Raw genomic sequence first — 55,107 nt, 5'->3', positions numbered from 1 at the left:
CACCAGAAAGGACGCCAGCAGCGACCGCCGCCAGGCCTCGGCCTCGACCGCCAGCGGCCGCAGCACCCAGCCCGGGCGGTGCTGCAGCAGCGCTGCCATCAGCAGCCAGGGCAGCAGCGCCGCGCCCAACGACCAGGCCAGGCCGAGCGGTGGCGCCACCAGCCGGGCCAGCCACCCCGACCAGAACAGCGGCCAGGCCCACAGCCAGGCGGCCTGGGCCCAGGCCGCCGGACGCCTGACCGCCGCAGCGCCGGACGCTGGGTCACCGGCCAGGCCGGACAGCAGGCGATAGCCCAGCGCCACGTGCACCGCCCAGGCCCAGAGCGTCGGCCCGGCGCCGTCCGGGGGCACCCAGGGCCGCCCGGGGGCCGGCAGCGGCGTGGCCAGCAGGGGCTGGGCGAGCAACACCAGGCCCAGCAACAGGACCCCGGCCAGGCTCCAGGCCAGGCTCCAGGCCAGGGGCGGCTCGCGCAGCCGGCGATGGACCTCGCCGAGCAGCGCCCCGCTCAGCGCCAGGAACACCAGCAGCGCACCGGCCGCATGCTCCGAGGCCACGAAGCGCTCGATCTCGTGCACGCCATTGCCGAGCCACCAGGCCAGCCCCCAGAGATACCAGGCCAACGCCAGGCGGGGTCGTGCGGCCCGGCGGTAGCTCCAGGCACTGGCGAAGCCTGCCAGGGCGATCAACAGGGCGCCCATGAAGGCGGGGTTGGCCAGCGCCCGCGCATCGCCAGCGGCCAGGACCTGGCCCCCCAGCAGGGCCAGGCCGGCCAGCAGCTGCAGCCCCACGCCGGCGACCTGCGGCAGCCGGCGTTGCTGGCGCAGCCCCAGCCAGATCAGGGCCGCCCCCTCCAGGGCGAAGGCGCTGGCGGTCAGCCGGGCCGAGAGGGCCAGCGGCACCGCCAGGGTCGCGAAACCCACGGCCAGCAGGGCATGGGCCTGCCCCAGGAAACGCAGGGCCGTCTGGCGCAGCAGCCGACGGGCCAGCAGCGCATAGACCAGCGCCAGCCCCAGGGCACAGTAGGCCAGCGGCATCCGGGCGCCCTCCAGCAGGGCCGACTGGAGGGCAAAGGCCACCAGCGGGGTGCCGAACACCAGGCTGCCGTCCACGCGGCGGCTGTCGACGAGGCCGCCAGTGGCCGCCGGCCGATGACGGGCATGAAAGACGGGAATCAACAGGTAGAGGACGAAGAACAGCACCAGGAACGGCTGCACGGTGGCGATGTCGGCCGGGCGATAGGCCAGCACGCCCCAGGCCGTGGCGATCACGAAGGTGAAGACGAAGCCGAGCAGGTTGAGGACCCGCCAGGGCCGATACCAGGCCATGGCGAAGATGGCGACGTTGAGCAGCGCATAGTAGCCGAACAGCCCGACGTGGTGCCCCTGCCCGGTGGAGAGCCACAGGGGCGCCAGGAAGCCGGCCAGGATGCCCATCACCGCCAGGGCCAGGGCGTTCTGCCTCACCCCCAGCACGCCCAGGCCCGCCACCAGCGCGACGCTCAGGGCGAAGGCCGCCTCCACCGGCAGCAAGGGGTAGAGCCTGGCCGCGGCAAACAGCACCATCAGCAGCACGCCGATGGCACCACCCTGGAGGCTCAGCGCGAAGGCGCGGCGGCGGCCCCGCTGGCGCCAGCCGAAGGCCAGGCCCAGGATGGCGACCGCGGCGATGCCGGCCAGGCGCAGCTCGATGGAAAACGCCAGCCAGCCCTGGTCGGTGGCATATTTGATCAGGGCGGCGACGCCGGCGAAGAGCACCAGCATACCGACCTTGACCGGCACGTTACCCTCGCTGAGCCAGCGACGCGCGGCCCCCTTGCCGCGGGAAAGCAGCGGGCCGAGCCGGTCGATCGGGGCCGTCGACGGGACACCGGCGTCGCTCGGCTCGACATGGGGCGGGACCGCCTCCCAGGCCTCACGGGGAGTGCCGGCCACAGGGGAGGCGGCCGCCGGCGAGGGGCGTCGATCGGCCCTGCCGGTCGCGGCTCCCTCGCGCCCAGCTTCCCCACCGGCGCCTTCACGCCCCATCCCATGTCTCAGGGCCGCCTCCAGCGCCTCGACGCGGCGCTGCAGCCGGCCGATCCTGATCAGCGCCACCCCCAGCAACACCGGCACCGCCAGCACCATCAGCAACAGCAGCAACATGCCTTCCATGTCATGCCCCCTCACCCGCGCCATTCGACCGCGGGCCCTGCCGAATCCGGCACTCGGCACCAGGCCCCCTCTCCTTTCCCTCCGCCCTCTCAATCTAAACGAAAACGGCCCGCCTCACCCAGGGGGGAGGCGGGCCGTGCGCTCCGGCCGCGCTTTTATCGCTCAGATCATCTATCGCTCAGGCCACGAGGGTATCGCCGATCTGCAGGCGAATCTTCTTCATCGCGTTCTTCTCGAGCTGACGGATGCGCTCGGCGGAGACGCCGTAGACATCGGCCAGGTCGTGCAGCGTGGCCTTGTGCTCGGAGAGCCAGCGACGCTGCAGGATGTCGCGGGAGCGCTCGTCGAGCTCCTCCAGGGCCAGCCGCAGGCGCCGGGTGGCATCGCCTTCCCAGTCGCTGTCCTCGAGCTGGGTGGCCGGGTCGGCGGCGTCATCGTCCAGGAAGTGCACGGGGGCTTGCCAGGCGGACTCCTCGTCGTCGCCGGGCGAGGCATCGAAACCGGCATCGTGGGCCGACAGGCGACCCTCCATCTCGCGCACCACCTCGGGCTTGACGTCGAGGTCGCGGGCGATGGCATCGACCTCGTCGTTGTTCAGCCAGGCCAGGCGCTTCTTGGCACTGCGCAGATTGAAGAACAGCTTGCGCTGGGCCTTGGTGGTGGCGATCTTGACGATCCGCCAGTTGCGCAGCACGAACTCGTGGATCTCGGCCTTGATCCAGTGCACGGCGAAGGAGACCAGCCGCACGCCCTGATTGGGGTCGAAGCGCTTGACCGCCTTCATCAGGCCGACGTTGCCCTCCTGGATCAGGTCCGCCTGGGGCAGGCCATAGCCGGAGTAGCTGCGGGCGATGTGCACCACGAAGCGCAGGTGCGACAGCACCAGGCGACGCGCCGCCTCGAGATCGCCCTCCTCGTGCAGGCGAAAGGCCAGCTCGCGCTCTTCGTCGGCGGTCAGCATCGGAATGACGTTGACCGCCTGGATGTAGCCGTTGAGGTCATGTCCCGGGGAAAGGTGGCCCACCGGCAGAAGACTGGTGCTCATATGCAGGTTGTCTCCTTTTCCAAGCCCAGAGTCTTGGCCCAGGTTGATGTCGGGGTCCGCTGCCTTTGATGGCAGCGACCAGAAAATGTTCCACTGATTCGACTGATCTCCAGCGAATATACGGTGGGGTTGGGGACTCGGCAACCGTATCGCCCTTCTGAACGAGAGACGGCGCCCTTGCCGCGGCCGAGCCTCCGCTCTTCGCGGCCGCACCTCCGCTCTTCGCGGCCGCACCTCCGCTCTCTATCGCGGCCGAACCTCCGCGAGATGGCGGCTCACCGCGATCCAGGCACCCAACCAACCCAGAAGTGTACTACAGACGAGCAGGATTGCCGAGCCGGAAAGCCCCAGCCGGGGCAGACTGAAGCTGGCGCCGTAGCTGGCCGCCAGCGCCGAGACCGGGGCGGCGAGCCAGCCGCTGCCGACTGTCAGCAGCCCCCAGGCCAGCACGCCTCCCCCCAGGCCATACCAGGCGCCGCTGTAGAGGAAGGGCCGGCGCACGAAGGCGTGGGTGGCACCGATCAGGGTCACCACCTCGACCTCCTGACGGCGGCTCTCCACCGAGAGCCGGATGGTATTGCCCACCACCAGCAGCACCCCCAGGCCGAACAGCACCGCCAGTGCCAGGGCCACACGCCGCCCCAACTCGGCCAAGTGGCGCAGCCGCTCGATCCAGGCCAGGTCGAGGCGCACCTCCTCGATACCGGCCATCGTCTCCAGCCGCTCGGCCAGCGCCCGCACCGCCTCGGGGGCCGGATCGACGGGGGTCACCACCACGCTGGCCGGCAGGGGGTTCTCATCGAGTCGACCCAGGGCATCGGCGAGCCCCAGCGCCTGCTGGAACTCGGCCATGCCCTCGGCGGCGGTGATCAGCCGGGTGCGCGCCACGTCCTCGTGGGCGACCAGGGCCTCGTCGATGCGCGCCGCCTGGGCCTCGGCCACCAGGGGCTCGAGATAGACGGTCAGGGTCGCACTCTCCTCCAGCTCGGCATCGAGCAGCCGGGCACTGTCCAGGGTCAACCAGAGCGTGGCGGGCAGTACCAGGGCGATGGCGATGGCCAGCATGGTCAACAGGCTGCCGACGGGGCGGCGGACCAGGCGCAGGGCGCTGTCCAGGCACATGGCGCGGTGGTGGCGTGCCCAGCCCCGCAGGCGGCTCGAGGAGCGGGGGCGACGACTGCGGGCGCCGCGAGGGGGCGGTTGTGCCGGGCGGCGGCTCATGCGGCCTCCTCGTCGGCGACCAGGCGGCCATCGCGCAGGCGCAGCACCCGGTGGCGCAGGCGGGCGATCAGCGCCAGGTCGTGGCTGGCGATCATCACCGTGGTGCCGATGCGATTGAAGTCCTCGAACAGCACCATGATATCGGCGGAGAGTTGGGGGTCGAGGTTGCCGGTGGGCTCGTCGGCCAGCAGCAGGGCCGGCTTGTTGACCACCGCCCGGGCGATGCCGACACGCTGTTGCTCGCCGCCGGAGAGTTCGATGGGCAGGGCCTTCTCGCGGTGCAGCAGCCCCACCTTGTCCAGCGCCGCCCGCACCCGCCGCGCGCCCTCGCGGGGCTCGACGCCCTGGATCTCCAGCGGCAGGGCGACGTTGTGGTAGATGGAACGGTCGAAGAGCAACTGGTGATCCTGGAAGACCACCCCGATCTGGCGACGGTAGAAGGGCACTTGGCTGTGATGGAGCCGGTCGATGTCGTGGCCGGCGACCAGCACCCGCCCGCGGGTCGGCCGCTCGAGCCGCATGATCAGGCGCAGCAGCGAGCTCTTGCCGGCCCCGGAGTGGCCGGTGAGGAAGACCATCTCGCCTCGTCGTACGCGAAAGTCGATGTTGGCGAGCGCCTCGAAGCGCCCTCCGTAGCGCTTGCCGACATGCTCGAAGGCGATCATGCGGAGGCGGCGTCCCGATCGGCGTCCCGGTCGAACAGGGCGTCGACGAACTCGCTCGCCACGAAGGGCCGCAGGTCATCGAGCGACTCGCCGACGCCGATGAAGCGGATCGGCGTGCCGAGCTGCTTGGCCAGGGCGAAGATGATGCCGCCCTTGGCGGTACCGTCGAGCTTGGTCAGGGTCACCCCGGTGACCGGTACCGCCTCGTTGAAGGTGCTGGCCTGGGACAGCGCGTTCTGGCCGGTGCCGGCGTCGAGCACCAGCATCACCTCGTGGGGGGCCGTGGCGTCGAGCTTGCCCATCACCCGGTGGACCTTCTTCAGTTCCTCCATCAGGTGGGCCTTGTTGTGCAGGCGACCGGCGGTATCGGCAATCAGCACGTCGATGCCCCGCGCCTTGGCCGCGGCGACGGCGTCATAGATCACCGAGGCGCTGTCGGCGCCGGTGTGCTGGGCGATCACGGGCACGTCGTTGCGCTCGCCCCAGACCTTGAGCTGCTCCACGGCGGCGGCGCGGAAGGTGTCGCCGGCGGCCAGCATCACGCTCCGGCCCTCGCGCAGGAAGCGCTGGGTCAGCTTGCCGATGGTGGTGGTCTTGCCGACCCCGTTGACGCCCACCACCAGGATGACGAAGGGCCCCTCGCCCTTCGACGGCAGCTCGAGGGGCCTGGTGACCGTCTCGAGCATGGTGGCGAGCTCGTCCTGGAGCGCGCGGAAGAGCGCCTCGGGATCCTTGAGCTCCTTGCGCGAGACCCGCTCGGTGAGGCGGTCGATGATCTCGGTGGTGGCCTCGATGCCCACGTCCGCCATCAGCAGCTGGGTCTCGAGGTCCTCCATCAGTTCGTCGTCGATCTGCTTCTTGCCGAGGAAGAGCCCGGCGAGGCCGTCGGAGAGGTTGGCGCGGGTCTTGCCGAGCCCCGAGCGGATACGGGCGAACCAGCCCGCCTTCTCCTGCCGGCCTTCCTGCCTCGGCTTCTCCTGCAGCGCGGCCCGCGGCGCCTCCTCGGCGGGCTCGGTCGCCGGTGTCGGGGCATCGGCCGCCGCCCCGGTCTCGCGGGACGGCTCGGGCTCGATAGCCGGAGCCTCGTCCGGCGCCGGCACACGGGCCTGCGGGGTCGAGGGCTCGGGCGGCGTGACGGCGGCCGCCTCGTCGGGCGCGGCCGCTTCCGGCCGCGCGGTGCTCTCCTCCGCTTCGGCGCCGGTTTCGGACGCCGCGTCGTCGGCCTTCGCCGGGGCCTCGTCCTCGGTCAGGAGTTCGTTCTCCTGCTGCTCCGGCTTCCCGGGCTTGTCCTGCTGCTTCTTGCGCTTGAAAAAACCGAACATGAGATGCTTCAGCCTCGCGGGTGAACGAATCGCCACATCCTACCATCGCGCACCATGACTGTGGATAAGGCCGCGGGTACAATGCCGGCCATGACACGACGCTCCTCACGCCCTCGCCGCCGGCAGCGCGGCACTGGCGGCGCTCCACGCCGGGCGGGACACGGCAAGCTGCGCATCATCGGCGGCGACTTTCGTCGCCGGCTGCTGCCGGTGCTGGACAGCCCGGGCCTGCGCCCCACCCCCGACCGGGTGCGCGAGACCCTGTTCAACTGGCTGACCACGGCCACCCCGGGCGCCCGGGTGCTGGATCTCTTCGCCGGCACCGGGGCACTGGGACTGGAGGCACTGTCCCGTGGTGCTCGCCGGGCCTGCTTCGTGGAGCGTGACGGCGGCGTGGCCGACGCCCTCGCCGACAACCTGGCCACCCTCGGCGCCGGCGAACGCGCCCGGGTGGTCACCGCCGACGCCCTGGCCTTCCTCGCGGGGGAGCCCACGCCCTGCTCGCTGGTCTTCCTCGACCCGCCCTTCCGCCAGGACCTGGTCGCGCCCTGCTGCCTGGCACTCGAGACGGGCTGGCTGACCGAGGACGCCTTCATCTACCTGGAGGCCGAGTCGGAGCTGGTCCCTCGCGTGCCGGAGCACTGGCAACTGCACCGGGAGGTGCGCGCCGGCGACAGCACCGGACGCCTCTATCGCCGCCAGGGCCAGAGCGGCACCGGGTCGCCGGATGAGGGCTATCGCAGATGGCGGTAACGCCGATTGCCCTGGTCGCCGGATGGCGACGCTTGCTGAGGCCCGGCCACGGCGTTACGCTGCGCGCTGATCGAATCCCACCCCGGGCCAGCCAGACCGGCAGATGCTCGGGCGAACGAGCGCACCGCCAGGACATTGTCAGGAGAACAGGATGAGCATCGAACTCTTCAACCGGCTCGAGCAGAAGGTCACCAGCGCCGTCGAGGCCCTGGAGCTGCTCAAGATGGAAGCCGAGGAGCTGCGCGAGGAAAATTCCCGCCTGAAGCAGGAGCGCGAGGAGTGGGAGCGCCGGCTCAGCGACCTGCTGGGCAAGTTCGACGAGGTCGACACCGGCGCGGGCAACTGAGCGCCGCGCCTCACCGCCGGTCGAGCGGGAGCGACATCAGCACGGCGTCCTCCCGCCCTTCCCCGGCCTCCCGGGGCGGGTAATAGCCACGCCGGCGGCCGTCCTCGGTGAAGCCGGCCCGGCGATAGAGGGCGATGGCGCCGCCATTCCCCGCCCTGACCTCCAGCAGCAGGCGCTCGCTCTGCCAGCGCCGGGCCTGCTCGATCACCGCCCCGAGCAGCTCGCCCGCCAGCCCCCGACGACGATGGTCCGGCGCCACCAGCAGCGCCTGCAACTCGGCCTCGAAGGGCAGTCTCGCCACGATCGCATGCCCCACCAGCCGTCCCCTCGCCTCGATACCGACTACCCGGGTATCGATATCCGCCAGCGTCTGCGCCAGCATGCCCCGGGACCTGGGGGGCGACGCTGCCTGCCGCTCGAGCGCCGCCAGGGCCGCCAGGTCATCAGCCGCCAGCCGGCGCAGCATCGTCGTCCTCGCCGGTGCCCTGCCAGGCCTCGCGCCAGCCGGCGAGCCGCGGCCACAGCGCCCGCTTGGCCTCGGCACTGCCGGCCAGTTCGTCCAGCCCCGGCCCCTGCCAGGCGGGCAGGTCGAGCAGGGCGCAGTGCGCGCCTTCGACGGTCAACACCCTGGCCAGGGTGGCATCGTGGCCGAAGATCAGCAGGCGCTCCGGGGCCCAGCCGCGGCGGCGGCGGCCCTCGAGGAAGGCCTGCAGCCCCTGGCGTGCCTCCTCCAGGGGCGCGTCCACCGGCAGGCCTTCCATCTGGGGCCAGTGGAAGGTCTCGAACTCGAGTGGACGCTCGGGCAGCACCCCGGCGGCCTGCAGCAGGTTGGCCAGCAGCCGCTGCCGGGTGGCATCGGGCTGGCTGGCCCGGGGCAGCAGCAGCAGCCAGCGGCCATCGAGGCAGGCCACCTGGAGCGTGAAACGCAGCGCCTCGGCCGGCTCCGCCGCGGGGCGCTCCTCGTCCCTGGCCGGGGCCTCCGCCGCGCCGGGGACCTCGCCTCCCCCCAGCAACGCCCGGGCCTTGCCCGGCCCCGCCGGCCGTTGACTGCGCTCGCGGGGCGCTGGCTCGGGGGTCGGGCGGGCCGGGGCCTCCCGGGCCGACTCGTCGAGCAGGGCATGCAGACGCTCGGCCGGGGCCTCGGTGGGGGCCGGCGCGGGCCGCTGCCACTCGCAGGCGGGGGTGGGCCGGGCGTTGGGCAGCCGGTAACGGGCCTCCCAGGCGGTCAGCCCCATGGCCTCGAGATACTGCCGGCGCTGCGGCTCGGGAGTCACGACCCGCTGCCGCCCCGGCAGTTGGGCGAGGCCGGCCGGTCCTCGCCGCGGGCCTGCCACTCCTCGGGGGTATAGAGGTGCAGGGCCAGGGCGTGGACCGGGCCCGCCAGCTCGTCGGCCAGCAGGGTATAGACCTGCTGGTGACGCTTGACCGGCATCAGCCCCTGGAAGCGGCCGGACACCAGGGTGACCTTGAAGTGGGTCTCGGAATTGGCCGGTACGCTGTGCATGTGGCTCTCGTTCTCCACCGTGAGGACGGTGGGGTCGAGGGCCTGTAGCTTCTCTTCGATGATGGCCTGGGTGCGCATGGCGGCTCCTCGATACTGGATGGATGGGGCTATTGTACTCTCTCAGTCGGGCCGCGACGACGCCGCCTCGCGGGCGCCCCCGCGGCGCCCGGCCTGGGCCTCGCCCGCCGACGACACCCGGGCGAGGCTGGCGACGAGTGCCAGCAGGCAGGCGCCGCCCCCCACCCAGAGCGAGGCCTGCACCGGCGCCCCGGCGGCCAGGAAGGCCCCCACCAGGGCGACGCCCAGCGACTGCCCCACGGTACGGGTGGTACTCAGCACCCCCGAGGCACTGGCGCTCAGCTCGCGGGGCGCACTGGACATCATCTCGCGATTGTTGGGCGGCTGGAACAGGCCGAAGCCGAGGCCGCACAGGCCCGTCCGCCACAGGCCGTCGATCACCCCCGCCCCGGCATCGAGCAGCGCCAGCGAGACCAGCCCGAGCAGCAGCAGGACCAGCCCGGCACTGGCGAGCAGGCTCGGATTGACCCGGTCGGCGAGCCGGCCGGCCAGCGGCCCCACCAGCATGATCGCCAGCGGCCAGGGGGTGAACAGCCAGGCGGTCTCCAGGGGCGAGAACCCCATCTCCTGCTGGTAGAGGAAGGAGAGCGCCACGAAGGCGAGCCCCTGGCCGATGAAGGCCAGCCCCGAGGCCGAGACCGCCATCGAGAAGCGCGGTTCCCGGAACAGCGACGGCGGCAGCAGCGGGTGGCTGGCGCGGCGCTGCCGGCGCAGGAAGAGCGTACCGGCCACCAGGCTCGTCGTCAGCCAGGCGAGCACCTGCCAGGCGGGGCGACCATGGCCGGCCCCGTCCATGGCGAGGAAGAAACTGCCCAGCATGGTGACCGACAGCAGGGCCCCGCGGCCATCGAAGCCGCCCGAGCGGCGTGGTTCCCGCGGCAGGGCCCGCCAGGCCAGCACCAGGGCGCAGAGCCCCAGCGGCACGTGCAGGGCGAACAGCCAGGGCCAGCTCGCCACGGAGAGCACGAGCCCGCCGATGGTTGGGCCGGCGGCATAGCCGCCAGCCACCACCAGGGCACTCAGCCCCAGGGCACTGCCCAGCAGCCGGGAGGGGAAGATCGAGCGATACAGCGAGGGCCCGATGGAGAGCGTGGCCGCCGCCCCCAGCCCCTGCAGGGCGCGAAAGACCAGCAGGGTCTCCAGGTTGCGGGACACGGCGGCCCCCAGCGAGGCGAACACGAACAGCGCCAGCCCGGCGACATAGAGACGACGCCGGCTGACCAGCTCGCTCACGGCGGCAAAGACCAGCAGGAAGGCAGCACAGACGATCTGGAAGAGGTTGGACACCCAGACCGCGCGCGCCGGGGAGACCGCCAGGTCCCGGGCGATCGAGGGCAGCGCCAGATTGATCATGGTGGTGTCCACCACGGCCATCAGGGTGCCGAGGATCAGCGCCAGCACCGCCAGGCGCCGCTCGGGGCCCGGCAGGCCGTCGTCGCCGGGCCGTGTTGCGAAGAGTCGACTCATGTCAGGAATCCATAACGAGGAAACCGGCCGAAGCCGGTTTCTCGAGGTCACTCCCGGGCAGCGGGACGATCAATCCTGGTCGGTCTCCAGGAGCAGGCTATCATCGACCTCGGAGATCTCGAGGGCCGCCTCGTCGTCCAGGTCGATGGCGAGATAGCTGTGCTCGACCTGCAGGAAGCGCTGGAACAGCGCCCAGTCGAGAGCTTCGGGCCACTGGCGCTCGTCCTCTTCCCAGGCGCGCAACTCGGTCTCGAGGATCTCGAGGTAGCGCTCGCGCACGAAGGCCTCGAGGGCCTCGGGCGTGTCCATCTCGGGAATCAGGTAGACGGTGCTTTCCCGTTCGACGTCGGCCAGGGTCAAGTCGTCGTCCCCCACCGTGGGTTCCAGCGCATTGATCCATTCCACGAAATGCCGGGTCGGCCTGACGCTCAGGGCGGAGCGGTTGAGCAGTTTCATCGTGGTCTCCTCGACGTCGAAACGCTGACCATTATGGGCGCTCGCGGCGCCCCTTACCAACTATTCCACCGCCTCGGGGCGCATGGCCGGGAACAGCAACACATCCCGGATCGAGGCGCTGTCGGTGAACAGCATCACCAGCCGGTCGATGCCGATGCCCTCGCCCGCCGTGGGCGGCAGGCCGTACTCCAGGGCCCGCACGTAGTCGGCGTCGTAGAACATCGCCTCGAGATCGCCGGCCTCCTTCTCCGCCGCCTGGGCGCGGAAGCGTTCGGCCTGGTCCTCGGCGTCGTTGAGCTCCGAGAAACCGTTGGCGATCTCGCGACCGCCGACGAAGAACTCGAAGCGCTCGGTGACGAAGGGATCGTTGTCCTTGCGTCGCGCCAGGGGGCTCACCTCGGTGGGATACTCGGTGATGAAGGTCGGCTGCTGCAGGCGATGCTCGACGGTCTTCTCGAAGATCTCGATCTGCACCTTGCCCAGCCCCCAGCCATCCTTGACGTCGATGTCCAGGCGCTCGGCGATCTGGCGCGCGGCCGACTCGTCGGCCAGCGCCTCGGCATGGATCTCCGGGTTGAACTGGAGAATCGCGTCGAACACGCTGATCCGTCTCAGCGGCTGGCCGAAATCGTACTCGAAGGTCTCCAGCACCTCGCCCTCGGCATTGCGCACGGTGTTGACCACGGTGGTGGTGCCGAGCACCTGCCGGGCGACGCTGCGCAGCATCTCCTCGGTGAGATCCATCAGGTCATGGTAGTTCGCATGGGCCTGATAGAACTCGATCATGGTGAACTCGGGGTTGTGCCGGGTGGAAAGCCCCTCGTTGCGAAAGTTGCGGTTGATCTCGAAGACCCGCTCGAAGCCCCCCACCACCAGGCGCTTGAGGTAGAGCTCGGGCGCGATGCGCAGGTACATGTCGATGTCCAGCGCATTGTGGTGGGTGACGAAGGGGCGCGCAGCGGCACCGCCGGGAATCGGCTGCAGCATGGGGGTCTCCACCTCCATGAAGCTGCGGGCCTCGAAGAAGCGGCGCATGGCGCTGATCACCGCGGCACGCACCTCGAAGGTCCGACGCGAGTCGGCGTTCATGATCAGGTCGACATAGCGCTGACGGTAGCGGGCCTCCATGTCGGTGAGGCCGTGGAACTTGTCGGGCAGCGGGCGCAGGCTCTTGGTCAGCAGCTTCGCCTCGACCATCATCACGTAGAGGTCGCCCTTGCCCGACTTGTGCACCGGCCCGCGGCCGGCCACGATGTCGCCGATGTCCCAGCCCTTGACGTCCTCCAGCACCTCTGCCGGCAGCCCCTTCTTGTCGACGTACAGCTGGATCTGGCCCGAGACGTCCTGGATGACGATGAAGGGGCCACGCTTGCGCATGATCCGGCCGGCGACCCCGGCATGACGGCCCAGGGCCTCGAGCTCCTCCTTCTCCTTGTCACCCAGCTCGGCAGCCAACTCGGCGGCCAGGCTGTCGCGACGGAAGTCGTTGGGGAAGGCGCTCTCGCCGCGGCTCTCGGCCAGCCGGCGACGCTCGGCCAGCTTGGCGCGGCGCTCGGCGATCAGGCGATTTTCGTCGTGTTGAGGTGAATCCTGGTTGGCCATTACGCTACCTGTAAAGAATGAGCTACTACGGGCCACGGGTTACGGGCCACGAGCGACAAGGGACGATGTTTCGCTCGCAGCTCGTCGCTCGAGGCTCGTGGCTACAGTCCTTGCTTGAGACTGGCTTCGATGAACGGGTCCAGATCGCCGTCGAGCACCTTGTCGCAGTTGCTGGTCTGCACCCCGGTGCGCAGGTCCTTGATGCGCTGGTCATCGAGCACGTAGGAGCGGATCTGGCTGCCCCAGCCGATGTCCGCCTTGGAGTCCTCGGCCTCCTGCTTGGCGGCGTTGCGCTTCTGCATCTCGTGCTCCCACAGCTTCGCCTTGAGCTGCTTCATGGCGAAGTCGCGGTTGGCGTGCTGGCTGCGCTGGCTCTGGCAGGCCACCACGATGCCGGTCGGCTCGTGGGTGATGCGTACTGCCGAGTCGGTGGTGTTGACGTGCTGGCCGCCGGCGCCGCTGGAGCGGTAGGTATCGGTGCGCAGGTCCGCCGGGTTGATCTCGACCTCGAAGCTGTCGTCGACTTCCGGCGAGAGGAACACCGAGGCAAACGACGTGTGGCGGCGGCCGCCGGAGTCGAAGGGGCTCTTGCGCACCAGGCGATGCACGCCGGTCTCGGTGCGCAGCCAGCCGAAGGCGTAGTCGCCCTGGATATGCACCGTCGCCGACTTGATGCCCGCCACCTCGCCGGCGGAGGCCTCGATGATCTCCGCCTTGAAACCGTGATGCTCGGCCCAGCGCAGGTACATGCGCAGCAGCATGTTGGCCCAGTCCTGGGCCTCGGTGCCGCCGGAGCCGGCCTGGATGTCCAGGTAGGCGTTATTCTGGTCCATCGGGCCGGCGAACATGCGCCGGAACTCGAGCGTCTCGAGGCTGGCCTTGAGCCCGTCGAGCTCCTTCTCGACCTCGGCGACGGTGGCTGCGTCCTCCTCCATCTCGGCCAGCTCCAGCAGGTCGCGGCTGTCACCCAGCCCCTGGTCGAGCTCGTCGATGGTGGCCACGATCTGCTCGAGCGAGGCACGCTCACGGCCAAGCTTCTGGGCATAGTCGGGGTCGTTCCAGACGCCCGGGTCCTCCAGCTCGCGGGTGACTTCCTCTAGCCGATCCTTCTTTTCGGCATAGTCAAAGATACCCCCTCAGGACGTCTGTCCGCTCAGACAGGTCCTTGATGAGGTTATGGACGGGGTTGGTTTCCAGCATGGGGCTCGCCTGAGTCTGCAGTGGAAAATCGGCCGCCGGAGCGCTGGCAGCGAGCCAGTGCGCCGACGGCACGGAAAAGGCGATCATTGTAGCGAATGTGCCGCCGCGTCGCATCCACCACGACCCGAGAATACGACCCCGGATCGCCAGCCCCGGCCGAGGCTGGCGGGGACACTGGCGTCAGAAGCGATAGTCCACCGAGAGGGCGAAGACATCCGCCGAGACCTCATAGGTCCCCGAGAGGTTGCCCCGCGTCGCGTTCTCCTCCTTGGTCCCATCCTGATTCATGTCGACATCATCGCCGAAGACACGCATATAACCGGCGGTGATGCCCAGGTCGGCGGTCGGCATCCAGGTAGCCCCCAGGGTCGCCCAGGTACGGTCGGCGTCCGGCACCCGCGGGGTGCGGAATTCGCTGCCGGGGATCGGCGTCTCGTCATGACCCAGGCCGGCACGCAGCAACCACTGCGGGGTGAGCGCATAGTTGGCCCCCACCGAGAAGGCCCAGGTATTGTCCCAGTTCTCCTCGGTACGGCTCGGCGCCCTGCCATCCTCGAACTCCACCACCAGTTCGTCGAAGCTGCTCCACTCGGTCCACTCGGCATTGGCCATCAGCGCCAGGCGGTCGGTCAACTGGTGATAGACCCCCAGATTCAGGTTGGCTGGGGTAGTAAGCTCTGCCTTTCCTCCAGTTCCCGTTACGAGGCCTGCGTCAATGGCGCCATCCGAGACGGGATCGGTACCCTTCACCTTCAGCTCGCCATCGAGCGTCAGATCGATTTCCGAACGGTAGCCGATGCCCAGGCGGGTCTTTTCGGTGGCCTGGAACAGGGCCCCGAGGATATAACCATACCCCCAGTCGTCGCCGGTCACTTCGCCAATGACATCGTTCTGCCCAGGGGTGGCACCGGGCAAGCCCTGCATGGCGGCCGCCGACCCGAAGTCGATGGCATTCGAGAGGGTCGCATCGGCATACTGGGCACGCAGGCCAACGGCCAGGTTCAGGCGGTCAGAAGCCCGATAGTTCAAGGTCGGCTGGAAGTCGATGGTCTCGAGCTCGGACTCGATGGCGTGGTAACGCCCGATCCAGTCCTCGTCGTACTCGGTCGACAGGCCATAGGGCGCATAGACCGCCAGGCCAAGATCGAACCGCTCCTTGAGCCGGGTCTTGGCAGCAAAGGACGGTACCAAGGCGGCCTCCCCGCCCTGGCGTGAACCGCCACGGTCAAAATCAAACAGTCCCGAGGCATCGGACGCTTCGGCATTCCTGAGCTCGAAGTCGGCATCGATATAGGCCAGCCCACCGACGACCTGGTTGCCGTCGATATTGCCGATGGCCGCCGGATTGTAGGCCATGAAGCCGGCATCCTCGGCCCCGGCAGCGGCGTTGGACAGGGCGTTGGCCAGGGTCTTGGCACTCTGCTCACGGACCTGGAAGCCGGAAGCGAAGGCTTGAGAGGCGACCAGAGCGGAGGAGGCAATGGCCACGGCCATGGAGAGCTTGTTGAACTTGTTGTGCATGGTCTCGACGTCCTTTTCCAGATTCGTGCTGGAGCTGGTTGTGTAATGCACCCTCGCCGGGGTGCTGGTGAGCTGCCCCGTTTTCGCCTATTGCACGCCATCGTTCAAGGGCAAACGTTCGTTTTAATCCGAAAATCGCTAATACTTTGGTCGCACGATCGTTTTAACTCCTGAACTTTCATTGAGTTAACCAAAATATTTCGACTGCACTCCGGAGAGCACCTTCCGAGCATGAGCGGTGAGTCACCGAAGGGGGTTAGCCCTGGGCCATCATCCGATCACCCCGCGAGGCCCGCGATTCCGCTAACCGACAAGCCGAGACGGTGCGCCACTACACCCGGTGGTTCTGGCTGGCCCGGCGCTGACGGCGACCTGCTAGGCTGAAGGGAAGGAAGCCATCGCCGGGAGGTGGTCATGCCCAAGCTCAACGGCGTGCTGGAAACCGCGCTCTACGTGGAGGACATGGACCGTGCCAGGGCCTTCTTCGAGGGGGTGATGGGACTCGAGCCCTTCAACGCCGACCATCGCTTCACCGCCTATGACGCCGGTGCCGGCTCGGTACTGCTGCTGTTCCTGCGGGGCGAGACACTGGAAACCGTGGTGCTGCCGAACGACATGGGCACCATCCCCCCCCATGACGGTGCCGGGCGGGTGCACCTGGCCTTCGCCATCGCCGCCCGCGAGCTCGAGACCTGGGAGGCCCAGCTCCACGACCATGGCGTGACCATCGAAGGCCGTACCCACTGGCCACGTGGCGGGGAGAGCCTCTATTTCCGCGACCCCGACGCCCATCTGGTGGAGCTGGCCACGCCCGGTGTCTGGCCGACTTATTAGGGAACGTCGTCAGGGGGTTCGTTCGGCGTGCTCGATCATCAGCTGCAGCGACTCCCGCCCCCGCCAGCGGTTTCGGTTGAGCTTGTAGGCACAGCGCAGCCGGTCGCCGACGCCGAAGGCCGGGATCTCGCCGGGCGTGAGCGCCCGGAACCAGATCGCCTGGGTGGCGGCGGCGCCGCTGGAGAGCTCGAGCATCAGGTGGCTACCGTCGGCCCCGACCGGGCGCAGGGCCTCGATCAGGAACTCGCCCTCGAACAGCGGCGCATCGAACTCCCGCCCGTAGGGCCCCAGCACCTCGAGCTCGGCGAGGGTGGCGAGGCTCAACTGGTGCGGGGCCAGCTCGCCATCGGTGAAGACCCTGGGGTAGAGCTCGGTGTCGCCGAGCTGCTCGGCCACCGCCTGCAGAAAGGCCGCGTGGAACTCTCCCAGCCTGTCCACCGGTACCCCGACCCCCGCCGCGCCGCGGTGACCGCCGAATCGCGGCAGCGCCTCGGGGGCCAGCTCGAAGGTCCGCTGCAGGGCGTCGCGCAGGTGCAGGCCCTCGATGGAGCGCCCGGAGCCGGTGAGCATGCCGGGGGCCGCGGCCGGCGTCAGCACCAGGGTCGGCCGGCCGAAGGCCTGCACCAGCCGCGAGGCGACGATCCCCTGCACCCCGGGATGCCCGCTCTCGAGAAACACCACGATGGCCGGCTCGTCGGCAGTCAGCGGCGCCATGGCCAGGGCCCTGGCCTGCTCGGTCATCTCCGCCTCGATGGCCTTGCGCGACTGGTTGTCCTGATCGAGCGTCTCCAGATGGCGATGAGCGATGGCATCGTCTTCGGCAAGCATAAAGTGCAGCGCCGCATAGGGATCGTCGAGCCGCGAACGGGCATTGATCCTCGGGCCCATCTGGAAGGCCAGGGTCTCGGCGTCGAAGGGTACGCTGTCATCGCCCAGCCTGGCCGCCATGGCCCGCCAGCAGGCGGCGTCCATGCGGTTGATCAGGGTCAGGCCGTGGCTGACCACCGCCCGGTTGGCGGCGCTGCCGCCCAGCGACACGCAGTCGGCCACGGTGCCCAGCGCCACATAGGAGAGCCAGGGCGACAGCTTGGGCGTGGACGCCGGCAGCACGCCCCACTCGATCAGCACCTGCCGCGCCAGTGACATCGTCAGCCAGGCCACCATGCAGCCGGCGATCGTCGGGTCGGGGTAGTCGCAGTCGTCGCGGGTGGGGTTGACGGTGGCATAGGCCGAGGGCGGCGGCCCCTCCACCGGCAGGGCGTGGTGATCGCTGACCACCACCTCGATGCCGGCCGCCTTGAGCCGGGCGATGCGCGGCTCGTCGGAGCTACCGCAGTCGGCGGTGATCACCAGGCTCGGCCGCGGCGCGAGCGAGAGGGTCCGTTCCACCAGCGGCAGGCTGATGCCGTAGCCGTCATGGATGCGGTGGCCGATCAGGCTGTGCAGCCGGGCTTCCGGCACCCCGAACAGCTCGACCAGGGTCCGCCGGATCACCACATGGGAGGTGATGCCGTCGACGTCATAGTCGGTGAGGATGCCGACATGCTCGCCGTCGACCACCGCCCGGGCGATGCGCTCGGCGGCACGACGGGCATCCGCCAGGCGCTCGGGATGCGCCAGGTGGCGCAGGCTCGGCGAGACCAGCGGGGCGAGCTCCCCCCGGTAGCCGGCCAACCGCCCGGCCAGTACCCGGGCCTGCAGCTCGGTGAGCCCCTCGGAGCGGGCGCGGGCGTAGAGCGCCTCGTCGCGGGGGCGCGGCTGGATACGTGGCTTCAGCCGCTCATGGAGATCAAGGGGATCGGTCACGGCATCCAAGCCAGACTCCTTTCTCTGCGGTTCTCAGGGTCCACACGACGACGCCCGGTACACCGGGCGTCATATCGAGACAGCAGGAGCACCGAACATGGCACCGAGGCCGCCCCTATGGGGTCAGACCCCAGCCCAGTTGTCCAGCCTGTCAGGGTGCACCTTGCCAAGCGTAGCCGACCCCGCCGGGGTCTGACCCCATAGGGCCCGCCGGCGCCGGCAACATCGTCCCGGCCGGGGCCTCAGCGGCGGTTCTCCGCCACGAACTTCTGCACTGCGGCCAGCTCGGCGGGCAGCACGGTATAGCGCTCCTCGCGCTCGAGCAGGTCGTCCATATGCGGCGGCAGCGGCACGCCCGGGAAGCCCGCCTTGACCACCGCCTCGGCGAACTTGGCCGGATGCGCCGTGGCCAGGGTGATCATCGGCGTCGCGGCATCGGCCCGCACCCGCTCGGCGGCACGGTAGCCGGTGGCGGTATGCGGGTCGAGGATCTCCTGGGTGCGATGGTGCGCTTCGCGGATCACCTCGAGGATGGTGGCGTCATCCACGCTGTGGCTGGCGAACTTCTCGCGCAGGAGGGAGAGCGGTGCGCCGGCCAGCGCCGCCGGCTCGGCCTGGAAGCGCTCGAGCAGTGCGCGCACGGCGTCGCCGTCGCGCTCGTAGGCCTCGAACAGCAGCCGCTCGAAGTTGGACGACACCACGATATCCATGGACGGCGCCAGGGTCGCGACGAGCTCCTTCTTGGAGAAGTCGTTGTCGGCCAGGGTGCGGTGCAGGATGTCGTTGGCGTTGGTGGCGATGACGAACTGCTTCACCGGCAGGCCCATGCGGTAGGCCATGTAGCCGGCGAAGACGTTGCCGAAGTTGGCCGAGGGCACGCAGAAGCTCACCGGGCGGTGCGGCGCCCCCAACGCCACGGCGGCGGCGACGTAGTAGACGATCTGGGCCATGATGCGTGCCCAGTTGATCGAGTTCACCGCCACCAGCCGGGTGCCGTTGAGGAACGACTGGTCGGCGAAGCTCGCCTTGACCATGGCCTGGGCATCGTCGAAGTTGCCCTCGATGGCGACGTTGAAGACGTTGTCGGCGAGCACCGAGGTCATCTGGCGGCGCTGCACCTCGGAGACCCGGTTGTGCGGGTGGAGGATGAAGATGTCGAGGTTGTCGCAGTGGCGGCAGCCCTCGATGGCCGCCGAGCCGGTATCGCCGGAGGTGGCGCCCATGATCACCGCGCGTTCGCCGCGCTTGGCCAGGAAGTGGTCGAGCAGGCGGCCGAGCAGCTGCAGGGCCACGTCCTTGAAGGCCAGGGTCGGGCCATGGAACAGCTCGAGCAGGAAGTGGTTGGCATCGAGCTGGTTGAGCGGGACCACGGCATCGTGGCTGAAGGTGGCGTACGCCTCCGTCACGATCCGACGGAACGTCTCATCGTCTATCTCGCCGTTGACGTAGGGCTGCATCACCCGGAAGGCGATCTCGGCGTAGGAGAGGCCGGCCATGGCGGCCAGGTCGTCATGGCAGAGCGTCGGGATCTCCTCCGGCACATAGAGGCCGCCGTCGCTGGCCATGCCGGTGAGCACGACCTCCTCGAAGGAGAGCGCGGGTGCCTGCCCGCGGGTACTGATATAGCGCATTGTTCGGTTCCTTTGCTCGCTCGGGGCTGATCCGGCGACAAGCCTGCGAGGAGGCGCTGTGAACCCATCCCTGGGCGCTACCGATGCCATCCCTGGCATAGGACCTCCTCTTCGGCTTGTCCCCGGCGCCCCTCGCTACAGATAGCGGCAACAACCCTAGGCAGCTACAAGCTCTCCAGTATCCGCTGGTTTGCTCTTTCAGCTTCAAGCTTATAGCTTACGGCTCCGGGCGAAGCCCGGCTCATTCCTGCTCGTCCAGGCTTTCTACGCGGATCCGCGTCACCGGGCCGGCGATGTCGGCCAGCGACTCGATGTGCCGGATCGCCTCGTTCATCTGCTTCTCGCGGGTGCGATGGGTCAGCAGGATGATCGGCACCAGCTCGCCCTCGGTGGCCTCCTTCTGGATCAGGGCCTCGATGGAGATGCCCTGCTCGGCGAGGATGGTCGCCACCCGGGCCAGCACCCCGGGGCGATCCACCGCCAGCAGGCGCAGGTAGTAGGCGGTGACGATGTTCTCCATGGGCATGATCGGCATGCCGCCGTCGTCCTCGCCGATGCCGCTGAAGGCCAGGTAGGGCACCCGGTAGTGGTGGTCGGTGGCGATGTCGCGCGCCACGTCGAGCAGGTCCGCGACCACCGCCGAGGCGGTGGGCTCGGCACCGGCGCCGGCCCCGTAGTAGAGGGTCGGGCCCACGGCGTCGCCCATGATGGCGATGGCGTTCTTGACGCCATGCACGTTGGCCAGCAGGCGCTCCTGGGGAATCAGGGTCGGGTGCACGCGCAGCTCGAGGCCGGTCTCGGTGCGCTTGGAGATCCCCAGGTGCTTGATGGTGTAACCCAGATTCTCGGCCTGCTCCACGTCCTCGGCGGTGACCCGCGAGATGCCTTCGGTATAGGCCTTCTCGAACTGCAGCGGCACCCCGTAGGCGATGGAGGCGAGGATGGTGAGCTTGTGGGCGGCGTCGATGCCCTCGACGTCGAAGGTCGGATCGGCCTCGGCGTAGCCCAGCGCCTGGGCCTCGGCCAGCACGTCCTCGAAGGCCCGCCCCTCGTCGCGCATGTGGGTGAGGATGTAGTTGCCGGTGCCATTGATGATGCCGGCCACCCATTCGATGCGGTTGGCGCCGAGGCCCTCGCGCAGCGACTTGATCACCGGGATGCCACCGGCCACGGCGGCCTCGAAGGCCACGATCACGCCCTTCTCGTGGGCCGCCTTGAAGATCTCGTTGCCGTGCACGGCGATCAGCGCCTTGTTGGCGGTGACCACGTGCTTGCCGTTCTCGATGGCGGTGAGCACCAGCTCGCGGGCCACTTCGTAGCCGCCAATCAGCTCGACCACCACGTCGATGTCGGGATTAGTGGCCACCTCGAAGACGTCGGCGGTGGTCTTGATGCCGGTGATGTCACACCCGGGGTTGGAGCTGCGGTAGGCGACCTGCTCGATGACGATCGGGCGCCCCGCGCGGCGAGCGATTTCGTCGGCATTGCGCGTCAGCACGTTGAAGGTCCCGCCACCGACGGTCCCCAGGCCACAGATTCCCACTCTCACCGGTTTCAATGTCTTTCCCCTCTTTGTCGTGCAAGTTGTCGTGCAAGTGTCGCAGCGCAGGTCGAGCGGCCTTCGACGGGCCGCTCGTGACGTGTCGTCGCGGCCCCGCTCACTCCTCCAGGCCCAGCATGGCGGCCAGGCGCTCCGCCGGCACATAGCCGGGCACCAGGCGGCCGTCGGGCAGCACGATGGCCGGCGTGCCCTGGACGCCGAGCTCCATGCCCAGATGATACTGTGACTCGACCGGATTGTCGCAGTCCGCGGCACCCGAGAGGCGCTCCTCCCGCTTGGCCGCGCTCATCGCCTCGGTCGGATTGTCGGCGCACCAGACCTGGCGCATCACCCGCGCCCCCTCGCCATTCATGCCGGCCCGCGGAAAGGCCAGGTAGTGCACCTCGATGCCCAGCTCGTTGAGCCGTGGCACCTCCTCGTGGAGCTGGCGGCAGTAGGGGCAGGTGGTGTCGGTGAACACCGTGAGCGTGGCACGGCTTTCGGCGCCGCGAAAGATCACCCGCTCGGCATCGGGAATCTCCGCCAGGCGCTCGGCGCGCTCGGCATTTCGCCCCTGCTCGGTCAGGTTGACCAGGCCCTGGCCGGCGTTCTCGTAGAGATCCCCGACCAGGAAGTGGCGCCCCTCGGCGTCGCTGTAGAAGCTCTCGCCGGTCTCCAGGCGGACCTCATAGAGCCCTTCCATCGGCGTCTCCCGGACGCTCTCCACCGGCATCGGCTGGCCATTCACCGCCAGCCTCTCGGCCAGGCGGGCGGCCGGATCGGCCTGGGCGAGCAGCGGGCCGGCCAGGGTGGCGGCCAGCAGGCCGCCGAGGAATGTCGGGACGTGTCTTCTCATGTTCAGCCTCGCGGATGATGGTCGGCGTGCAGGGCTTCCAGTCGCACCTGCGCCACATGGGTATAGATCTGCGTGGTCGAGAGATCGCTGTGACCGAGCAGCAGCTGTACGACACGCAAGTTGGCCCCATGATTCAACAGATGGGTGGCAAAGGCGTGGCGCAGGGTGTGCGGCGAGAGTGGCCGGTCGATACCGGCGACGCGCGCATGGACCTTGATGCGGTACCAGAAGGCCTGGCGCGTCATCGCTCGATCGCCGCGCCCGGGAAACAGCGCCGGCCGGGTGACATCGGCCATCAGCGCCCCGCGGGCGGTACGCAGGTAACGCTCGAGCCAGGCCACCGCCTCCTCCCCGAGCGGCACCAGGCGGTCCTTGTCGCCCTTGCCGCGCACCCGCACCACGCCCTGGCGCAGGTTCAACGCATCGGTGGTCAGACCCACCAGCTCCGAGACCCGCAGGCCGGCCCCGTAGAGCACCTCGAGCATGGCCCGGTCACGCACCCCCAGGTCGGTGGTCAGGTCGGGCGCCTCGAGCAGCCGCTCGACCTCGGCCTCCTCGAGGGTGTTCGGCAGCGCCGGCCGCACCCGGGGCAGTCGCACCTCGACCAGGGGGTCCGCCGCGATCATGCCCTCCGCCAGCGCCCAGCGATAGAAGCGCCGCAGGCTCGACAGCAGGCGGGCGGTACTGCGCAGCTGGTAGCCGGCCTCGCGGCGCTCGTCGATCCAGGCCGGCAGGGTTCCGGCCCCCGGGGCCAGCAGACGTTCCCCCCGTGCCTCGAGTCGCTTCCCCCAGGCCGCCAGGTCGCGGCGATAGGCGTCCAGGGTGTTGTCGCTCGCCCCCTGCTCGAGCCACAGGCCATCGAGGAAGGCGTCGATCAGTGTGCTCGCGTCATCGCCCGTCGGCATCCGACCTCCCGGGTGGTCCGGCCCTCTACAACGAAACCCCGCCCCGCGGCAGCGGTGACGGGGTTTCGCGATCGGTGCGGGACATCAGCCCCGGCACCGCAAGCCGGCAGGCCTCGGCCTCAGGCCAGCTTTTCCTTGATGCGGGCGGACTTGCCGCTGCGCTCGCGGAGGTAGTACAGCTTGGCCTGGCGCACGTCGCCGCGACGCTTGACGCTCACGGAGTCGACCAGCGGGCTGTAGGTCTGGAAGGTCCGCTCGACGCCGACGCCGTGGGAGATCTTGCGCACGGTGAAGGCGGAGTTCAGGCCGCGGTTGCGCTTGCCGATGACCACGCCCTCGAAGGCCTGCAGACGCTCGCGGCTGCCTTCCTTGACCTTGACCTGCACGACCACGGTGTCACCCGGGGCGAACTCCGGCACCTGCTTGCTCATCTGCTCGGCTTCGAGCGCCTGGATCACCTTGTTCTTGCTGCTCATGACAATGACTCCTCGATAACGTGACTCGCCGGATCCGGTTCGTTGCCGGTGAGTCGTGATCCCGGCGCCCGAGCCGAGGCTCGAGAGCGCGGGAGCTGATTGGTGACGCAGGTCCGCGACTCCTCAGGAGTCGGCGTCCTGCACCTCCGCCCTGACCTACCTGGTGGACAGAGCGTATTCCTCGATGAACTCCGCGAGCAGCCGCTGCTGCTCGTCGCTCAACGTCCTGCCCTCGAGCAGGTCGGGACGACGTTGCCAAGTGCGTCCCAGGGACTGCTTCAGCCGCCAGCGCCGGATGGCACCGTGGTTGCCGCTGAGCAGGACCTCCGGCACTCGCCGCCCGTCGATCTCCTCGGGGCGGGTATAGTGCGGGCAGTCCAGCAGCCCGTCGTTGAAGGAGTCCTCGACCGCGGAATCCTGATGGCCCAGCACCCCGGGCACCAGCCTGGCCGCGGCATCGATCAGCACCATGGCCGGCAGCTCGCCGCCGCTGAGCACATAATCGCCGATCGACCACTCCTCATCGATGTCGGTCTCCACCACGCGCTCATCGATGCCTTCATAGCGCCCGGCCACCACCACCAGGGGGGGGCCCGAGGCCAGCTCCTGCACGCCCGCCTGATCGAGGCGGCGCCCCTGGGGCGACAGGTAGATCACCCTGGGGCGTTCACCGGTGGCGACCCGGGCCCGCTCACGGGCGGCATGAATCGCCGCGCGCAGGGTGTCGACCTTCATCAGCATGCCGGGGCCACCGCCGTAGGGGCGGTCATCCACGGTGCGGTGGCGGTCGGTGGCGTAGTCGCGGGGGTTCCAGAACTCCAGCGCGATACGCCCCTTCTCCACCGCCCTCCCGGTGACGCCGTGGCGGGTGATCGCCTCGAACATCTCGGGAAACAGCGACACGACGCCGATCCACATGCCCTGCTCACTTTCCGTGCCCGGGGCTTCCGAGGTCAGGTCGGGACTCAAAACTCGGGGTCCCAGTCGACGCTCATCACGCCGGCCTCGAGATCCACGTCCAGCACCACGTCATCGGGCAGGAAAGGCAGCAGCCGCTCGCGATCGTCGATGGCGTCATCGCCCTGGCCCTTCACGACCATGACGTCGTTGGCGCCGGTCTCGAACAGGTAGGCGATGCGCCCGAGCACCACGCCCTCGCGGGTCACCACCTTCAACCCTTCCAGCTGATACCAGTAGTAGTCATCGCCGGCGAGCTCGGGCAGTTCCGCCTTGGGCAGCAGGATCTCGGCGCCGGCCAGGGACTCGGCCGCCTCGCGGCTGTCGACGCCCTCCAGCAGGGCCACCAGCCCCTTGCCGTGCCGGCGCCCCTGGACCAACCGCCGGCGAACGAGCCGACCGTCGTGGCGCAGGACCCACTCGGCATAGTCGAGGATGCCTTCCATCGGGCCGGTGTACGAATACACCTTGAGCCAGCCCTTGACACCATAGGGGCTGGTCAACTTGCCCAGCACCACATGATCGTCGCTCGGCTGCGCTTGCGCGTTATCGCTCATCGACGACCCCGTGACGGACCTTCAGGCAGGCAAGTCAGGCCCTTCAGGCCTGCTTGCGCGCTTCCTTGACCAGTTCGGCGACGCGGCCGGAGAGCTGCGCGCCCTGGCTCTGCCAGTGGGCGATGCGATCCAGGTCGATGCGCAGGCGTTCTTCCTGACCGCGGGCGATCGGGTTGAAGAAGCCCAGGCGCTCGATGAAGCGGCCATCGCGGGCGTTGCGTGAATCGGTCACGGTCAGGTGGTAGAAGGGACGCTTCTTGGCGCCACCACGTGCCAGACGAATGGTAACCATGGCGTAGTCTGTCCTTCGGTTGAGGTTACGGTTGACTCTGCTGGGCCGCGGCGGTGAGCCACGGGCCTTCAACATTGCTTCTCGAAACGTTTCTGTTCAGAGCACGGCTGCTCGGGAAGCGGGCCGCAGGCCCGACTTCGGGCATTCGGTCACGACAGCGGCCGCGAACATTCGCGGTCCTGCCAGTGAAGACGCAGCATTCTACGGAAAACAGCCCGGCTTGGGAACCTTTTTCGGGGGACCGGCAGGGCTATCGCAGATGGCGGCAACGCTCGAGGCGGTTCCGGCGACAGGTCGGCGGCCCCCCTCTTCGACCTGTCCCCGGCGCCTCTCGCCAATTGCAGCCATGACTGACCAAGGCTCAGCGCCGGGGGAAGCCGCCGGGCCCTCCCATCCCACCGGGGCCGCCGGGGCCACCGGGACCGCCTCCGCCCATCATGCCGGACATGCCGCGCATCATGTTTTGCATGCCGCCCTTCTTGCCCGCCTTCTTCATCATCTTCTGCATCTGCTTGTGCTGCTTGAGCAGGCGGTTGAGATCGGGCACCTGGAGGCCGGCACCGGCGGCGATGCGGCGCTTGCGCGAGCCGTTGATGATCTCCGGCTTGCGCCGCTCCTGGGGGGTCATGGAGTTGATCAGCGCCTCGAGCTTGCCCAGCTCCTTCTCGGGCCCGGGCCCCTGGGCCATCTCGGCCATCTGGCCCATGCCCGGCAGCTTGCCGAGCAGCCCCCCCATGCCGCCCATCTTCTTGAGCTGCTGGAGCTGGTCGCGGAAGTCCTCGAGGTCGAAGCCCTGGCCCTTCTTGACCTTCTTGGCCAGCTTCTCGGCCTTGCGCTTGTCGACGGTGCGCTCGGCTTCCTCGATCAGCGACAGCACGTCGCCCATGCCGAGGATGCGCGAGGCCACGCGATCCGGGTGGAAGGGCTCGAGGGCATCGACCTTCTCGCCCACCCCCATGAACTTGATCGGCTTACCGGTGACGTGACGCACCGACAGCGCCGCACCGCCGCGGGCGTCGCCGTCGGCCTTGGTCAGGATCACCCCGCTCAGCGGCAGGGCATCGGAGAAGGCCTTGGCGGTATTGGCGGCGTCCTGGCCGGTCATGGCGTCGACCACGAACAGCGTCTCCTGGGGCGTCACGGCCTTATGCAACGCCTGGATCTCGGCCATCATCGCCTCGTCGATGGCCAGGCGGCCGGCGGTATCGACGATCACCACGTCATGGAACTGGATCTTGGCGTGCCTGATCGCCGCCTCGGCGATGGCCACCGGCTGCTGGTCGCTGCGCGAGGGAAAGAAGTCGACGCCCACTTCGGCGGCCAGGGTCTCGAGCTGGTCGATGGCCGCGGGACGATAGACGTCCGCCGAGACCACCAGCACCTTCTTCTTCTCGCGTTCGCGGAGGTAGCGCGCCAGCTTGGCCACGGAGGTGGTCTTGCCCGCCCCCTGCAGGCCGGCCATCAGCACCACCGCGGGCGAGCCCTTGAGCACGAGCCCCTCGTTGGCCTCGCCCATGACCGCCTCGAGCTCCTGCTGGACGATCTTGACGAACTGCTGGCCCGGCGAGAGGCTCTGCGACACCTCCTGCCCCACGGCACGCTCGCGCACCCGCTCGATGAACGCCTTGACCACCGGCAGCGCGACGTCGGCCTCGAGCAGCGCTCGACGCACCTCGCGCAGGGTGTCCTTGACGTTCTCTTCGGTCAGGCGCGCCTGACCCTTGATCGACTTGAGCGTCTGCGACAGACGCTCGCTGAGATTCTGGAACATTGGCCTCTCCAGTGACGACGGCCGGAATATGGGCAGAGATTATACGCCCTGTGGCCGCGAGTCTCCATGCGCGACACCGGCAAGCCGCGCGGTCTGTGCGCAACCCGGGGGATTGGGTATAGTAGCGACACGCTGTTCAACCACCATCAGGCGCTCGCGTAGGCGCATGGAAAGCAATCGATGCAGGCGCTTCCCCTGGCCATCCTGGCCTTCATCCTCTATGTCGCCGCAGCCTCCTGGCAGGCCCTGACCCTGGCGCGGCGGGTACCGTCGCGCCCCGCGCTGGTCCGTGGCCTGGGCGTGCTGGGGCTGCTCTGCCATCTGCCGCTGGCCGCCGGGCTCTTCGGCCAGGGCCAGGCGGTGCTGCCCGGCCTCTCCACCAGTGCGATCGTGGCCGGCGCCGTGGTGGTGCTGCTGCTGATCGTGGTCAGCTTCTTCAAGCCGGTGCTCAACGCCGCCGTGGGGCTCTTCCCGCTGGCCGGCGCGGCACTGCTGCTGGCCACGGGCCTGCCCAGCCCCGAACGCACGGCCGGCCTGACGCCGGGGATCGCCCTGCACGCCCTGAGCTCGGTACTGGCCTTCGCCGTGCTGGCCATCGCCGCCGTCCAGGCGGTGCTGCTGGGCCTGCAGAACCAGGCGCTGCGCCATCATCACACCCGCGGCATCGTCCAGGCCCTGCCGCCCCTGACCACCATGGAGCGGATCCTCTTCGAGCTGATCTGGGCCGGCCTGGCCCTGCTGACGATGTCGATCGCCAGCGGCTTCTTGTTCGTCGAGAACATGTTCGCCCAGCACCTGGCTCACAAGACCATTCTCTCGCTGGCCGCCTGGGTGATCTTCTCGGTGCTGCTGTTCAGCCACCACCGGCTGGGCTGGCGCGGCATGCGCGCGGTGCGCTGGACCCTGGGCGGCTGCGCCGTGCTGCTGCTGGCCTACTTCGGCAGCAAGTTCGTGCTGGAGGTCGTGCTGAGCCGTGGCTGAGCCGGCGACCCCGGACGCCTTGACACTGCCGTGTCGAGTCCCTACAACTCGAGCCTGATACGCCATTGAGGATGCTTCGACTTGAGCGACGACTTCCCGCTGGGATTGCTGTTCGGCCTACTGTTCCTGCTCATCTGTCTATCCGCCTTCTTCTCCAGCTCCGAGACCGGCATGATGTCGATCAACCGCTACCGCCTGAGCCACCAGGCCAACAGCGGCGAGTCACGCGCCCTGCGGGTGGTCCGACTGCTGTCGCGACCCGACCGCTTGATCGGCGTGATCCTGATCGGCAACAACCTGGTCAACAACCTGGCCGCCGCCATCGCCACCGTGCTGGCGATCCACTTCTTCGGTGAGGTCACCGGCCCGGCCGTCGCTCCCCTGATCCTGACCATCGTGATCCTGATCTTCGCCGAGGTCACGCCCAAGACCTACGCCGCCGTGAGGCCCGAGCGCATCGCCTACCCCGCCTCGCTGGTGCTGGAACCGCTGCTCAAGCTGCTCTATCCGCTGGTGTGGCTGGTCAACGCCATCTCCAACGGCCTGCTGCGCCTGCTCGGCGTCAAGAGCATCGAGGGCGGCGGCGACAACCTGACCCGCGACGAGCTGCGCACCGTGGTGCACGAGGCCGGCACCCTGATCCCCCATCGCCACCAGGCGATGCTGCTGTCGATCCTCGACCTCGAGAATGTCACCGTGAACGACATCATGGTCCCGCGTCACGAGGTGATGGGCATCGACCTCGACGACGACCTGGAGGAGATCCTGACCCAGATCCGCACCAGCCAGCACACCCGGGTGCCGGTCTACAAGGGCGACATCAACAACATCATCGGTATGCTGCACCTGCGCAACGCGGCGCGCTTCCTCTCCCGCCAAGAGGTGACCAAGGCCGCCATCGTGCAGGAGGCCCGGGAGCCCTACTTCATTCCCGAGTCCACCCCCCTGCATACCCAGCTGCTCAATTTCCAGAAGCAGAAGCGCCGGATCGGCATCGTGGTCGACGAATACGGCGACGTGGAGGGCCTGGTGACCCTGGAGGACATCCTCGAGGAGATCGTCGGCGAATTCACCACCGACGTGGCGGGCCAGGATCAGGAGATCCACCTGCAGGACGACGGCAGCCACGTCATCGACGGCACCGCCAACATCCGCGACATCAACAAGACCCTGGGCTGGCAACTGCCCACCGATGGCCCCAAGACACTCAACGGCCTGATCCTCGAGCACCTGGAGTCCTTTCCCGACGGCGCCGCCTGCCTGCAGATCGGCAACGTGAGAATGGAGATCCTCGAGGTGCGCGACAACCTGATCACGGCCGCCCGCTGCTGGACGCCGACACGCCGCCCCACCAGGCAGCGCTAGTCAGCGCTGCGAGAGGGCGTCGCACGACCGTCGCTCGACCCACTGGTCGGCCTGCGCCTTGAGGGAGCGCACCCTGGCCTCGACCCGGGGACGGCTGGCCTCATGGGGCGCCAGGGGCTCGCCGAAGTAGAGCGCCACCCTGGCCCGGAAACGTCGCGGCGGCTTGCTCAGCGCACGGCCGCCATGGTGCGAGGTCCAGGACCCCCACAGGCCGGACAGCCCCACGGGAATCACCGGCACCGGGTCCCGGGCCAGGATCAGTTCCAGGCCACGCCGAAAGGGCTGGACCTCGCCGTCCGGGGTCAGCCGCCCCTCGGGAAACAGCATCACCACCTCGCCCTCGGCCAGCGCCCGGCTGACCTGCTCCAGGGCCCGGCGGATATTGCCCGGATCGCGCCGCTCCGACTCCACCGGGATGGCCCCCACCAGCCGGAACAACCAGTTGAGCCAGGGCGAATCATAGATCGGCTTGTCCATCAGGAAGCGCAACGGTCGGCGGCTGGCACCACCGATCACCAGGGCGTCCATGAAGCTGACATGATTGCAGACCACCACCGCGGGACCGCGGGCGGGAATGTGGCCCTGGCCTCTCAGGCGCAGGCGATAGAGCAGGCAGACCACCAGAAAGACCAGCCGACGGACGAGCGGCCGCGGTTTCCGGACCAGTCCCCAGCTCCCCGCCAGCAGGGAGCCGGTGGCCACCAGCCACATCAGATTCGTCACGTCACGTCGGGTCTGTGTTTCAGGCCGGCGAGGGTGGTGTGGAGCAGTTGATCGAGCAGCTCGCCAACCTCCAGCTGCTGCCCCTGCCAGTAGCCGAGCCGCTCGTTGAGGCCAAGCTGCACCAGGCCATGGACGCTGCCCCAGAGGGTGCGTCCCAGCCGGCGGGCCTCCTGGTCGTCCAGCGCCGGCTGGTACTCCCTGAGGGTGGCCTCGACGCGCAGGAACAATCCCTCGATCATGTCGCTCTGGCGCTGGTCGAGCTCACCCTCCTGGGCCAGGGGGTAGTCGAACAGCAGCTGCCAGCGGAAGGCGTCGCGCTGGGCGAACTGCCAGTAGGCACGGGCCAGCGCCTTGAGGCGCTGTTCCGGGGCGGCGCTCTCGGTCAGCGGCTCGATCACGGCACGCAGGCGAGCCAGGGTCTCGATGTTGACGTGCTGGAGCAGGTTGCTGAAGCTGCCGTAGAGCTTGAGCAGGGTACTGGGAGCACAACCGACCTCGCGCGCCAGGGCGCGCAGCGACAGCGTGTGCGCAGGGTTCTCCTGCAGCCAGGCATCACATGCCGCCATGACCTGGGCATGTAGCGCCTCGGGCGCGTGCTGTCTGGGACGGGCCATCGGATTCCTCGCAAGATGGTGGCGGGCGGTACTCGGCTTGCCCACCTAGGATAGCGCAGATCGAACACTGTTTTCGACAGCTTATCCATCCCTCGGACAAACGCAAGTCCATGACGGGATCGCCGCCGATTCGGCGCTTTTCTCGCCCGTTCGACTTGGGTACCCTGTCGCTCCATCACCCGCGGAGTGTCCATGGCCGGCCGACTGCACATCGCCTCTCTCGATCTCGAATGCCTGCTGCCCGGCCTGGAGGTCGATGCCCCCCTGGTGACCAGCCCCAACCTGGCCCCGCGACGGCCGCTCTCGGCGATCCGCCTGGAAGCCGACCGGCCGCACCTCTCCCGGCTGTTCTGGGGCCTGACGCCGCCCTGGCTCGAGGTGCTCGACCGCGCGCCTCACTGCGCCCGGGCGGAGTCGCTGGAGGCGCGCCCCATGTTCCGCGAGGCCTTCCTCGCCCGCCGCTGCCTGGTGCCGGTCAGTGGCGTCTACGCCTGGCGAGTCCAGGCGCGCTTCAAGCAACCCTTCCTGGTGACCCGGGTCGACCGGGGCCCGTTGCTGCTGGCGGGACTCTGGTGCCGCTTCCATACCAGCCTGGTCGAGCACACGGATTCCCTCGCGCTGATCACCGTGCCCACCAACGCCCTGCTCGCCCCCCTCACCGATCGCCTGCCGGGAGTGATCGCGCCCGGCGACGGCCGGCGCTGGCTCGACCCACGGACACCGCCCGGGGAAGCGAGGGCGCTGCTGACCACCGCCCCCATGGAACTGTTGGGCGCCTTTCCGGTATCAAGACGTGTCAATGATCCCGCGCACCAGGACCCGGCCTGCGCCTACCCCACCGGCCCCATGCTGCGCCGGAACCCCCGATAAGGAGAGATGATGTCCATCGCCGCCCTCAGCGCCATTGCCGCTTGCCGTGCCAGCGCCCGACGGCCAGCACGTCCGCTCGGCCTGCTGGCCCTGGCCGGCGCCCTGCTGTTCGCCCTGCCCTTCACCTCGGCCGTGGCCCGTGAACCGGCCCCCGAGCCGGAGGCCGTCGCCGAGGTCACCACGCCCCTGACCAGCCCCCACGACGCCCGGGACTATCGCGTGCTGACCCTGGAGAATGGCCTCACCGCCCTGCTGGTCAGCGATCCCGAGGCCGACAAGGCCGCCGCCTCGATGAACGTGGGCGTGGGTAGCGCCCAGGACCCGGACGATCTGGCCGGCCTGGCCCACTTCCTCGAGCACATGCTGTTCCTCGGCACCGATGCCTTCCCCGAACCGGACGCCTACCAGGCCTACATCTCGCGCCACGGCGGCACCCACAATGCCTTCACCGCTCCCCAGGACACCAACTACTTCTTCGACATCGAGCCCGAAGCGCTGCCCGGTGCCCTGGACCGCTTCAGCCGCTTCTTCGTCGCGCCGCTGTTCAACGCCGACCAGCTCGAGAGCGAGCGCAACATCGTCCACTCCGAGTACATGGCGCGCATCCGCGATGACGGCCGCCGCGAGAACGACGTACTCAACCAGCTGCTCAACCCGGCGAACCCCACCACCGGCTTCGCCGTGGGCAGTCGCGATACCCTGGCCAGCCCGCCCGAGGGAGAAGCCTCCCTGCGCGACAGGGTGATCGACTTTTATACCCGTCACTACGACGCCAACGTCATGCACCTGGCGCTGATCGCCCCCCGCCCCCTGGACGACCTGGAGGCACTGGTGACCGAGCGCTTCGCCGAGATCGCCGACCGCGGGCTGTCGCGCCCGGAGATCGAGGCACCGCTGGTCGTGGAAAGCAGCCTGCCGCGACGCGTCGAGGTCCAGTCGGTGCGGGACAGCCGTCAGCTGCGCTTCCTGTTCCCCGTGCCCGACCCGATTCGGGAGTACCGCCACAAGCCCGCCGACCTGCTCGCCCACCTGCTCGGCCACGAGGGCGTCGGCAGCCTGCTCGCCGTGCTGCGCGAGGCGGGCTGGGCCGACGGCCTCGCCGCCGGCGTCACCCGCGGCGACGGTCACCACGCCCTGTTCAGCGTCGACATCAGCCTGACCCCGACCGGAGCCGAGCGACTCGACGAGATCGAGGCGACCCTGTTCGCGGCCATCGCGCAGATCCGTGAAGCGGGCCTCGACCCCTGGCGCTACGACGAACAGGCCCGGCTGGCCGAGCAGCAGTTCCGCTTCCAGCAGCACGGCTCGCCGCTCAATGGCGCCATGCGGCTGGCGATGAACCTGACCCACTTCCCGGTGGAGGACGTGCAGTACGCCCCCTACCGCATGGACGGCTTCGACCGGGCGGCGACCGAGCGCTACCTCGACGCCCTGCGCCCCGACCGGCTGATTCGCCTCTACAGCGCCCCGGACGTGGAGGGTGAGCAGGTCTCGCCCTGGTTCAATGCGCCCTGGCGCGAGGTCGGCGACGACGAGCTGACCGAGGCCCGCCCCCTCGCCGGCCTCGCGCTCCCTGCCCCCAACCCCTATATCGCCGAGGACGTGACGCTGCTCGAGGAGCAGCACGACAAGCCCAGCCTGGTGATCGACGAGGCGGGCTTCGCCCTCTGGCACATGAGTGACGCCACCTTCGACACGCCCAAGGTGGAGTGGCGCTTCAGCCTGCAGCACCCCGAGGCCTCGGCGACTCCCCGGGAGGCCGCCCTGGCCCGGGTACTGGCCGGCTGGCTGGGTGACAGCCTCAACGAGGCCCTCTACCCGGCCCGGCTCGCTGGCCATCACTTCGAGGCCTACGCCCACGCCCGCGGCATCACCCTGTCGTTCTCCGGTTGGCGCGACCGTCAGGACCAGCTGATGCACCGTGTGCTGGCACAGCTCCAGAGTGGCGAGATCGATGCCGCGACCTTCGAGCGCGTGCGCTACCGCCTGCAACGGGAGTGGCGCAACGCGCCCCAGGCCGCGCTCCATCGCCAGGCCCATCGCACCCTCGCCGAGGCCCTGGTACGCCCCCAGTGGCCCACCGATGCCCTGCTCGAGGCGAGCCGGGAGCTCGAGGTCGACGACCTGCACGACTACCGCGAGGCCTTCCTCGCCGAGCTGCGCCTCGAGGCCATGGCGGTGGGCAACCTGGATGCCGAGCTGGCGACCCGCGAGGCCCGCCTGGTGGCCGAAGCCCTCGCGCCCCGCCTGCCGGAGGAGCGGATTCCCGACCTGGTGCCACTGCGCGCCGATTCCGACCTGCCGGCGCTGGTGCCCGTCACCACTCGCCAGGAGTCGCTGGTGCTGCGCTACCTGCAGGGCCCGGATCGGTCGCTGGAGAGCCAGGCGCGGCTGGCCGTCCTGGGCCAGTTGATCGACACGCCCTTCTACCAGCGGCTGCGCACCGAGGAGCAGCTCGGCTATGTGGTCAACGCCGGCTACTCACCGCTGATGGATGCGCCCGGCATCGGCCTGCTGGTGCAGTCTCCCGACACCGAAAGCGAGGCGATCCAGGCCCGCATCGATGCCTTCCTCGACGATTTCGAGGGACGGCTCGAGGCGCTCGACGACGCTGACCTGGCCCCCTATCGCCAGGCCGTCCATGCTGGGCTGATGCAGCGCGACACCAGCCTCTCGGCCCGCGCCTCCCGGCTATGGCAGGCGATGTCCTTCGGCGATACCGGGTTCGACCGCCGCGAGCGGCTCGCCGAACGAGTCCTGTCGGTCACCGCCCGGGACCTGCGTGAGGCCTGGTCGCGGCTGCGCGAGGCCGCCGTGGCCAACGTCACCTTCGACCCGGGCGACGAGCCCAGCGACGTGGCCGAACTGACCCGCCACCTGGCCCCGCTTCCCGAGGCCGACGACTGACTGATAATAGTGAGGGGTGAGAGGCAAGGAGTGAGGGGCGCCGGGGCAAGCCGGGAGGAGACCATATAGGGTTTACGGCGCCTCCTTGCTGGCCTGCCGCCGGATCAGCCCCGAGCCCTATCATCAAGCATCGAAGGCCTGGGGCGGCATGATCGCCTCCACATGCATCACCAGCTCCTCGAGGACCTGCCGGTCACGGTCGGACAGCGGGACGCCATTGAGCCGCTCGATCTCCCGGGCGAAGTCCTTGAGCGTCAGGCTCGAGAGGGCCGGATCGTTCATCCGAGCCCAGCGGAAGGCCTCCCACTGGACCTGCTCCTCGCTCTCGAGGGTCTCGGGATAGCTGCGCGCCCGGTAGCGGAACAGCATCTCCTCGAGGCGCGGGTCCTGGAAGGCGAAACGCGCGCCGACCAGCTCCCAGGGGTCGGTCTCGCGTACCCGCTGCATCTGCTGGCGATCCGAGGGCGAGAAGAAACCGCCGGCATAGAGCATCAGGTCGGGGTCACGGGGGCCGTCCGGGGGCGGCTCGGCGAACACCTCGGCGACCCGGGCGGCGACCTCGGGCCGGGCGGACAGGAGCTTCCAGTGCTGGCGGCAGGCGGCCACGTCCAGCCCCAGGCGAGCGACGATCTCGCCGTAGTCGCCCTTGGCAGGGCCGTCCACGTCCTTCAGGGCGCTGGCCGGGAAGAGCACCGGGCACTTGTTGATATGGATCACCTTGAGCGGGATGCGCTCGGCCCCCTCGGCCAGGTCGTCGTTGCTGACGAAGACCCGCTGGCGGATCTGCTCGGCACTGAGGTCGAACAGCGGGGAGGGATCCATCGAGAGATCATAGACGATCACCCCGTTGGGGTTGCTCGGGTGCTCGGCCAGCGGCATCACCAGGGCGCTGCAGGCGCGGCTCGCCGGGTAGCGACGCGAGATGTGCAGCACCGGCTTGCGGCCCGGCACGTCGAGCAGCTTGGCCACCTGGCGCTTGCCGCGCAGCCCCAGCAGGTAGTCGAAGAGCTTCGGGTTGCGGGATCTCAGCAGCCGTGCCAGGGCGATGGTGGCACGCACGTCGGCCAGGGCGTCGTGGGCGCCGGCATGCTCGATGCCGTTGGCGGCGGTGAGGGCCTCGAGCCGGAAGCTGGGAGCGCCATCGTCGCGCTTCGGCCATTCGATGCCGGCCGGGCGCAGGGCGTGGAAGGCACGCACCACATCGATCAGGTCCCAGCGGGAGTTGCCATTCTGCCACTCCCGGGCGTAGGGATCGAGCAGGTTGCGGTAGAAGAGGTGGCGGCTCACCTCGTCATCGAAGCGCATGCTGTTGTAGCCCAGGGCACAGGTGCCCGGCTCACTCATCAGCGCCTGGATACGGCCGGCGAACTCGGCCTCGGGCAGGCCACGGCGACTGGCCTGCTGGGGCGTGATGCCGGTGATCAGGCAGGCCTGCGGGTGGGGCAGGAAGTCATCGGCCGGCTTGCAGAACCACGTCACCGGCTCGCCGATCTCGTTGAAATCGGCATCGGTGCGGATGGCCGCGAACTGGGAGGGGCGATCGCGGCGCGGGTCGGCACCGAAGGTCTCGTAGTCGTGCCACAGGAAGGTCAACGGGGCGGCATGAGGCGGCGCCATGAGCGAGGTCTCTCCGAACGGTGCAGGCATGAAGGGAACAGCCTAGCACAGCCTCGCCCGCCTCTCAGCCGGCTCGATGCTCAGGCCCTGGGCAGGGTGACGTTCAGCTCCAGCACCGAGCAGTTGTCCTCGCTGTCGAGACTGATGTTGATGGCATCGTCGTCGACCTGGACATAGCGGCGGATCACTTCCAGCAGTTCCTTCTCCAGCATCGGCATGTAGTCCGGCTGTCCGCGCTGGCTGCGCTGGTGGGCGACGATGATCTGCAACCGCTCCTTGGCGACCGACGCGGACTTCTTGCGCTCTCTCTTCAGGAACTCGAGCAACTTCACCGGCGACCTCCTCCGAACATTCGGCTCAACAGGCTCTTCTTCTGGTACTCGTGGAAGCGCAGCGGGACCTCCTCACCGAGCAGGCGGGCCACGGTATCGGTATAGGCCTGGCCGGCGTCGCTGTCGGCATCGTGGGTGACCGGCACCCCCTGGTTCGAGGCCCGCAGCACCGCCTCGGACTCGGGAATCAGCCCGAGCAGGTCGATGGCCAGGATCTCGCGGATGTCCTCGAGGTTGAGCATGTCCCCCAGGTCGACCCGCGTCGGGTTGTAGCGGGTGATCAGCAGGTGCTCGCGGATCGGGTCCTCGCCGCGCTCGGCCCGTCGCGTCTTGGACGACAGCAGCCCCAGGATGCGGTCGGAATCGCGCACCGAGGAGACCTCCGGGTTGGTCACCACGACCGCCTCGTCGGCGAAGTACATCGCCAGCTGGGCGCCGCGCTCGATGCCCGCCGGGGAGTCGCAGAGGATGTAGTCGAAGTCCTTGCCCAGGGTATTGAGCACCTTCTCGACCCCCTCCAGGGTCAGGGCATCCTTGTCGCGGGTCTGGGAGGCCGGCAGGATATGCAGGTTGTCGACCCGCTTGTCGCGGATCAACGCCTGGTTGAGCCCCGCCTCACCCTGGATGACGTTGACCAGGTCATAGACCACGCGCCGCTCGCACCCCATGATCAGGTCGAGGTTGCGCAGCCCCACGTCGAAGTCGATGACCACGGTCTTGTTGCCTCGCAGTGCCAGGCCAGTGGCAATGGCTGCCGCACTTGTTGTCTTGCCGACCCCCCCCTTGCCGGAGGTCACAACGATGATCTTGGCCAAGTTACGCTTCCTGTCAGTCATGGTGGAAATAAGGAAAAAAGAGACGTCGATACGCCGCCGGCCGGACACGGCGGAACAGGCTCAGGTCAGCGTTGTGATGCCCAGCTGATTGTCGGTCAGGCGCACCTGAACGGCCGTGCCCAGCAGGCGGGGGTCGATGTCCTCGAGTCGCTTGTAGTTGCCGGCCACCGAGAGCAGCTCGGCGTGCAGTTCGCGACAGAAGATGCCGGCCTGGAGGTCGCCGTGGATTCCCGCCAGGGCCCGGCCACGCAGGGCGCCGTAGACATGCACGCTACCGGCGGCGAGCACCTCGGCACCGGCATTGACGGCCCCGATCACCACCAGGTCGCCCTCCGGGGCCGTCACCTGCTGGCCGGAGCGTACCGTGCCACGGTAGATGCGGCCGCTGCTGCCCTTCACTGGGGGCGCCTCCTGCTCCGCCCCCTCGCCCGCCTCCGGCTCGGCAGGCGTCGGCTCGTCGGGTGCCACGCTCTCCAGCGACCGGGGCCGACTCGCCTCCTGGGGCGGGAACCAGCCCAGCCCAAGCGCCCAGGCCGACTGCTTGACCGGATCGGGGCCGCCGCGCACCGCCACGGGCAGCAGCTTGTGGGCCCGGCAGACCGCACAGATGCGCTCCAGGGCCAGGTGCGGCTCGTCGAGCTTCTCGACGTTGAGCACCACCGGAGTATGCTGGAAGAAGGCCGGAGACTGACTGAGCTTGCCGGCGAGCTGCTCACGGATGCGCTCGGGGTCGGCGCTGGCCAGCTCCATGACCGTCATCGGCAGCATGCCTCCCTTGAAGGTGAACGCCATGCTGTCCCTGTCCACTTTGAGACTCATTGCCGAACTCCACGTCGGGTGATGGTCGGGGTACCTGGTCAAAGCTAAGCGAGTGACTCGTCCCCTGCAACTGATCATAAGCTCAGCGACCTCCGGTTGTCAGTGTCTCCAGTCGGCCACACCCGACATCTGCCGCGGGCTTTTCCGCAGGCGCGACGCATGGTTAGATACATTCATGGCCTGCGGCCGCGTGTCGCCACCGATGCCAACAACAAGATCGCTTGCGCCTGCCTCTCGGCGCTTCCATGTCAGGATGGTCAATGTCTGGACTCCTTCGTCGCCTCTTTTCTCCTCGCTGGCAACACCCCGACCCCGGGGTTCGCCGCCAGGCCGCCGACCGCCTCGACCCGTCGCGTCCCGAACAGCGCCAGGCCCTCGAACGGCTGGCCCGGGATGCCGACCCGGGCGTCCGCCAGGCCGCCCTGGCGCGCCTCGATGACCCCGAACGCCTGTTGGCCCTGCTCGACGAGGGCTCCTCTCCCGAGCTGCATGCCCGTCTCGTCGCGCTGCTGACGGGCCGCCAGGGCGACCTCGAGCTGGCGACCCGCATCGCCCTGACCGAGCGCCTCGATGCCGACACCCTGCTAAGCGAGATCGCCCTGCAGGGCGACAACCAGCAGCTACGCCTGGCTGCCCTGGCCCGCCTCGAAGGCGAGGATGCCCTGATTCGCCAGGCCTGCGACAACGGCATCGCCGCCGTGCGCCATGCCGCCGCGGCCCGGGTCACCAGCGAGGCCGGCCTGGCCAGGCTGGTCCAGTCGGCCCGTCGCGACCGCCAGGTGATGCGCCAGGCCCGCGAGCGCCTCAACCGGCTGCGAGCCGATGCCGCCTCGCTGGCCGCCGTCCGTGAACGCCGCGAGGCACTGCTCGAAACGCTGGAGCGACATGCCCAGTCCGCCTGGGAACCGCTCTATGCCGGCCGCTTCCGCCACCTGGTGCGCGAGTGGAGCGCCCTGGGGGACCTGCCCGATGCCAGCCAGGAGCAACGCTACCAGGACGCCTGCCTGCGCTGTCGCAAGGTGATCGGCGACCACGAGGCCCAGCAGCTCTCCCGGGCAGCCGACCACCAGCGTCGCGAGGATGCCGACCAGAACCGCGAGGCCCTGGTGGAAGCTCTGGAGGAGAGCCTCGACGCCCTCACCCGCAGCGAGCGGATCACCGAACAGGACATCGCCAGCCTGCGCGCCCAGAAGCGGTTGCTGGCCAACCGCTGGCAGACCCTCTCCGACCATCACCTGGCCGAGGAGTCGCTGCGCCGCCGCTATGATGCGGCCCTGGCCGGCTACGAACGCATTGCCCAGGCCTGGGTCAGGTTCGAGGAGCGGGCCGCGGACCTCCGTCAGGCCCTGACCGATGGCGACGACGAGCGCCTGGCCGCCCTGGTCGAGGCCAGCGGCTGGCCCGACGACCTGGCCCCCGCACCGCTCCTGCAGCAGGCCCGCCAGCGACTCGCCGCCAAGCCTGCCGACGACGACCTGGAGAGCCGCCTGGCCCGCTTCACCGACGACCTGGCCCAGCTCGAGTGCCTGCTCGAGAGTGGCGCCTTCAAGGGCGCCAGCCGCCTTCACCAGCGCCTGCGCCAGCAGGCCGACCACCTGCCCGAGGCACGCATCCGGCCCCAGCTGGCAACCCTCAAGCGCCTCGCGGCCCGGCTGGCCGAGCTTCGCGACTGGCGGGGCTTTGTCGCCGGTCCCAAGCGCGACCAGCTGTGCCAGGCCATCGACGCCCTGGCCGAGGACACCTCGCTGGCCGACGCCGAGCTCGACCGCCGCCACCGTCAACTGATCAAGGAGTGGAAGTCACTGGGTGACGCCGCCGCCAACCGCCAGCAAGCCGCCAGCTTCCGAGCCGCCTCGGACCGTATCCATGAGCGCCTGGCGCCCTGGCGCAAGCGCCTGGACGCCGAGCGGGCCCGCAATCTGGAGGCCCGTGAGGCGCTCTGCGAGCAGCTCGAGACGCTGCTCGCCCAGCCCGCCAGCGAGGCCGACCCGGACGCGCTGCGCCAGATCCGCGACAAGGCGCGGGAACAGTGGCGCCGCAGCTCCCCCGTCCCGCGCGACAGCGCCGAGGCCATCGGACGCCGCTTCGGCCGCATCCGTCACGAGCTGCAGGCGCTGATCGATCGCCGGGCCGAAGAGGTTGCCGGGGCCAAGCGTCAACTGATCGAGCAGGCCCGGGCCCTGCTCGAAGGCGACCAGCCCGCCACCCGCCGTGCCGAGCAGGCCAAGGCGCTGCAGCGACGATGGCGAACGCTGGGCCGCGCCCCGCGGGGAGAGGAGCAGGCCCTGTGGCGAGAGTTCCGCAGCCTGTGTGACGGCATCTTCGCCAGCCGCGAGGCCGAGCGCGACGACCGCGCCCAGCAGGCCCGGGAGCGCCTGGAAGCGATGCAGGCACTGATCGACCACCTCGACGCCTGGCACCCGACCGACAGCCGCGACGCCCAGGTACTGGAGCGGGCCATCCAGGAGGCTGCCGCCCTGGAGCCACTGCCCTCCGGCCGCCGCACCGAGGGCATGCGCCGGCGCTGGACGGGCATCGTCCGGGCACGCCGCGAGCGCCTGGCTCGCCTGGCGGTGCTCGAGGAGGTGAACCGGTGGCGCGACGTCCAGCCGCTGCTGGCGCGCCACCTGGAGGCCGATGCCGCCAGCCTGGCCGGGGAGGCGTGCCATGACGTCGAGCCACCGGCGGAAGTACCCCTGCCCGAGGACATGCGCCAGGCTCACGCCCAGCGCAATGCGGCACGCCGCCAGCCCGGCGACCCGGCGGAGATCGAGGAGCGGCTCACCCGCCTGCGGGTGCATCTCTCGCTGCTTGCGGTCGGTCGGGTCAGCCACCGCGACGACCCGTTGCGCCTGGCGATCCAGGTCGAGCGGCTCAACGAGAACCTCGGGCGAGAGCCGTCCCGGGCCGAGGAACTCCACGGCGTGCTGCGCGAACTGCTGGCCACCGGGCCGGTGCCCCCGGCCCTCTGGGCCCGGGAGGTCGGCGAATTCGACCGCATGCTGGAGAGCCTGACCCATCTACCCCCGCCCTGAGCCTCCCGGCCGGGGCCATGAACACGAAAGCGCGAGGCATCGGCCTCGCGCTTTCAGCTTGTCCCCCAGCCCGCCACCGGGATCGCCGGCGACGGAGGCGGTCACGACGGGCGGGCGGTCAGCCCATGAACTGGCCGCCGTTGATATCGATGTTGGCGCCGGTGATGAAGCCGGATTCCTTGTGGGCGAGGAAGGCGACCAGGCGGCCGATCTCCTCGGGCGTCCCGTAACGCTTGACCGGGATGGCCTCGCGGATCGCTTCACGCACCTTCTCGGGGATCTTCATGATCATGTCGGTGGCGATATAGCCGGGTGACACCGTGTTCACGGTGATCCCCTTGGTGGCGGTCTCCTGCGCCAGCGACATGGTCAGGCCGTGCATGCCAGCCTTGGCGGCGGCGTAGTTGACCTGGCCGAACTGCCCTTTCCGGCCATTGATGGAGGAGATGTTGATGATCCGGCCGTAGCCCTCCTCCAGCATGTCCTCGATCACGCTACGGCAGGTGTTGAAGACACTGTTGAGGTTGGTGTCGATGACCTCGCGCCACTGCTCGGCGGTCATCTTCTTCAGGGTGCCGTCACGGGTGATGCCGGCACAATTGACCAGCACACTGACGGGACCATGGGTTTCGCGAATCTCCTTTATCCCTGCCATGCAGGAATCGTAGTCGGTGAGGTCGATGCCGGACAGCGCAATGTTCTCGTAGCCGTCGGCCTTCTGGGTCTCGAGCCAGGCTCTGGCCTTCTCCGGGTTGTGATATCCCGCGATCACCGTGAAGCCCTCGGCGGCCAGCGAACGACAGATCGCTGTCCCGATACCACCGGTGCCACCGGTGACCCAGGCGACGGGTGCTTGGTTGGTCATTGACTACCTCCCTGATATTCGTGGCGCCTTGTCTGGCACAGGCCGGGGATGGCCCAGTGCCAGCATGCTTGTCTCGATTGTCGTCTTCATGACAATCGCCAGCAGTATGGACCAGGACAAGCACTACGGACGAGCGTTTGAAATCGCCTCTTGACCCAGGCCGTGGAGCCTGTAGAATACGCCTCACGTTGATGCGGGGTGGAGCAGTCTGGTAGCTCGTCGGGCTCATAACCCGAAGGTCATCGGTTCAAATCCGGTCCCCGCTACCATCTTCGAAGAAAAAGGCCAGAACCAACCGGTTCTGGCCTTTTTCATGCCTACGGTAGACCTTCTGGTAGCTCGTCGGGCTCGGCTCTCTACAACCCCAGGAAGGTCATCGGCTCAAGTCCGGCCATGCTACCTCTCCCCCTCCCCCTTGATGACGGCCGCCATGCCCAGCCGGCCGACGCCCGGCAGCTTGAGCGCCGGGCGCCGCACGTCCACTCCCAGCGTGAGCCCCAGCAGGTTGAGCTCGAGCCCCTCGTCACGCCCCAGGGTCACCCCCAGCACGCCACCCAGCGAGGCCGTCGTGCCACGCCCGCCCGGCGCCGAGGCCAACACCCCATCGAACAGATAGTCCTTGCCCACCGCAGTCACCGGGAACACCACCTCGAGCCCCGGCACCTCGCGGGCCACCCAGGCCGTGAAGCTGTTGCTGTTGGGCCCCGGCCAGGCACGATAGCGCAACGGCGCCGGATAGGCCGCCACCGCCACTTCAATTTCCCCGATCATCGCCGCGGCCGCCTCGCCGCGATAGTCGGCCAGCAGCACCGGGGCATTGCCGTACCAGACACGGTCGGGGGTGGTGGTCGACTGCGACACCAGGGCGGGCCGGCGCCAGCTCAGCACATGATGCAGGCGATACGCCTCGGCACCGGCCTCCCGCGTGGCGATCCAGGTGTGTACGCCGAAGGCACCACGCCAGCCCCAGGTACGCGCCGCGTAGACCTGCACCACCGCCGCGGGGGCCTCGGCCGCCGTCGGCGCCAGCCCCGCCGGCTCCCGACTCGCCGAGGCCCAGTGGCCTCCGCCATCGACCCGCTCGGTGGCCAGCATCCACAGGGGACCCGCCAGCAGCAGTGCCAATACCAGCCCCAAGCCGGCCGCCAGGCGCAGGATTCGTCGCATCGATGGTATGCTCCCCTTGAAGTCCCGGCCCGCTACCCGCATCTCCGGAGTAAATTCACTCTGACCCAAGGCCACTGACCATGTCCATCGTCGACCCCCGCACCGGCGAACCGCTCGCCGTCGACACCGCCTCCGGCGACAGCCCCGACCCGACGTCGAGCCGTCCTGATGCCGAGGTGATCATCGACGTAGACCGCGACAACATCCAGCAGCTGCTCGAGCTCTCCATGCAGGTGCCGGTGCTGCTCGACTGCTGGGCACCCTGGTGCGAGCCCTGCAAGAACCTGATGCCGGTACTCGAGAAGCTGGCCCGCGAATACCAGGGCACCTTCATCCTCGCCAAGCTGAACATCGACGAGAACCAGGAGATCGCCGCCCAACTCGGCGTGCGCTCGGTGCCGGACGTCAAGCTGATCAGCCAGGGTGGCCTGGTCGACCACTTCCAGGGCGCCCTGCCCGAGAAGCAGATCCGCGAATGGCTCGGCCGCTATATCCCGGCCCCGGAGGATGTCCCGCCGAGCCCCGAGGAACAGGCCGCCGAGGCACTCGCCACCGGTGACGCCGCCACCGCCCGGGCACTTTACGAGCAACTGGTGCAGCAGAATCCCCAGCACTCCCCCTATCAGGTGGAGCTGGCCCGCGCCCTGGTGGCCGAGGGCAAGGCCGAGGATGCCAAGGCGCTGCTCGACAACCTGCCGCCGGAGGAGCGAGACGCCGCCCCGGCCCGGGGCGTGCGCGCCAGCATCGAGTTCGGCGAGGAGGCGCCCTCGGCGGCGGAGCTGGCGGCCCTCGCGGGCCGTGACGACAGCGAGGCGCGTTTCAAGCGCGCCCTGCGCCAGGTCGCCGATGGCGACTACGAGGCCGGCCTGGAGTCGCTACTGGCGCTGATGAAGGCCGACCGTGCCTACGGCGACGATGCCGCGCGCAAGACCCTGCTGCGAGTCTTCGACGCCCTGGGCGCCGATCACCCGCTGACGGTCACCTATCGTCGTAAGCTCTTCGCGCAGCTCTACTGAGCGTCTCCGGGGCGAGGTCTCGCCCTGGGGGTCAGCCTCTCAGCACCCGGTCGAGACGGTCCAGTGCCGCGCCCAGCTGGGAGGCGGTAGTGCCGAAGTTGAGCCGCACGAAGCCCGGCCAGCCGAAGCCGGCCCCCTCCGAGAGCGCCACCCCGGCCCGCTCCAGCAGCACCTGCTTGGGCGAACCGTCATGCCCTGCCAGGCCGTGTGCCTGGCGCAGGTCGAGCCAGGCCAGGTAGGTGGACTCCGGCGGGCTCATGGCCACGCCGGGCCACCGAGCCACCCGCTCCACCAGGGTCCGGCGGTGGCCGCGCAGCACCCCGAGCAGCGCCCGCCGCCAGGGGTCACCGTGGGCGTAGGCGGCCTCGGCGGCCACCAGCCCCAGGACATTGCCGTCCGGCTGCAGGCCGCGCACCATGGCGGCGAAGCGCCGCCGCAGCCCGGCATCGGGAATCACCGCGCAGGCGGTGGTGAGCCCCGCCAGGTTGAAGGTCTTCGACGGCGCCCACAGCGTCAGGATGCGCGAGGCGAGTTCCGGGAAGGCCGCCGCCAGCGGACGATGCCGCGCCCCCTCATCGAGCAGCAGGTCGCAGTGCAGTTCGTCGGAGACCACCAGCAGGCCTTGGCGTTCAACCAGCTCGGCTAGCCCGGCCAGCTCCTCCCGCGTCCAGACCCGCCCGGTGGGGTTGTGGGGCTGGCACCAGAGCAGCAGTCGCGTCTCGGGGGTGATGGCGGCTTCCAGCGCCTCGAGGTCGAGGCGCCAGGGCTCACCCGGCGAGGCCGGCTCACACAGCGCCGCCTGCTGGGGCAGCCGACCGGTGCGCTCGGCCACCTTGAGAAAGGGTGGATAGATGGGCGTCACCGTCAGCACGCCATCGCCCGGCTCGGTCAGCGCCAGGCTCGCCAGGTGCAGGGCAGGTACCACGCCGGGCAGCCACAGCTGCCACTCCGGCTCGATCGTCCAACCGTAGTGCGCGGCGCTCCAGGCACACAGGGTGTGGCGCAGCGAGTCGGGCACCAGGCCGTAACCGAAGACGCCATGGTCGACCCGGGCACGCAGCGCCTCGACCACCTCCGGGGGCGAGGTGAAATCCATGTCGGCGACCCACAACGGCAGCACCCCATCGCCGTAGTGATGCCACTTCTGCGATGGCCAGTCGCCCCCCTTCGGGTGGCGACGCTCCACCGGCGTGGCAAAATCATGATTCATGCGTACTCTCCCCAGTCACGACATCCAGGCCAGGACAACCATCAGATGAACGAGACCATGCCGCAAAGCGGCTTCTATGCCAAGGTACGCCGCGGGCTGCCGGCGCTGATCGGCCAATGGCAACGCCTGGGCCAGGGCGATGCGGACCGTCTGGCGCTGATCCTCGCCGAGACCGCCCGGGTGGCGAAGCTCGGCGAACCCGAGGCCACCCCGAGCGGCGCCACCCTGCTCGAGTGGAGCGCCCCCGATGCCGGCGACGCCATTCCGCTCTGGGCGGCACGCACCGCCACCTTCCTGCTGGTGCAGATGCCCGCCCGCCCGCTGCCCGCGAGTGACGACGAGGCCTGCGCCTGGGCCTACTGCTGGCTGCGCAACCGCGACTTCGATCGCTTCGAGACCGCCGAGTGCGCCCTGCCGGACCACCTGCGCAAGCCCCTGGCCACCGCCCTCAAGGCGGCATGGACCGACCGGCAGGGCCTGCGCCTGGTCTGAGCGGGCCGCCGACACTTGACCAAGCGCTTGCTAGGGATAAAGCTGTCCAACCGGATCCGACGACGATCCCCAGACAAGGAACTCCCCATGTTCGCACGCACCATCGAGCCCGCCTTCTATGACACCGATGCCCTGGGTCACGTCAACAACACCCGGCTGCCGGCCTGGTTCGAGCTGGCCCGCAACGACCTCTTCCGCCTCTTCACCCCGGACCTGGACCCGCGCAAGTGGCGCCTGATCATGGCGCGGATGGAAGTCGACTACCGGGCCGAGCTGCAGTACGGCAGCGAGATCGAGATCCGTACCTACGTCTCGCGCCTTGGCAACAGCTCCTTCACGGTGAGCCAGGAGGCTCGGCAGAATGGCCGGTTGACCAACCGGGGCCATACGGTGATGGTACACTTCGATCATCGGGCCAAGCGCGCCATCCCCATCGAGGGTGAGCTGCGCGAGGCGCTGGAGGCCCATCTGCAGGAGGAGCCCGCAGACGCATGACACCGGCGGTGAAGGCGCTGGAGAAGGCCGGAACGGCCTTTACGCTGGCCAGCTACGACCACGACCCACGCACCCCGGCCTACGGCGAGGAGGCCGCCCGTGCCCTCGGCCTGTCGCCCGACGAGGTGTTCAAGACCCTGCTCGCCCGCCTCGATGACGGCCGCCTGGTGGTGGCCATCGTGCCGGTCTCCGGCCAGCTCGACCTCAAGGCACTGGCCCGGGCCGCCGGGGCCCGCAAGGCCACCCTGGCCGAGGCGGAGGCGGCCGAGCGCGCCACCGGCTACCTGGTGGGCGGCATCAGCCCACTGGGGCAGAAGAAGCGCCTGCCCACCTACCTCGACGCCAGCGCCGAGGATTTCACGGCGATCCACGTCAGCGGCGGACGCCGCGGGCTGGAGATTCGCCTGGCGCCACAGGACCTGGCCCGCCTCACCGGGGCACGCCTGGTCGCCCTCGCCAGGACCTGAGCCCCCGGCGAGCCGAATGGCGCCCCGCGCTGTCCCATTGGTACGCCCCGGCATCACCGGGACACCCCCACAACAGGAGCCGGTCATGGCCATCCGCTACGACCTCTGGCTGGACCCCGACAACATCGCCCGCCACCGTGCCGTGGAGGCGGACCTGATCCGCTTCTTCATGGAGCGCTTCGCCGACTATCCGCACATTCGCTTGTTCGGCGCCGACCCTTACGATTATGATGCGCCATTCAACCGCCTCCATGACGCGCTGATGGCCAGGGCCAACGAGTACTGCGAGCGGCAATGGCGCTATGTGCCGACGCCCGAGCAGCTCACTCGCGCCTTCTTCCTGGCCGTCGGCCGTTCGAACAAGTTTGTACGGGACCCCGACGATGCTGATCCGCACCGATCAGACGCCTGACGAGCGCCAGCTGGCCATCATCGCCGAGCAGCTTGGCCGTGCCCCCAGAGGCATCGAGGCCGTCTCGGCCACCGACGGCGAAGGCACCCCGCTGGTGCTGCGCATGGCCCCCGTCGTCGACGGCAAGCCCTTCCCGACCCTCTACTGGCTCAGCTCCGAGCGCCTCAAGATCGAGCTCTCGCGCATCGAGGCCGCCGGGGTGATCAAGCGGCTCGAGACCCGCCTGCAGGACGACCCCGACTTCCTCGCCGCCTATCACCGCAGCCACCGCGACTATGTCGAGGCCCGCTGGCGCTTCATGAGCGACACCCAGGCAGCCGAGGTCATCCGCCTGGGCTACGATGGCGTGCTCAGGGAGCGCGGCATCGGCGGCATCGGCAACTGGGACCAGGTGCGCTGCCTGCACACCCAGTATGCCCACCACCTCTGCGGCGACAACGTCATCGGCCAGTGGCTGGATGCCGAGTACGGGGTCGCCGACTGCCTGCCCTGAACCATCCCCGCCGTCCCCGAACCCTAACCCCAAGACCCACTCCCCAGAGAAGGAGCCCCTGATGTACGTCGATACCCATGTGATTGCCAGTCTCGCCCTGATCGCCAGCATGGTGGTGATCACCGGCGTGGGCATCAAGCTGCTGCGCCAGGCCATGAAACGCGACGCGGCCAGCGGCTCGCGCTGAACACGGCCGTTTGCCAGCACATCGCCAAGGGCGCCATGACGGCGCCCTTCGCGTATCCAGGAGGGCGGGAAGGGTCACGGGCTTTCGGGACCACCGCCGCGGCGCTAGGATGGAGGCCTTGCCAAGGAGAAGAGCATGTCGAGATTCTGCGTCTACCTGGGGTCACGGGACGGCCGTGACCCGCACTTCCTCGAGGCCACTCGCCAGCTGGGTAGCGAACTCGCCCGTCGCGGCCACACCCTGGTCTACGGCGGTGCCCGCATCGGCCTGATGGGCGCCCTGGCCGATGCCGTCATGGCCGCAGGCGGCGAGGCGATCGGCGTGATGCCCGATCACCTGGTGGAGCGCGAGCAGGCCCACCACGGGCTCAGTGAGCTGATCCGGGTGCGCAACATGCACGAGCGCAAGGCGAACATGGCCGCCCATGCCGACGCCTTCATCGTGCTACCCGGTGGCATCGGCACCCTGGAGGAGTTCTTCGAGGCCTGGACCTGGCACTACCTGGGGCTGCACGACAAGCCGATCGGCGTGCTCGACACCGGTGGCTTCTATGCCCCGCTGCTGGCCTTCCTCGACAGCACCGTGGAACACGGCTTCCTCAACGGCCGCACCCGGGCCGAGCTGATCGATGCCACCGAGCCGGCCGCCCTGCTCGACGCCCTGGAAGCCCGCCTGACGACCACCGACTGAGCCACCGCTTTCGTTCATGCCAACCCGAGGAGCTGGCGCCATGCATGCCATCACCATCGACGGAGAACGCCTGCGCTGGCGGGAGATCAGCGGGCCGGGTCCGCTGGAGAGTGGCCAGGTGCGGATCCGCGTGGCCTGGGCCGGCGTCAACCGCGCCGACCTGATGCAGCGCGCCGGGCACTACCCGCCGCCCCCCGGGGCAAGCGGGACCCTCGGGCTCGAGGTCAGCGGCACCGTGACCGAGACCGGCCCCGGCGTCGAGCGCCTGCGCGCGGGCGACAAGGTCTGCGCCCTGCTCGCCGGGGGCGGCTACGCCGAGGAGGTGGTGGTGGATGCCCGCCAGGTGCTGCCCTTGCCCGAGGGCTTCGGCCTGCAACGGGCCGCGGCACTGCCCGAGGTCTACGCCACCGCCTGGCTCAACCTGTTCCGGGAAGGCGCCCTGGCGGCGGGGGAGCGGGTCCTGCTGCACGCCGGCGCCAGCGGCGTGGGCACCGCCGCCATCCAGCTGTGCCGGGCCTTCGGGCACCCCTGCTTCGTCACCGTGGGCAGCGAGGCGAAGCTCGACGCCTGTCGTGCCCTGGGTGCCGAGGCAGGCTGGAACCGCCACGACGGCAGCTTCGTCGAGGCGGTGAAGGCCTGGGGCGGCGCCGACATGATCCTCGACCCGGTGGGCGCGAGCTATCTCGCCGACAACCAGCAGGTGCTCAATGCCGGCGGACGCCTGGTGCTGATCGGGCTGATGGGCGGGCGCCGTGCCGAGCTGGACCTGGGACGGATGCTGATGAAGCGCCAGCGGCTGATCGGCTCGACCCTGCGCGCCAAGTCGCCGGCGGCCAAGGGCGCCATCCTCGATGCCCTGCTGGCCCATGTCTGGCCCAGGCTCGCGAGCGGCGAGCTCGAGCCGCTGATCGACCGCACCTGGCCGATCACCGAGGCCGAGGCGGCCCACGAGCACGTCAGGCGCGATGCCAATATCGGCAAGGTTCTGCTGTCGGTCAGCGGCGAGGACTGAGTCAGGCGTCGCCGGCGAGTTCGCGGGTACGCTGGTAAGTGAGCTGCAGCAGACGGGCGTCGTCGCCGGCCCGGTGACGGTGGATACCCAGCTCGCGCACCAGCGCTTCCTTGGTGGCCGTCCACAGCGCCAGCTGCCCCTCGCTGAGCAGCATGCGCAGCGCCTCGAGGCGGAACGCCGGCAGCAGGCCGGCATGGTGGAAGAGCAGGGATAGCCAGGTGTTGTCATAACCCCAGCTGTCGCTGTAGGCGATGCCCAGGTCGGACAGCTCATCATTGAGCCAGCGCGCCACCTGGCGCACCGGATACCCCTCGCGGGCCAGGCGGCCACGACTGATCCCGTGCAGTAGTTCCGCCGTGGGATCCCAGTGGATCCACTCGGGAAGCGGCTGCACGAGGAAGGCGCAGGTGCTGCCGTCGGGCCGGGCCAGGCCGACCTCGATGGGGTAGCTGCCACGCCCGAATCCGGACGCTTCGATATCCAGCAGTGTCGGTAGCGTCACGGGAAGGCGGGTCCTCGATGATGGGTCACCAGGTCGGGGGCAAGGCCGGGACATGTTTCCGGCCTCAGGTTGACCTAGTGTCGCGTCTCGGCTTCGCCACTGTCCAGTTGGTCGGCGAACCCGGCCTGGCGATCGGCCAGCCGCTGCCAGTACTCGGCGCGCTCGGCGTCCATCGGCAGACCGAGCTCGCCCCGGCGGTAGGCCCTGGCCAGGCGGTCGGCGGCCAGGGGATGACCGGCCTCGCCGGCACGGGCGTACCAGGTCACGGCGTGATCATCGCGGCGCGGATAGAGGGCGCAGCCATGCTCGTGGATCTGCCCGGCCCGGTACTGGGCACGGGCATCCCCGGCATGGGCCGCCTCGAGCACATAGCGGGCACCGCGTGCCTTGTCCTGGGGGCTGACGCCGCGATGGAAGAGCATGTGCCCGTAGAGCGACAGCGCCGCCGGGTGACCGGCATCGGCGCAGCGCTGGAAGAGGTGCATGGTCAACTTCTGGGTGCGCGGCGAACGAGGCAGCCAGCGAGTATGGAACAGCTGCTCCGCCAGACGATACTCGAGCCGAGTGAACAGTGATGATGCCTGAGGCATGGCAAGCAACCCTGGTCCTGTGGTGCCGAAGACGACCTCGCCCACTACCCTGTGTGCGGCGTCATTCGCATACTGTGACAGCAGCCCTGCGGACTCCGCCGGGGCAACGGGGCCGCAAGCATACGCTCGCCCCGGCGGCGACTCAACCCCCCCACATTTGCCGCCCTGGTCGACCTGCCGCTACCATGCCGACTCCAGACCTGACGTTTCCAGGACACCAGAGCCTTGCAAGGGGAGTGACGGATGCAGACGCGACCGCTTGGCAACACCGGCATCGAGGTCAGCCGACTCTGCCTGGGCACCATGACCTTCGGCGAGCAGAACAGCGAGGCCGATGCCCACGAACAGCTCGACCGTGCCGTGGCCTTCGGCATCAACTTCATCGACACCGCCGAGATGTACCCGGTGCCGCCGAAGGCGGAGACCCAGGGGCGCACGGAAGCCTATATCGGCAGCTGGCTGAAGCACCGCAGCTCCCGCGACGACGTGATCATCGCCACCAAGGCCGCCGGCCCCGGCCTGGAGCATGTGCGCGGCGGGCCGCGCCTGACCCGCGAGCACCTCAGGCAGGCCATCGACGACAGCCTCTCCCGACTGCAGACCGACTACGTCGACCTCTACCAGCTGCACTGGCCGGATCGTCACACCAACTTCTTCGGCCGGCTCGGCTACGAGCATGACGAGGAGGAGGACAGCACGCCGCTCGAGGAGACGCTCGCGGCGCTCAAGGAGCTGGTGGACGCCGGCAAGGTCCGCGCCATCGGGCTGTCCAACGACACGCCCTGGGGGGTCATGCGCGTCCTGCACCTCGCCGAGACTCTCGGCCTGCCGCGGGTGGCCTCCATCCAGAACCCCTACAACCTGCTCAACCGCACCTTCGAGGTAGGGCTCGCCGAGATCGCCCATCGCGAGAACGTGGGGCTGCTGGCCTACTCGCCACTGGCCTTCGGCATGCTCTCGGGCAAGTACCTCGACGGCGCCCGCCCGGTAGGTGCCCGCCTCACCCTGTTCGAGCGCTTCCAGCGCTACACCAACCCGCTGGCCGAGGAGGCGACACGGGCCTACGTGCAGATCGCCCGTGACCATGACCTCGATCCGGCGCAGATGGCCCTGGCCTTCGTCAATTCCCGCAGCTTCCTGACCAGCAACATCATCGGCGCCACCACCATGGAGCAACTCGAGGACGACCTGGCGAGCGAGTCGCTCCGGCTCGAGCAGAGCGTGCTCGACGCCATCGAGGAGGTGCACCGGCGACTCCCCAACCCCGCTCCCTGAGCCCCTCCCGACAGGGCAGTGGGCTATCGAGGCGATAGCCCACTGCGAGTGGGCGGCTTGGTATACTCGGGGTATCGCCGTCAGGCCCATCTACCAGGTACAGGAGCGCCCCATGCTGAGCGTGATCTCGCCCGCCAAGTCGCTGGACTTCGAGACGCCGGCCACCACGGCCCGGCATTCCCAGCCGGACTTCCTCGATCGCAGCCGTGAACTGATCGAGATCCTGCGCGACTACTCGCCACAGCGGCTCAGCGAGCTCATGGGCATCAGCGACAAGCTGGCCGGCCTCAATGCCGCCCGGTTCGCCGAGTGGCACACGCCCTTCACCCCGGACAACGCCAAGCCTGCGGCCCAGGCCTTCAAGGGTGACGTCTACGTGGGGCTGGAAGCCGATACCTTCGGCGACGACGACAACGCCTTCGCCCAGGACCACCTGCGCATCCTCTCCGGCCTCTACGGCCTGCTGCGCCCGCTGGACCTGATCCAGCCCTACCGCCTGGAGATGGGCACCCGGCTCGACAACCCCGCCGGGCGCGACCTCTACGCCTTCTGGAGGGAGACCCTGACCGCGGAGCTGGACAGGGCCGTGGCCGCCAGCGGCAGCCCGGTGCTGGTCAACCTCGCCTCCAACGAGTACTTCAAGGCGATCGACCCCAAACGGCTCTCGGCCCGGGTCATCACCCCGGTGTTCAAGGACGAGAAGAACGGCAAGTTCAAGATCATCAGCTTCTATGCCAAGAAGGCACGCGGCCTGATGGCCGCCTGGATGATCCGCCAACGGCTGGACGACCCCGACGGTCTCAAGGCGTTCGACGTGGCCGGCTATCGTTTCAACGATGCCATGTCACAAGGCGATACCCTGGTCTTCACCCGCGAGGAAGGCGCGGCCTGAACGAGATTCAGAAGCACAGGGGCCGGGCGGAGCGGCCCTTGAGGAAGCGGCGATGGGCCTGCTTGAAGCGTTCGTCGTCGCAGCGGTGCAGCCACTCGTAGGCCACCATGTCGGCGCTCACCGCCACGGCACCGGCCTGGACCATGCGCTCCCGGGCCAATCGCGCCTCGGCGGCCCGCCGACTCACCGTGGCCTCCACCAGCCAGTAGACCTCATAGCCTGCCTCCAGCAGGCCGAGGCCAGTCTGCATCACGCAGATATGGGCCTCGGTGCCGCACAGCACCACCTGCCGCTTCCCGCTCTCGGCCAGCGCCGCGGCAAATTCCGGTTCCTCATGGGCGCCGAAGTGGACCTTCTGCCACAGGCGATGGCCCGGGAGCGCCGCCAACAACCGTGGCTCACTGCCGCCCACCCCTTGCGGATACTGCTCGGTGACCCACACCGGCACGTCCAGTGACTCGGCCAGCCCGCCCAGCCAGGCGGCTTCCGTCACCGCCTGGTCGCCATTCTCGATCACCGGCAGCAGTCCGGCCTGCAGGTCGACGATCAGCATCAGGCTCTTTTCGCGTGTCAGGCGCATCGGCGTTCTCCGGGTCTTTATTGTCGTGAGTGACCAGCATAGCCGCTAGAATGACTCGACCTGAAGCTTACCCTGCTGCACATCCCTGAATGGAGATCTCTGAATGCGCCATCTTCTCATCATGCTGGTGGTCGGTGTGCTGGGCTTCGGCCTCGCCGTGGATCATGCCGACGCCCGCCGCCTCGGTGGCGGCAAGAGTTTCGGTACCCAGTCCCGTACCGTGGAGCGCCCTGCCGCCGCCACCAACCAGGCGGCACCCGCGCGCCAGGGCCAGGCGGCCGGCTCGCGCATGCCCGGCATGCTGGGTGGCCTGCTCGCCGGCGGCCTGCTCGCGGCGTTGTTCTTCGGTGGTGCCTTCGACGAGCTGCGCCTGATGGATATCCTGCTGGTCGCCGGCGTGGCCTTCCTGCTGTTTCGCCTGCTGGCGCGCCGTCGCCCCGCCATGGCCGCGGGGCAGCCCGACCAGCCGGCAACCCGCGTGCAATCTCCGGCCTTCCAGGCCGAGACCGCCTCAGCGGGCGGCGGCGCGGCCTTCGCCGGCGAGCCCGAATGGTTCGACCGCGAGCGCTTCCTGGGCGGCGCCAAGGAGCACTTCATGACCCTGCAGCGCGCCTGGGACAACAATGATTTCGCCGGCATCCAGGAGTACGTGACGCCGGAGCTCTACAACCTGTTGCGTGAAGAGCGCGCCGGGCATCCGGCCAACAACCGCACCGAGGTCGTGCGCCTGTTCGCCGAGCTGGGCGACGTGCGCGAGGAGGGACAGCGGGCCGAGGCCACGGTGATCTTCCACGGCATTCTCGACGAGAACGGGGAGCACAACGAATTCAACGAGACCTGGCACCTGGTCCGCGAGATGCGCGACGGCGCCCCCTGGTACGTGCAGGGCATCGAGCAGAACGGTTGAACGATCGCCGCCCCTGAACGGCAGGAGGCCGGGCAATCGCCCGGCCTCCTGCATTTCTGCCGCCCTGTGGTCAGTTCTCTTCGGCGGAGTCCTGGATCTCGTCGCCCATCTCCTCGATGCCCTCGCCGGCATCCTCCATCGCCTCGTCGATATTCTGACCGGCTTCCTCGGCCGGGCCCGGATCATCCTCGCACGCCACCAGCCCGCCGGCCATCATGGCAATCAGCATTGCCAGGCCAAGTCTCTTGAGCATATCGGTCTTCATGGTTGTCTCCTCCTGAGAGCTCTCTATCCACCAAGTCGTTACATTTGGCCCTTGAAAACCCTAGTCGAATTGACGTCCCATGACCACTACGCCCTGCAACCCTCTGTAAGCGGCACACGACCATCCCGAAACTCGCCGACCGGAAACGAAAAAACCCCGAACACGGATGTGCTCGGGGTTTTCTCTGAAGAAGTGCCTGACGCCTCTTCTCCCACTGCGTGGGCTTGAGCCAGGGCTCGGGGCGCCGCTTCGCGGCTTTGCATCCCTCGCCCGTTCGCGCCTGACAAGGCAATGCCTTGTCCGGGCGGCGCTCACCCTACTCTCGCATGGGGGTGAGACCGCCCGGCCCTTCGCGGCACCGCCGCGAGGGCGGTCGAACGCCCCGAGCCGGCGAGGGGCCGGTCCGCGGTAAGCGTTCGGGCATCACCGCTTGTCAGTGATCAGGCGTTGTGCTGCCAGTTGTGGGGCAGGAGTTCGTGGATTTGGCTGGCCTTGTGTGTCGGCAGCCGTTCCAGCACGTTCTTCAGGTAGGCGT

The 55,107-nt window shown here is 69.0% G+C and carries 57 protein-coding genes and 1 tRNA gene (1 of these 58 only partly in view); 21 read left to right on the top strand and 37 right to left on the bottom strand.

Features of this window, described 5'->3' with window-relative positions:
• The 5 genes from MKP05_RS01965 to ftsY form a co-directional block, all read right to left on the bottom strand.
• Window positions 1-2,151, bottom strand: the 5' portion of a protein-coding gene (locus MKP05_RS01965) for a DUF2339 domain-containing protein (protein WP_240566794.1). It extends 561 nt beyond the left edge of the window; only the first 2,151 of its 2,712 coding nucleotides appear in the window; the start codon lies at window positions 2,149-2,151; its stop codon lies beyond the left edge, outside the window.
• 178 nt (window positions 2,152-2,329) lie between these two features.
• Window positions 2,330-3,196 carry an RNA polymerase sigma factor RpoH gene (gene rpoH, locus MKP05_RS01960; protein ID WP_110282914.1) on the bottom strand — a complete coding sequence of 289 codons (867 nt, stop codon included), beginning with the start codon at window positions 3,194-3,196 and terminating at the stop codon, window positions 2,330-2,332.
• A gap of 243 nt (window positions 3,197-3,439) precedes the next feature.
• Window positions 3,440-4,417 carry a permease-like cell division protein FtsX gene (gene ftsX / locus MKP05_RS01955; RefSeq protein ID WP_240566793.1) on the bottom strand — a complete coding sequence of 326 codons (978 nt, stop codon included), beginning with the start codon at window positions 4,415-4,417 and terminating at the stop codon, window positions 3,440-3,442.
• Complete coding sequence (gene ftsE / locus MKP05_RS01950; RefSeq protein WP_240566792.1) at window positions 4,414-5,082, bottom strand: cell division ATP-binding protein FtsE; 669 nt, start codon at window positions 5,080-5,082, stop codon at window positions 4,414-4,416. Before ftsE ends, ftsX begins: the two co-directional genes overlap by 4 nt.
• Window positions 5,079-6,404, bottom strand: a complete 1,326-nt coding sequence (gene ftsY, locus MKP05_RS01945) for a signal recognition particle-docking protein FtsY (protein ID WP_240566791.1) — start codon at window positions 6,402-6,404, stop codon at window positions 5,079-5,081. The genes ftsE and ftsY overlap by 4 nt, the downstream gene beginning before the upstream one ends.
• A 90-nt stretch (window positions 6,405-6,494) precedes the next feature.
• Here ftsY and rsmD point away from each other — a divergent pair, with 90 nt between their 5' ends.
• On the top strand, window positions 6,495-7,157 hold the full coding sequence (gene rsmD, locus MKP05_RS01940) for a 16S rRNA (guanine(966)-N(2))-methyltransferase RsmD (protein ID WP_240566790.1): 663 nt from the start codon (window positions 6,495-6,497) through the stop codon (window positions 7,155-7,157).
• A gap of 151 nt (window positions 7,158-7,308) precedes the next feature.
• Window positions 7,309-7,503, top strand: coding sequence for a cell division protein ZapB (locus MKP05_RS01935; RefSeq protein WP_110282910.1), 195 nt, complete (start codon window positions 7,309-7,311; stop codon window positions 7,501-7,503).
• A 10-nt stretch (window positions 7,504-7,513) separates the two neighbouring features.
• Here the strand turns inward: MKP05_RS01935 and MKP05_RS01930 are convergent, their stop codons facing one another.
• The 8 genes from MKP05_RS01930 to MKP05_RS01895 form a co-directional block, all read right to left on the bottom strand.
• Complete coding sequence (locus tag MKP05_RS01930) at window positions 7,514-7,969, bottom strand: GNAT family N-acetyltransferase (protein ID WP_240566789.1); 456 nt, start codon at window positions 7,967-7,969, stop codon at window positions 7,514-7,516.
• A complete protein-coding gene (locus MKP05_RS01925) occupies window positions 7,947-8,777 on the bottom strand; it encodes a hypothetical protein (RefSeq protein WP_240566788.1) in 831 nt (276 codons plus the stop codon). Before MKP05_RS01925 ends, MKP05_RS01930 begins: the two co-directional genes overlap by 23 nt.
• Window positions 8,774-9,085: a BolA family protein gene (locus tag MKP05_RS01920; protein WP_110282908.1), complete on the bottom strand. Its 312-nt coding sequence runs from the start codon at window positions 9,083-9,085 to the stop codon at window positions 8,774-8,776. Before MKP05_RS01920 ends, MKP05_RS01925 begins: the two co-directional genes overlap by 4 nt.
• Before the next feature lie 42 nt (window positions 9,086-9,127).
• On the bottom strand, window positions 9,128-10,552 hold the full coding sequence (locus MKP05_RS01915) for an MFS transporter (RefSeq protein WP_240566787.1): 1,425 nt from the start codon (window positions 10,550-10,552) through the stop codon (window positions 9,128-9,130).
• Between the two features lie 69 nt (window positions 10,553-10,621).
• Window positions 10,622-11,008: a hypothetical protein gene (locus tag MKP05_RS01910; protein WP_110282907.1), complete on the bottom strand. Its 387-nt coding sequence runs from the start codon at window positions 11,006-11,008 to the stop codon at window positions 10,622-10,624.
• Between the two features lie 60 nt (window positions 11,009-11,068).
• On the bottom strand, window positions 11,069-12,610 hold the full coding sequence (gene lysS / locus MKP05_RS01905) for a lysine--tRNA ligase (protein WP_240566786.1): 1,542 nt from the start codon (window positions 12,608-12,610) through the stop codon (window positions 11,069-11,071).
• A gap of 101 nt (window positions 12,611-12,711) precedes the next feature.
• Window positions 12,712-13,810 (bottom strand): peptide chain release factor 2 gene (prfB, locus tag MKP05_RS01900; protein WP_110282905.1). Its coding sequence is split into 2 segments (ribosomal slippage): window positions 12,712-13,734 and window positions 13,736-13,810, totalling 1,098 coding nucleotides; the frame shifts between segments, so codons are not numbered across the junction.
• Between the two features lie 180 nt (window positions 13,811-13,990).
• A complete protein-coding gene (locus MKP05_RS01895) occupies window positions 13,991-15,331 on the bottom strand; it encodes an OmpP1/FadL family transporter (RefSeq protein ID WP_240566785.1) in 1,341 nt (446 codons plus the stop codon).
• Window positions 15,332-15,745: 414 nt separating this feature from the next.
• Between MKP05_RS01895 and MKP05_RS01890 the strand changes: the two genes are divergently transcribed.
• A complete protein-coding gene (locus tag MKP05_RS01890; RefSeq protein ID WP_240566784.1) occupies window positions 15,746-16,165 on the top strand; it encodes a VOC family protein in 420 nt (139 codons plus the stop codon).
• A 9-nt stretch (window positions 16,166-16,174) separates the two neighbouring features.
• On the opposite strand, the gene MKP05_RS01885 is transcribed toward MKP05_RS01890, so the two are convergent.
• The 10 genes from MKP05_RS01885 to ffh all read right to left on the bottom strand — a co-directional run bounded on the left by MKP05_RS01885 (window position 16,175) and on the right by ffh (window position 26,956).
• Window positions 16,175-17,971, bottom strand: coding sequence for a single-stranded-DNA-specific exonuclease RecJ (locus MKP05_RS01885; protein WP_240566783.1), 1,797 nt, complete (start codon window positions 17,969-17,971; stop codon window positions 16,175-16,177).
• 242 nt (window positions 17,972-18,213) lie between these two features.
• Window positions 18,214-19,602: a threonine synthase gene (gene thrC, locus MKP05_RS01880; protein ID WP_240566782.1), complete on the bottom strand. Its 1,389-nt coding sequence runs from the start codon at window positions 19,600-19,602 to the stop codon at window positions 18,214-18,216.
• Window positions 19,603-19,843: 241 nt separating this feature from the next.
• Window positions 19,844-21,160 carry a homoserine dehydrogenase gene (locus tag MKP05_RS01875; protein ID WP_110282901.1) on the bottom strand — a complete coding sequence of 439 codons (1,317 nt, stop codon included), beginning with the start codon at window positions 21,158-21,160 and terminating at the stop codon, window positions 19,844-19,846.
• A 100-nt stretch (window positions 21,161-21,260) separates the two neighbouring features.
• A complete protein-coding gene (locus tag MKP05_RS01870; RefSeq protein ID WP_110282900.1) occupies window positions 21,261-21,998 on the bottom strand; it encodes a DsbC family protein in 738 nt (245 codons plus the stop codon).
• Between the two features lie 2 nt (window positions 21,999-22,000).
• Complete coding sequence (xerD, locus tag MKP05_RS01865; RefSeq protein WP_110282899.1) at window positions 22,001-22,903, bottom strand: site-specific tyrosine recombinase XerD; 903 nt, start codon at window positions 22,901-22,903, stop codon at window positions 22,001-22,003.
• Window positions 22,904-23,022: 119 nt separating this feature from the next.
• The gene (rplS, locus tag MKP05_RS01860) at window positions 23,023-23,379 is read right to left on the bottom strand and encodes a 50S ribosomal protein L19 (protein ID WP_110282898.1); all 357 of its coding nucleotides are present in this window, start codon (window positions 23,377-23,379) and stop codon (window positions 23,023-23,025) included.
• A 156-nt stretch (window positions 23,380-23,535) separates the two neighbouring features.
• A complete protein-coding gene (gene trmD, locus MKP05_RS01855; RefSeq protein ID WP_240566781.1) occupies window positions 23,536-24,297 on the bottom strand; it encodes a tRNA (guanosine(37)-N1)-methyltransferase TrmD in 762 nt (253 codons plus the stop codon).
• A 47-nt stretch (window positions 24,298-24,344) separates the two neighbouring features.
• Complete coding sequence (gene rimM / locus MKP05_RS01850) at window positions 24,345-24,893, bottom strand: ribosome maturation factor RimM (protein ID WP_240566780.1); 549 nt, start codon at window positions 24,891-24,893, stop codon at window positions 24,345-24,347.
• Window positions 24,894-24,936: 43 nt separating this feature from the next.
• On the bottom strand, window positions 24,937-25,185 hold the full coding sequence (gene rpsP, locus MKP05_RS01845) for a 30S ribosomal protein S16 (protein ID WP_110282895.1): 249 nt from the start codon (window positions 25,183-25,185) through the stop codon (window positions 24,937-24,939).
• A 361-nt stretch (window positions 25,186-25,546) separates the two neighbouring features.
• Window positions 25,547-26,956: a signal recognition particle protein gene (gene ffh, locus MKP05_RS01840; protein ID WP_110282894.1), complete on the bottom strand. Its 1,410-nt coding sequence runs from the start codon at window positions 26,954-26,956 to the stop codon at window positions 25,547-25,549.
• A gap of 180 nt (window positions 26,957-27,136) precedes the next feature.
• On the opposite strand from ffh, the gene MKP05_RS01835 reads away from it, so the two are divergent.
• Complete coding sequence (locus tag MKP05_RS01835; RefSeq protein ID WP_110282893.1) at window positions 27,137-27,937, top strand: cytochrome C assembly family protein; 801 nt, start codon at window positions 27,137-27,139, stop codon at window positions 27,935-27,937.
• Window positions 27,938-28,018: 81 nt separating this feature from the next.
• On the top strand, window positions 28,019-29,302 hold the full coding sequence (locus tag MKP05_RS01830; protein ID WP_240566779.1) for an HlyC/CorC family transporter: 1,284 nt from the start codon (window positions 28,019-28,021) through the stop codon (window positions 29,300-29,302).
• Here MKP05_RS01830 and MKP05_RS01825 read toward each other — a convergent pair whose 3' ends face one another.
• A complete protein-coding gene (locus tag MKP05_RS01825) occupies window positions 29,303-30,013 on the bottom strand; it encodes a 1-acyl-sn-glycerol-3-phosphate acyltransferase (RefSeq protein WP_240566929.1) in 711 nt (236 codons plus the stop codon). It lies immediately after the preceding gene.
• Between the two features lie 8 nt (window positions 30,014-30,021).
• Window positions 30,022-30,639, bottom strand: coding sequence for a TetR/AcrR family transcriptional regulator (locus tag MKP05_RS01820; protein ID WP_240566778.1), 618 nt, complete (start codon window positions 30,637-30,639; stop codon window positions 30,022-30,024).
• A gap of 192 nt (window positions 30,640-30,831) precedes the next feature.
• Here MKP05_RS01820 and MKP05_RS01815 point away from each other — a divergent pair, with 192 nt between their 5' ends.
• Window positions 30,832-31,509, top strand: a complete 678-nt coding sequence (locus MKP05_RS01815; protein WP_110282889.1) for an SOS response-associated peptidase — start codon at window positions 30,832-30,834, stop codon at window positions 31,507-31,509.
• A 9-nt stretch (window positions 31,510-31,518) separates the two neighbouring features.
• Window positions 31,519-34,416 carry an insulinase family protein gene (locus MKP05_RS01810; protein ID WP_240566777.1) on the top strand — a complete coding sequence of 966 codons (2,898 nt, stop codon included), beginning with the start codon at window positions 31,519-31,521 and terminating at the stop codon, window positions 34,414-34,416.
• Window positions 34,417-34,539: 123 nt separating this feature from the next.
• Here the strand turns inward: MKP05_RS01810 and sbcB are convergent, their stop codons facing one another.
• From sbcB to minC, 4 genes are all read right to left on the bottom strand, one after another.
• Window positions 34,540-36,033 (bottom strand): exodeoxyribonuclease I, encoded by a 1,494-nt coding sequence (gene sbcB, locus MKP05_RS01805; protein WP_240566776.1) that lies wholly within the window; start codon window positions 36,031-36,033, stop codon window positions 34,540-34,542.
• Window positions 36,034-36,113: 80 nt separating this feature from the next.
• A complete protein-coding gene (gene minE / locus MKP05_RS01800; RefSeq protein WP_102588074.1) occupies window positions 36,114-36,365 on the bottom strand; it encodes a cell division topological specificity factor MinE in 252 nt (83 codons plus the stop codon).
• On the bottom strand, window positions 36,362-37,180 hold the full coding sequence (gene minD, locus MKP05_RS01795; protein ID WP_240566775.1) for a septum site-determining protein MinD: 819 nt from the start codon (window positions 37,178-37,180) through the stop codon (window positions 36,362-36,364). Before minD ends, minE begins: the two co-directional genes overlap by 4 nt.
• A gap of 81 nt (window positions 37,181-37,261) precedes the next feature.
• Window positions 37,262-38,020 (bottom strand): septum site-determining protein MinC, encoded by a 759-nt coding sequence (minC, locus tag MKP05_RS01790; protein ID WP_240566774.1) that lies wholly within the window; start codon window positions 38,018-38,020, stop codon window positions 37,262-37,264.
• 260 nt (window positions 38,021-38,280) lie between these two features.
• On the opposite strand from minC, the gene MKP05_RS01785 reads away from it, so the two are divergent.
• Window positions 38,281-41,055, top strand: a complete 2,775-nt coding sequence (locus tag MKP05_RS01785) for a DUF349 domain-containing protein (RefSeq protein ID WP_240566773.1) — start codon at window positions 38,281-38,283, stop codon at window positions 41,053-41,055.
• Between the two features lie 118 nt (window positions 41,056-41,173).
• On the opposite strand, the gene phbB is transcribed toward MKP05_RS01785, so the two are convergent.
• Window positions 41,174-41,920, bottom strand: coding sequence for an acetoacetyl-CoA reductase (gene phbB / locus MKP05_RS01780; RefSeq protein WP_240566772.1), 747 nt, complete (start codon window positions 41,918-41,920; stop codon window positions 41,174-41,176).
• 192 nt (window positions 41,921-42,112) lie between these two features.
• On the opposite strand from phbB, the gene MKP05_RS01775 reads away from it, so the two are divergent.
• Window positions 42,113-42,189: transfer RNA gene (locus MKP05_RS01775), tRNA-Met, on the top strand.
• Window positions 42,190-42,316: 127 nt separating this feature from the next.
• Here MKP05_RS01775 and MKP05_RS01770 read toward each other — a convergent pair.
• Window positions 42,317-43,087 (bottom strand): DUF3750 domain-containing protein, encoded by a 771-nt coding sequence (locus MKP05_RS01770; RefSeq protein ID WP_240566771.1) that lies wholly within the window; start codon window positions 43,085-43,087, stop codon window positions 42,317-42,319.
• Between the two features lie 80 nt (window positions 43,088-43,167).
• Here MKP05_RS01770 and MKP05_RS01765 point away from each other — a divergent pair, with 80 nt between their 5' ends.
• A complete protein-coding gene (locus tag MKP05_RS01765; RefSeq protein WP_240566770.1) occupies window positions 43,168-44,103 on the top strand; it encodes a tetratricopeptide repeat protein in 936 nt (311 codons plus the stop codon).
• A 31-nt stretch (window positions 44,104-44,134) separates the two neighbouring features.
• On the opposite strand, the gene MKP05_RS01760 is transcribed toward MKP05_RS01765, so the two are convergent.
• On the bottom strand, window positions 44,135-45,313 hold the full coding sequence (locus MKP05_RS01760; RefSeq protein ID WP_240566769.1) for a MalY/PatB family protein: 1,179 nt from the start codon (window positions 45,311-45,313) through the stop codon (window positions 44,135-44,137).
• A 57-nt stretch (window positions 45,314-45,370) separates the two neighbouring features.
• Here MKP05_RS01760 and MKP05_RS01755 point away from each other — a divergent pair, with 57 nt between their 5' ends.
• From MKP05_RS01755 to MKP05_RS01725, 8 genes are all read left to right on the top strand, one after another.
• Window positions 45,371-45,805 carry a hypothetical protein gene (locus MKP05_RS01755; protein WP_240566928.1) on the top strand — a complete coding sequence of 145 codons (435 nt, stop codon included), beginning with the start codon at window positions 45,371-45,373 and terminating at the stop codon, window positions 45,803-45,805.
• Window positions 45,806-45,892: 87 nt separating this feature from the next.
• Complete coding sequence (locus tag MKP05_RS01750) at window positions 45,893-46,300, top strand: acyl-CoA thioesterase (RefSeq protein WP_240566768.1); 408 nt, start codon at window positions 45,893-45,895, stop codon at window positions 46,298-46,300.
• Window positions 46,297-46,767 (top strand): Cys-tRNA(Pro) deacylase, encoded by a 471-nt coding sequence (ybaK, locus tag MKP05_RS01745; protein WP_240566767.1) that lies wholly within the window; start codon window positions 46,297-46,299, stop codon window positions 46,765-46,767. The genes MKP05_RS01750 and ybaK overlap by 4 nt, the downstream gene beginning before the upstream one ends.
• Before the next feature lie 85 nt (window positions 46,768-46,852).
• Complete coding sequence (locus MKP05_RS01740) at window positions 46,853-47,179, top strand: hypothetical protein (RefSeq protein ID WP_110282877.1); 327 nt, start codon at window positions 46,853-46,855, stop codon at window positions 47,177-47,179.
• Entirely contained in the window at window positions 47,151-47,672 is a 522-nt protein-coding gene (locus MKP05_RS01735) for a DUF501 domain-containing protein (protein ID WP_240566766.1), read from the top strand. The genes MKP05_RS01740 and MKP05_RS01735 overlap by 29 nt, the downstream gene beginning before the upstream one ends.
• A 61-nt stretch (window positions 47,673-47,733) precedes the next feature.
• Window positions 47,734-47,859, top strand: coding sequence for a hypothetical protein (locus tag MKP05_RS21705; RefSeq protein WP_258364096.1), 126 nt, complete (start codon window positions 47,734-47,736; stop codon window positions 47,857-47,859).
• Between the two features lie 135 nt (window positions 47,860-47,994).
• Window positions 47,995-48,549 carry an LOG family protein gene (locus tag MKP05_RS01730; protein WP_110282875.1) on the top strand — a complete coding sequence of 185 codons (555 nt, stop codon included), beginning with the start codon at window positions 47,995-47,997 and terminating at the stop codon, window positions 48,547-48,549.
• A 40-nt stretch (window positions 48,550-48,589) separates the two neighbouring features.
• The gene (locus MKP05_RS01725) at window positions 48,590-49,561 is read left to right on the top strand and encodes an NAD(P)H-quinone oxidoreductase (RefSeq protein WP_240566765.1); all 972 of its coding nucleotides are present in this window, start codon (window positions 48,590-48,592) and stop codon (window positions 49,559-49,561) included.
• Between the two features lies 1 nt (window position 49,562).
• Here MKP05_RS01725 and MKP05_RS01720 read toward each other — a convergent pair whose 3' ends face one another.
• A complete protein-coding gene (locus MKP05_RS01720; RefSeq protein ID WP_240566764.1) occupies window positions 49,563-50,063 on the bottom strand; it encodes a hypothetical protein in 501 nt (166 codons plus the stop codon).
• A gap of 74 nt (window positions 50,064-50,137) precedes the next feature.
• Entirely contained in the window at window positions 50,138-50,653 is a 516-nt protein-coding gene (locus MKP05_RS01715; protein ID WP_240566763.1) for a tetratricopeptide repeat protein, read from the bottom strand.
• 243 nt (window positions 50,654-50,896) lie between these two features.
• Here MKP05_RS01715 and MKP05_RS01710 point away from each other — a divergent pair, with 243 nt between their 5' ends.
• Both MKP05_RS01710 and yaaA read left to right on the top strand, forming a co-directional pair.
• Entirely contained in the window at window positions 50,897-51,928 is a 1,032-nt protein-coding gene (locus MKP05_RS01710) for an NADP(H)-dependent aldo-keto reductase (RefSeq protein ID WP_240566762.1), read from the top strand.
• Between the two features lie 112 nt (window positions 51,929-52,040).
• Complete coding sequence (yaaA, locus tag MKP05_RS01705; RefSeq protein ID WP_110282870.1) at window positions 52,041-52,820, top strand: peroxide stress protein YaaA; 780 nt, start codon at window positions 52,041-52,043, stop codon at window positions 52,818-52,820.
• A 7-nt stretch (window positions 52,821-52,827) separates the two neighbouring features.
• Here yaaA and MKP05_RS01700 read toward each other — a convergent pair whose 3' ends face one another.
• A complete protein-coding gene (locus MKP05_RS01700) occupies window positions 52,828-53,400 on the bottom strand; it encodes an isochorismatase family protein (protein ID WP_240566761.1) in 573 nt (190 codons plus the stop codon).
• Between the two features lie 103 nt (window positions 53,401-53,503).
• On the opposite strand from MKP05_RS01700, the gene MKP05_RS01695 reads away from it, so the two are divergent.
• Window positions 53,504-54,307 carry a Tim44 domain-containing protein gene (locus MKP05_RS01695; protein WP_240566760.1) on the top strand — a complete coding sequence of 268 codons (804 nt, stop codon included), beginning with the start codon at window positions 53,504-53,506 and terminating at the stop codon, window positions 54,305-54,307.
• A 70-nt stretch (window positions 54,308-54,377) separates the two neighbouring features.
• Here the strand turns inward: MKP05_RS01695 and MKP05_RS01690 are convergent, their stop codons facing one another.
• Both MKP05_RS01690 and MKP05_RS01685 read right to left on the bottom strand, forming a co-directional pair.
• Entirely contained in the window at window positions 54,378-54,572 is a 195-nt protein-coding gene (locus MKP05_RS01690; protein WP_110282867.1) for a hypothetical protein, read from the bottom strand.
• Window positions 54,573-55,012: 440 nt separating this feature from the next.
• Window positions 55,013-55,107, bottom strand: a 95-nt coding sequence (locus MKP05_RS01685) for a transposase domain-containing protein (RefSeq protein ID WP_240566927.1), incomplete at its 5' end; no start/stop codon positions are given.

It is taken from the genome of Halomonas flagellata, from assembly GCF_022487945.1.
In the GTDB taxonomy this organism is placed as follows: Bacteria; Pseudomonadota; Gammaproteobacteria; order Pseudomonadales; family Halomonadaceae; genus Halomonas; species Halomonas flagellata.
The sequence above is the reverse complement of the archived record's forward strand: the minus strand, read 5'-3'. Positions and strand labels throughout refer to the sequence as shown.

Coding starts and splice junctions, on each gene's coding strand:
- MKP05_RS01810 (WP_240566777.1), top strand. CDS start 31,519: ATGTCCATCGCCGCCCTCAGCGCCATTGCCGCTTGCCGTGCCAGCGCC.
- MKP05_RS01715 (WP_240566763.1), bottom strand. CDS start 50,653: ATGCCTCAGGCATCATCACTGTTCACTCGGCTCGAGTATCGTCTGGCG.
- MKP05_RS01735 (WP_240566766.1), top strand. CDS start 47,151: ATGCTGATCCGCACCGATCAGACGCCTGACGAGCGCCAGCTGGCCATC.
- yaaA (WP_110282870.1), top strand. CDS start 52,041: ATGCTGAGCGTGATCTCGCCCGCCAAGTCGCTGGACTTCGAGACGCCG.
- minC (WP_240566774.1), bottom strand. CDS start 38,020: ATGAGTCTCAAAGTGGACAGGGACAGCATGGCGTTCACCTTCAAGGGA.
- MKP05_RS21705 (WP_258364096.1), top strand. CDS start 47,734: ATGTACGTCGATACCCATGTGATTGCCAGTCTCGCCCTGATCGCCAGC.
- MKP05_RS01750 (WP_240566768.1), top strand. CDS start 45,893: ATGTTCGCACGCACCATCGAGCCCGCCTTCTATGACACCGATGCCCTG.
- MKP05_RS01930 (WP_240566789.1), bottom strand. CDS start 7,969: ATGCTGCGCCGGCTGGCGGCTGATGACCTGGCGGCCCTGGCGGCGCTC.
- ybaK (WP_240566767.1), top strand. CDS start 46,297: ATGACACCGGCGGTGAAGGCGCTGGAGAAGGCCGGAACGGCCTTTACG.
- MKP05_RS01710 (WP_240566762.1), top strand. CDS start 50,897: ATGCAGACGCGACCGCTTGGCAACACCGGCATCGAGGTCAGCCGACTC.
- ftsY (WP_240566791.1), bottom strand. CDS start 6,404: ATGTTCGGTTTTTTCAAGCGCAAGAAGCAGCAGGACAAGCCCGGGAAG.
- MKP05_RS01785 (WP_240566773.1), top strand. CDS start 38,281: ATGTCTGGACTCCTTCGTCGCCTCTTTTCTCCTCGCTGGCAACACCCC.
- MKP05_RS01695 (WP_240566760.1), top strand. CDS start 53,504: ATGCGCCATCTTCTCATCATGCTGGTGGTCGGTGTGCTGGGCTTCGGC.
- MKP05_RS01895 (WP_240566785.1), bottom strand. CDS start 15,331: ATGCACAACAAGTTCAACAAGCTCTCCATGGCCGTGGCCATTGCCTCC.
- sbcB (WP_240566776.1), bottom strand. CDS start 36,033: ATGGCGCCGCCTCATGCCGCCCCGTTGACCTTCCTGTGGCACGACTAC.
- MKP05_RS01770 (WP_240566771.1), bottom strand. CDS start 43,087: ATGCGACGAATCCTGCGCCTGGCGGCCGGCTTGGGGCTGGTATTGGCA.
- rsmD (WP_240566790.1), top strand. CDS start 6,495: ATGACACGACGCTCCTCACGCCCTCGCCGCCGGCAGCGCGGCACTGGC.
- MKP05_RS01870 (WP_110282900.1), bottom strand. CDS start 21,998: ATGAGAAGACACGTCCCGACATTCCTCGGCGGCCTGCTGGCCGCCACC.
- lysS (WP_240566786.1), bottom strand. CDS start 12,610: ATGGCCAACCAGGATTCACCTCAACACGACGAAAATCGCCTGATCGCC.
- MKP05_RS01820 (WP_240566778.1), bottom strand. CDS start 30,639: ATGGCCCGTCCCAGACAGCACGCGCCCGAGGCGCTACATGCCCAGGTC.
- MKP05_RS01920 (WP_110282908.1), bottom strand. CDS start 9,085: ATGCGCACCCAGGCCATCATCGAAGAGAAGCTACAGGCCCTCGACCCC.
- ffh (WP_110282894.1), bottom strand. CDS start 26,956: ATGTTCCAGAATCTCAGCGAGCGTCTGTCGCAGACGCTCAAGTCGATC.
- MKP05_RS01700 (WP_240566761.1), bottom strand. CDS start 53,400: ATGCGCCTGACACGCGAAAAGAGCCTGATGCTGATCGTCGACCTGCAG.
- rpsP (WP_110282895.1), bottom strand. CDS start 25,185: ATGGTTACCATTCGTCTGGCACGTGGTGGCGCCAAGAAGCGTCCCTTC.
- MKP05_RS01690 (WP_110282867.1), bottom strand. CDS start 54,572: ATGAAGACCGATATGCTCAAGAGACTTGGCCTGGCAATGCTGATTGCC.
- rpoH (WP_110282914.1), bottom strand. CDS start 3,196: ATGAGCACCAGTCTTCTGCCGGTGGGCCACCTTTCCCCGGGACATGAC.
- MKP05_RS01935 (WP_110282910.1), top strand. CDS start 7,309: ATGAGCATCGAACTCTTCAACCGGCTCGAGCAGAAGGTCACCAGCGCC.
- thrC (WP_240566782.1), bottom strand. CDS start 19,602: ATGCGCTATATCAGTACCCGCGGGCAGGCACCCGCGCTCTCCTTCGAG.
- MKP05_RS01760 (WP_240566769.1), bottom strand. CDS start 45,313: ATGAATCATGATTTTGCCACGCCGGTGGAGCGTCGCCACCCGAAGGGG.
- MKP05_RS01755 (WP_240566928.1), top strand. CDS start 45,371: ATGCCGCAAAGCGGCTTCTATGCCAAGGTACGCCGCGGGCTGCCGGCG.
- ftsX (WP_240566793.1), bottom strand. CDS start 4,417: ATGAGCCGCCGCCCGGCACAACCGCCCCCTCGCGGCGCCCGCAGTCGT.
- MKP05_RS01915 (WP_240566787.1), bottom strand. CDS start 10,552: ATGAGTCGACTCTTCGCAACACGGCCCGGCGACGACGGCCTGCCGGGC.
- MKP05_RS01765 (WP_240566770.1), top strand. CDS start 43,168: ATGTCCATCGTCGACCCCCGCACCGGCGAACCGCTCGCCGTCGACACC.
- phbB (WP_240566772.1), bottom strand. CDS start 41,920: ATGACCAACCAAGCACCCGTCGCCTGGGTCACCGGTGGCACCGGTGGT.
- MKP05_RS01730 (WP_110282875.1), top strand. CDS start 47,995: ATGTCGAGATTCTGCGTCTACCTGGGGTCACGGGACGGCCGTGACCCG.
- MKP05_RS01835 (WP_110282893.1), top strand. CDS start 27,137: ATGCAGGCGCTTCCCCTGGCCATCCTGGCCTTCATCCTCTATGTCGCC.
- xerD (WP_110282899.1), bottom strand. CDS start 22,903: ATGCCGACGGGCGATGACGCGAGCACACTGATCGACGCCTTCCTCGAT.
- ftsE (WP_240566792.1), bottom strand. CDS start 5,082: ATGATCGCCTTCGAGCATGTCGGCAAGCGCTACGGAGGGCGCTTCGAG.
- MKP05_RS01910 (WP_110282907.1), bottom strand. CDS start 11,008: ATGAAACTGCTCAACCGCTCCGCCCTGAGCGTCAGGCCGACCCGGCAT.
- MKP05_RS01815 (WP_110282889.1), top strand. CDS start 30,832: ATGGCCGGCCGACTGCACATCGCCTCTCTCGATCTCGAATGCCTGCTG.
- trmD (WP_240566781.1), bottom strand. CDS start 24,297: ATGTGGATCGGCGTCGTGTCGCTGTTTCCCGAGATGTTCGAGGCGATC.
- MKP05_RS01740 (WP_110282877.1), top strand. CDS start 46,853: ATGGCCATCCGCTACGACCTCTGGCTGGACCCCGACAACATCGCCCGC.
- rplS (WP_110282898.1), bottom strand. CDS start 23,379: ATGAGCAGCAAGAACAAGGTGATCCAGGCGCTCGAAGCCGAGCAGATG.
- MKP05_RS01825 (WP_240566929.1), bottom strand. CDS start 30,013: ATGTGGCTGGTGGCCACCGGCTCCCTGCTGGCGGGGAGCTGGGGACTG.
- rimM (WP_240566780.1), bottom strand. CDS start 24,893: ATGAGCGATAACGCGCAAGCGCAGCCGAGCGACGATCATGTGGTGCTG.
- MKP05_RS01890 (WP_240566784.1), top strand. CDS start 15,746: ATGCCCAAGCTCAACGGCGTGCTGGAAACCGCGCTCTACGTGGAGGAC.
- MKP05_RS01725 (WP_240566765.1), top strand. CDS start 48,590: ATGCATGCCATCACCATCGACGGAGAACGCCTGCGCTGGCGGGAGATC.